Source organism: Leisingera daeponensis, assembly GCF_019801465.1.
Taxonomy (GTDB): domain Bacteria; phylum Pseudomonadota; class Alphaproteobacteria; order Rhodobacterales; family Rhodobacteraceae; genus Leisingera; species Leisingera daeponensis_A.
Window position 1 is genome coordinate 54,579 of record NZ_JAHVJA010000003.1, and the last position, 54,568, is coordinate 109,146.

At 64.8% G+C, this 54,568-nt stretch carries 55 protein-coding genes and 1 tRNA gene (1 of these 56 running past the window's edge); 35 read left to right on the forward strand and 21 right to left on the reverse strand.

Annotated elements, in window-relative coordinates:
- From KUV26_RS08585 to KUV26_RS08600, 4 genes are all read left to right on the forward strand, one after another.
- Positions 1-194, forward strand: partial view of a CHASE3 domain-containing protein gene (locus tag KUV26_RS08585; RefSeq protein ID WP_222508044.1) — the 3' portion only. The gene continues 2,233 nt to the left of window position 1, outside the view; the window shows 194 of its 2,427 coding nt (coding positions 2,234-2,427); the start codon falls outside the window, past its left edge; the stop codon is at positions 192-194.
- A gap of 296 nt (positions 195-490) precedes the next feature.
- A complete protein-coding gene (locus KUV26_RS08590; protein WP_222508045.1) occupies positions 491-1,570 on the forward strand; it encodes a 3-deoxy-7-phosphoheptulonate synthase in 1,080 nt (359 codons plus the stop codon).
- Positions 1,571-1,755: 185 nt separating this feature from the next.
- The gene (locus tag KUV26_RS08595) at positions 1,756-3,162 is read left to right on the forward strand and encodes a trypsin-like peptidase domain-containing protein (protein WP_222508046.1); all 1,407 of its coding nucleotides are present in this window, start codon (positions 1,756-1,758) and stop codon (positions 3,160-3,162) included.
- Positions 3,162-4,484: a replication-associated recombination protein A gene (locus KUV26_RS08600; RefSeq protein ID WP_222508047.1), complete on the forward strand. Its 1,323-nt coding sequence runs from the start codon at positions 3,162-3,164 to the stop codon at positions 4,482-4,484. The genes KUV26_RS08595 and KUV26_RS08600 overlap by 1 nt, the downstream gene beginning before the upstream one ends.
- A 67-nt stretch (positions 4,485-4,551) precedes the next feature.
- Here KUV26_RS08600 and KUV26_RS08605 read toward each other — a convergent pair whose 3' ends face one another.
- A complete protein-coding gene (locus KUV26_RS08605; RefSeq protein WP_222508048.1) occupies positions 4,552-4,941 on the reverse strand; it encodes a hypothetical protein in 390 nt (129 codons plus the stop codon).
- A gap of 123 nt (positions 4,942-5,064) precedes the next feature.
- On the opposite strand from KUV26_RS08605, the gene crcB reads away from it, so the two are divergent.
- The 8 genes from crcB to KUV26_RS08645 all read left to right on the forward strand — a co-directional run bounded on the left by crcB (position 5,065) and on the right by KUV26_RS08645 (position 12,574).
- The gene (crcB, locus tag KUV26_RS08610; protein WP_222508049.1) at positions 5,065-5,445 is read left to right on the forward strand and encodes a fluoride efflux transporter CrcB; all 381 of its coding nucleotides are present in this window, start codon (positions 5,065-5,067) and stop codon (positions 5,443-5,445) included.
- Positions 5,442-6,488 carry an RluA family pseudouridine synthase gene (locus tag KUV26_RS08615; RefSeq protein WP_222508050.1) on the forward strand — a complete coding sequence of 349 codons (1,047 nt, stop codon included), beginning with the start codon at positions 5,442-5,444 and terminating at the stop codon, positions 6,486-6,488. Before crcB ends, KUV26_RS08615 begins: the two co-directional genes overlap by 4 nt.
- Positions 6,485-7,153, forward strand: a complete 669-nt coding sequence (locus KUV26_RS08620) for an HAD family hydrolase (protein ID WP_222508051.1) — start codon at positions 6,485-6,487, stop codon at positions 7,151-7,153. The genes KUV26_RS08615 and KUV26_RS08620 overlap by 4 nt, the downstream gene beginning before the upstream one ends.
- A 3-nt stretch (positions 7,154-7,156) precedes the next feature.
- Positions 7,157-7,861, forward strand: a complete 705-nt coding sequence (locus KUV26_RS08625; protein WP_222508052.1) for an ATP12 family chaperone protein — start codon at positions 7,157-7,159, stop codon at positions 7,859-7,861.
- 231 nt (positions 7,862-8,092) lie between these two features.
- A complete protein-coding gene (locus KUV26_RS08630; RefSeq protein WP_222504395.1) occupies positions 8,093-9,109 on the forward strand; it encodes an amino acid ABC transporter substrate-binding protein in 1,017 nt (338 codons plus the stop codon).
- A 126-nt stretch (positions 9,110-9,235) separates the two neighbouring features.
- Positions 9,236-10,468 carry an amino acid ABC transporter permease gene (locus KUV26_RS08635; protein WP_222508053.1) on the forward strand — a complete coding sequence of 411 codons (1,233 nt, stop codon included), beginning with the start codon at positions 9,236-9,238 and terminating at the stop codon, positions 10,466-10,468.
- A gap of 3 nt (positions 10,469-10,471) precedes the next feature.
- A complete protein-coding gene (locus tag KUV26_RS08640; RefSeq protein ID WP_222508054.1) occupies positions 10,472-11,770 on the forward strand; it encodes an amino acid ABC transporter permease in 1,299 nt (432 codons plus the stop codon).
- 12 nt (positions 11,771-11,782) lie between these two features.
- A complete protein-coding gene (locus tag KUV26_RS08645) occupies positions 11,783-12,574 on the forward strand; it encodes an amino acid ABC transporter ATP-binding protein (RefSeq protein ID WP_315900094.1) in 792 nt (263 codons plus the stop codon).
- 67 nt (positions 12,575-12,641) lie between these two features.
- Here the strand turns inward: KUV26_RS08645 and KUV26_RS08650 are convergent, their stop codons facing one another.
- The 3 genes from KUV26_RS08650 to KUV26_RS08660 all read right to left on the reverse strand — a co-directional run bounded on the left by KUV26_RS08650 (position 12,642) and on the right by KUV26_RS08660 (position 14,395).
- Complete coding sequence (locus tag KUV26_RS08650) at positions 12,642-13,094, reverse strand: DUF411 domain-containing protein (protein ID WP_222504392.1); 453 nt, start codon at positions 13,092-13,094, stop codon at positions 12,642-12,644.
- Positions 13,095-13,199: 105 nt separating this feature from the next.
- Entirely contained in the window at positions 13,200-13,697 is a 498-nt protein-coding gene (locus KUV26_RS08655) for a SixA phosphatase family protein (RefSeq protein WP_222504391.1), read from the reverse strand.
- Positions 13,694-14,395, reverse strand: a complete 702-nt coding sequence (locus tag KUV26_RS08660) for a ferredoxin (RefSeq protein WP_222508055.1) — start codon at positions 14,393-14,395, stop codon at positions 13,694-13,696. The genes KUV26_RS08655 and KUV26_RS08660 overlap by 4 nt, the downstream gene beginning before the upstream one ends.
- Positions 14,396-14,708: 313 nt before the next feature.
- On the opposite strand from KUV26_RS08660, the gene KUV26_RS08665 reads away from it, so the two are divergent.
- Positions 14,709-15,041: a GYD domain-containing protein gene (locus tag KUV26_RS08665; RefSeq protein WP_222504389.1), complete on the forward strand. Its 333-nt coding sequence runs from the start codon at positions 14,709-14,711 to the stop codon at positions 15,039-15,041.
- A 103-nt stretch (positions 15,042-15,144) separates the two neighbouring features.
- Here KUV26_RS08665 and argB read toward each other — a convergent pair whose 3' ends face one another.
- Positions 15,145-16,005, reverse strand: coding sequence for an acetylglutamate kinase (argB, locus tag KUV26_RS08670; protein ID WP_222508056.1), 861 nt, complete (start codon positions 16,003-16,005; stop codon positions 15,145-15,147).
- 133 nt (positions 16,006-16,138) lie between these two features.
- Between argB and KUV26_RS08675 the strand changes: the two genes are divergently transcribed.
- A complete protein-coding gene (locus KUV26_RS08675) occupies positions 16,139-16,867 on the forward strand; it encodes an SDR family NAD(P)-dependent oxidoreductase (protein WP_222504387.1) in 729 nt (242 codons plus the stop codon).
- Positions 16,868-16,975: 108 nt separating this feature from the next.
- On the opposite strand, the gene KUV26_RS08680 is transcribed toward KUV26_RS08675, so the two are convergent.
- From KUV26_RS08680 to rpmH, 10 genes are all read right to left on the reverse strand, one after another.
- Complete coding sequence (locus tag KUV26_RS08680) at positions 16,976-18,373, reverse strand: PepSY-associated TM helix domain-containing protein (RefSeq protein ID WP_222508057.1); 1,398 nt, start codon at positions 18,371-18,373, stop codon at positions 16,976-16,978.
- Positions 18,374-18,443: 70 nt separating this feature from the next.
- Positions 18,444-18,809, reverse strand: coding sequence for a DUF2946 family protein (locus tag KUV26_RS08685; protein WP_222508058.1), 366 nt, complete (start codon positions 18,807-18,809; stop codon positions 18,444-18,446).
- Positions 18,810-18,814: 5 nt separating this feature from the next.
- A complete protein-coding gene (gene yihA, locus KUV26_RS08690) occupies positions 18,815-19,462 on the reverse strand; it encodes a ribosome biogenesis GTP-binding protein YihA/YsxC (protein WP_222504385.1) in 648 nt (215 codons plus the stop codon).
- Positions 19,462-20,214 carry an MOSC domain-containing protein gene (locus tag KUV26_RS08695; protein WP_222508059.1) on the reverse strand — a complete coding sequence of 251 codons (753 nt, stop codon included), beginning with the start codon at positions 20,212-20,214 and terminating at the stop codon, positions 19,462-19,464. The genes yihA and KUV26_RS08695 overlap by 1 nt, the downstream gene beginning before the upstream one ends.
- On the reverse strand, positions 20,211-22,019 hold the full coding sequence (yidC, locus tag KUV26_RS08700) for a membrane protein insertase YidC (RefSeq protein ID WP_222508060.1): 1,809 nt from the start codon (positions 22,017-22,019) through the stop codon (positions 20,211-20,213). Before yidC ends, KUV26_RS08695 begins: the two co-directional genes overlap by 4 nt.
- Positions 22,020-22,152: 133 nt before the next feature.
- Complete coding sequence (locus tag KUV26_RS08705) at positions 22,153-23,697, reverse strand: putative bifunctional diguanylate cyclase/phosphodiesterase (protein ID WP_222508061.1); 1,545 nt, start codon at positions 23,695-23,697, stop codon at positions 22,153-22,155.
- 66 nt (positions 23,698-23,763) lie between these two features.
- Positions 23,764-24,651 carry a tRNA 2-thiocytidine(32) synthetase TtcA gene (gene ttcA, locus KUV26_RS08710; RefSeq protein ID WP_222504381.1) on the reverse strand — a complete coding sequence of 296 codons (888 nt, stop codon included), beginning with the start codon at positions 24,649-24,651 and terminating at the stop codon, positions 23,764-23,766.
- A 55-nt stretch (positions 24,652-24,706) separates the two neighbouring features.
- Positions 24,707-24,961: a membrane protein insertion efficiency factor YidD gene (yidD, locus tag KUV26_RS08715; RefSeq protein WP_222508062.1), complete on the reverse strand. Its 255-nt coding sequence runs from the start codon at positions 24,959-24,961 to the stop codon at positions 24,707-24,709.
- Between the two features lie 56 nt (positions 24,962-25,017).
- Positions 25,018-25,443 carry a ribonuclease P protein component gene (gene rnpA / locus KUV26_RS08720; protein ID WP_222508063.1) on the reverse strand — a complete coding sequence of 142 codons (426 nt, stop codon included), beginning with the start codon at positions 25,441-25,443 and terminating at the stop codon, positions 25,018-25,020.
- A 23-nt stretch (positions 25,444-25,466) separates the two neighbouring features.
- Complete coding sequence (gene rpmH / locus KUV26_RS08725) at positions 25,467-25,601, reverse strand: 50S ribosomal protein L34 (RefSeq protein WP_008554144.1); 135 nt, start codon at positions 25,599-25,601, stop codon at positions 25,467-25,469.
- Positions 25,602-25,919: 318 nt separating this feature from the next.
- Here rpmH and KUV26_RS08730 point away from each other — a divergent pair, with 318 nt between their 5' ends.
- From KUV26_RS08730 to KUV26_RS08745, 4 genes are all read left to right on the forward strand, one after another.
- A complete protein-coding gene (locus KUV26_RS08730) occupies positions 25,920-26,693 on the forward strand; it encodes a VTT domain-containing protein (protein WP_222508064.1) in 774 nt (257 codons plus the stop codon).
- A 2-nt stretch (positions 26,694-26,695) separates the two neighbouring features.
- Entirely contained in the window at positions 26,696-28,114 is a 1,419-nt protein-coding gene (locus KUV26_RS08735) for a dihydrolipoyl dehydrogenase family protein (protein WP_222508065.1), read from the forward strand.
- A gap of 15 nt (positions 28,115-28,129) precedes the next feature.
- Entirely contained in the window at positions 28,130-29,515 is a 1,386-nt protein-coding gene (locus KUV26_RS08740) for a sensor histidine kinase (RefSeq protein WP_222504376.1), read from the forward strand.
- A gap of 101 nt (positions 29,516-29,616) precedes the next feature.
- Positions 29,617-29,693, forward strand: a tRNA-Arg gene (locus KUV26_RS08745).
- Positions 29,694-29,980: 287 nt separating this feature from the next.
- Here the strand turns inward: KUV26_RS08745 and KUV26_RS08750 are convergent.
- Positions 29,981-30,184: a hypothetical protein gene (locus tag KUV26_RS08750; protein WP_222504375.1), complete on the reverse strand. Its 204-nt coding sequence runs from the start codon at positions 30,182-30,184 to the stop codon at positions 29,981-29,983.
- A 143-nt stretch (positions 30,185-30,327) separates the two neighbouring features.
- On the opposite strand from KUV26_RS08750, the gene KUV26_RS08755 reads away from it, so the two are divergent.
- From KUV26_RS08755 to KUV26_RS08765, 3 genes are all read left to right on the forward strand, one after another.
- Positions 30,328-31,284, forward strand: a complete 957-nt coding sequence (locus tag KUV26_RS08755) for a LysR family transcriptional regulator (protein WP_315900095.1) — start codon at positions 30,328-30,330, stop codon at positions 31,282-31,284.
- A gap of 122 nt (positions 31,285-31,406) precedes the next feature.
- Positions 31,407-32,231: a YdiY family protein gene (locus KUV26_RS08760; RefSeq protein ID WP_222508066.1), complete on the forward strand. Its 825-nt coding sequence runs from the start codon at positions 31,407-31,409 to the stop codon at positions 32,229-32,231.
- An 81-nt stretch (positions 32,232-32,312) separates the two neighbouring features.
- Complete coding sequence (locus KUV26_RS08765) at positions 32,313-32,744, forward strand: hypothetical protein (protein WP_222508067.1); 432 nt, start codon at positions 32,313-32,315, stop codon at positions 32,742-32,744.
- Positions 32,745-32,769: 25 nt separating this feature from the next.
- Here the strand turns inward: KUV26_RS08765 and KUV26_RS08770 are convergent, their stop codons facing one another.
- The 3 genes from KUV26_RS08770 to KUV26_RS08780 form a co-directional block, all read right to left on the reverse strand.
- Complete coding sequence (locus KUV26_RS08770) at positions 32,770-33,852, reverse strand: extracellular solute-binding protein (RefSeq protein WP_222508068.1); 1,083 nt, start codon at positions 33,850-33,852, stop codon at positions 32,770-32,772.
- Complete coding sequence (locus KUV26_RS08775) at positions 33,843-35,696, reverse strand: ATP-binding protein (protein ID WP_222504371.1); 1,854 nt, start codon at positions 35,694-35,696, stop codon at positions 33,843-33,845. The genes KUV26_RS08770 and KUV26_RS08775 overlap by 10 nt, the downstream gene beginning before the upstream one ends.
- Before the next feature lie 586 nt (positions 35,697-36,282).
- A complete protein-coding gene (locus KUV26_RS08780) occupies positions 36,283-37,227 on the reverse strand; it encodes a LysR substrate-binding domain-containing protein (protein ID WP_261398772.1) in 945 nt (314 codons plus the stop codon).
- A gap of 77 nt (positions 37,228-37,304) precedes the next feature.
- Between KUV26_RS08780 and KUV26_RS08785 the strand changes: the two genes are divergently transcribed.
- The 4 genes from KUV26_RS08785 to KUV26_RS08800 all read left to right on the forward strand — a co-directional run bounded on the left by KUV26_RS08785 (position 37,305) and on the right by KUV26_RS08800 (position 42,649).
- A complete protein-coding gene (locus KUV26_RS08785; protein ID WP_222508069.1) occupies positions 37,305-38,492 on the forward strand; it encodes a 2-aminoethylphosphonate--pyruvate transaminase in 1,188 nt (395 codons plus the stop codon).
- 20 nt (positions 38,493-38,512) lie between these two features.
- Positions 38,513-39,757, forward strand: a complete 1,245-nt coding sequence (gene phnA, locus KUV26_RS08790) for a phosphonoacetate hydrolase (RefSeq protein WP_222508070.1) — start codon at positions 38,513-38,515, stop codon at positions 39,755-39,757.
- Between the two features lie 17 nt (positions 39,758-39,774).
- Positions 39,775-41,223: a phosphonoacetaldehyde dehydrogenase gene (gene phnY / locus KUV26_RS08795; protein ID WP_222508071.1), complete on the forward strand. Its 1,449-nt coding sequence runs from the start codon at positions 39,775-39,777 to the stop codon at positions 41,221-41,223.
- Positions 41,224-41,302: 79 nt separating this feature from the next.
- Positions 41,303-42,649, forward strand: coding sequence for an aspartate aminotransferase family protein (locus KUV26_RS08800; protein WP_222508072.1), 1,347 nt, complete (start codon positions 41,303-41,305; stop codon positions 42,647-42,649).
- A 67-nt stretch (positions 42,650-42,716) separates the two neighbouring features.
- Here the strand turns inward: KUV26_RS08800 and KUV26_RS08805 are convergent, their stop codons facing one another.
- Together KUV26_RS08805 and KUV26_RS08810 are read right to left on the reverse strand one after the other, a co-directional pair.
- Positions 42,717-44,084, reverse strand: a complete 1,368-nt coding sequence (locus tag KUV26_RS08805) for an NCS1 family transporter (RefSeq protein WP_261398771.1) — start codon at positions 44,082-44,084, stop codon at positions 42,717-42,719.
- A gap of 22 nt (positions 44,085-44,106) precedes the next feature.
- Complete coding sequence (locus tag KUV26_RS08810) at positions 44,107-44,805, reverse strand: aspartate/glutamate racemase family protein (RefSeq protein ID WP_222508073.1); 699 nt, start codon at positions 44,803-44,805, stop codon at positions 44,107-44,109.
- 134 nt (positions 44,806-44,939) lie between these two features.
- On the opposite strand from KUV26_RS08810, the gene KUV26_RS08815 reads away from it, so the two are divergent.
- From KUV26_RS08815 to KUV26_RS08860, 10 genes are all read left to right on the forward strand, one after another.
- Complete coding sequence (locus KUV26_RS08815) at positions 44,940-45,635, forward strand: GntR family transcriptional regulator (RefSeq protein WP_222504365.1); 696 nt, start codon at positions 44,940-44,942, stop codon at positions 45,633-45,635.
- A 219-nt stretch (positions 45,636-45,854) separates the two neighbouring features.
- The gene (locus KUV26_RS08820) at positions 45,855-46,034 is read left to right on the forward strand and encodes a Flp family type IVb pilin (RefSeq protein WP_222508074.1); all 180 of its coding nucleotides are present in this window, start codon (positions 45,855-45,857) and stop codon (positions 46,032-46,034) included.
- Positions 46,035-46,227: 193 nt separating this feature from the next.
- Positions 46,228-47,037, forward strand: coding sequence for a Flp pilus assembly protein CpaB (gene cpaB, locus KUV26_RS08825; protein ID WP_261399804.1), 810 nt, complete (start codon positions 46,228-46,230; stop codon positions 47,035-47,037).
- Between the two features lie 42 nt (positions 47,038-47,079).
- The gene (locus KUV26_RS08830) at positions 47,080-48,525 is read left to right on the forward strand and encodes a TadE/TadG family type IV pilus assembly protein (protein ID WP_261399805.1); all 1,446 of its coding nucleotides are present in this window, start codon (positions 47,080-47,082) and stop codon (positions 48,523-48,525) included.
- A 5-nt stretch (positions 48,526-48,530) separates the two neighbouring features.
- Positions 48,531-49,034: a TadE/TadG family type IV pilus assembly protein gene (locus KUV26_RS08835; RefSeq protein ID WP_222508077.1), complete on the forward strand. Its 504-nt coding sequence runs from the start codon at positions 48,531-48,533 to the stop codon at positions 49,032-49,034.
- Entirely contained in the window at positions 49,031-49,675 is a 645-nt protein-coding gene (locus KUV26_RS08840) for a TadE/TadG family type IV pilus assembly protein (RefSeq protein ID WP_222504360.1), read from the forward strand. The genes KUV26_RS08835 and KUV26_RS08840 overlap by 4 nt, the downstream gene beginning before the upstream one ends.
- 23 nt (positions 49,676-49,698) lie before the next feature.
- On the forward strand, positions 49,699-50,925 hold the full coding sequence (locus KUV26_RS08845) for a CpaE family protein (RefSeq protein ID WP_222508078.1): 1,227 nt from the start codon (positions 49,699-49,701) through the stop codon (positions 50,923-50,925).
- 1 nt (position 50,926) lies between these two features.
- Complete coding sequence (locus tag KUV26_RS08850) at positions 50,927-52,321, forward strand: CpaF family protein (RefSeq protein WP_261399806.1); 1,395 nt, start codon at positions 50,927-50,929, stop codon at positions 52,319-52,321.
- Positions 52,321-53,313 carry a type II secretion system F family protein gene (locus tag KUV26_RS08855; protein ID WP_222508080.1) on the forward strand — a complete coding sequence of 331 codons (993 nt, stop codon included), beginning with the start codon at positions 52,321-52,323 and terminating at the stop codon, positions 53,311-53,313. The genes KUV26_RS08850 and KUV26_RS08855 overlap by 1 nt, the downstream gene beginning before the upstream one ends.
- A 15-nt stretch (positions 53,314-53,328) precedes the next feature.
- The gene (locus tag KUV26_RS08860; RefSeq protein ID WP_222508081.1) at positions 53,329-54,330 is read left to right on the forward strand and encodes a type II secretion system F family protein; all 1,002 of its coding nucleotides are present in this window, start codon (positions 53,329-53,331) and stop codon (positions 54,328-54,330) included.
- The last annotated feature ends 238 nt before the right edge of the window (positions 54,331-54,568 follow it).

Consider the following 54,568-nt stretch of genomic DNA (forward strand, 5'->3'; position numbering starts at 1 on the left):
TGGCGCGCTTCCAGGTGGACGGCAGCAGCGCCGCACCTGCGGCGCTGACAGACAACGCGGCGGCGGCACAGCCCTCCGCCCACGGCGATGAAAGCTGGGACGGCGATGACTGGGAGGCTGAGGCCGGCCCGGTGCCGGTTGCGGTGCCTGCCGCCGAAGGCAATGCCGCCCGGGATCAGTGGCAGGATTTCTGACCCTAGCCCGCAGGACAAAGCAAAAGGCCCTCCCGCGCGGGTGGGCCTTTTGCCGTTTCGCCGGTCAATTTACGGGGTGACAGCCCTGCGAATCTCCGCTAGCGTCCGGCCCATGACCCGTAGCTATGCCGCATTCTGGTATTTCTTTTATCCGCGCCACATGGCGGACGGAGGGGTCAGCGCGTTCTGAAGACAGACAGGAAACGCACCAGGATACCACCAACCGCCCGCAGCCCGCTGGCGGTTTTTTCGTATCCGCCGCAGCGCCAAGGGCCTCCCGCCAAGGAAGCTGAAACATGACACCCCAGACCGAAAACCTCCGCATCACCGGCATGCAGGAACTGATCTCTCCCGAGGACCTTGCTGCGCAGCTGCCCTCGACGGCGGCGGCCACCGATACCGTGCTGGCCAGCCGCACCGCCATTCAGGACGTGCTGCACGGCCGTGACGGCCGGGTGATCGCAGTGGTCGGCCCCTGTTCGATCCACGACCCCAAGGCGGCGATGGAATACGCCGAGCGCCTGGTGCCGCTGCGCGCGCGGCTGGCAGGCGAGCTGGAGATCGTGATGCGGGTCTATTTCGAAAAACCCCGCACCATCAGCGGCTGGAAGGGGCTGATCAACGATCCCGGCCTCGACGGCTCCTTCCGCATCAACGAGGGCCTGGGTCTGGCCCGCCGCCTGTGCCTGGACATCAACGCCCTGGGACTGCCGGTCGGCACCGAGTTCCTCGATACCGCGGTGCCGCAGTACATCTCCGACCTGGTCGCCTGGGCCGCCATCGGCGCCCGCACCACCGAAAGCCAGATCCACCGCGAGATGGCCTCCGGCCTCAGCTGCCCGGTCGGGTTCAAGAACGGCACCCGCGGCAACGTGCAGATCGCGGTGGACGCGGTGCGCTCGGCCGCCCATCCGCATCATTTCATGGCGCTGGCCAAGTCGGGGCGCGCGGCAATTGCGGCGACCAGCGGCAACCCGGACTGCCATCTGATCCTGCGCGGCGGCGGCGGCACCAACTATGACGCGGCCTCGGTCGATGCGGCTTGCAAATTGGCGGAAAAGGACGGCATCCGCGGCCATGTGATGATCGACGCCAGCCATGCCAACAGCGGCAAGGACCCGATGAAGCAGCCCGCGGTGCTGCGCGATGTGGCTGGCCAGATCGCAGGCGGCGATACCCGCATCACCGGTGTGATGATCGAAAGCCATCTGGTGGCGGGCCGCCAGGACCTGGGCAAGGGGGAGCTCACCTACGGCCAATCCGTCACCGACGGCTGCCTGGGCTGGGAGGACACGGTGGCGGAGCTGGAGCATCTGGCCGCATCGGTTGCCAAACGCCGCACGGCTGCGGCGCAGCCGGGCCTAACAGAGGCCTGAGGTTTGCGCAGGGAGCGTCCTGCCGGCGCTCCCTTTGCTTCTTTCCGCACCGGAATGCCTTGAGGGGACCGGCCGCACGGCCAGGGGGGGGGCGGCGACCCTCCGCCTGCCGCTGCGGCCACAGCCATCTTGCAATCCGGCGGCGCTCTCCGCATATCCTTCGGGCAGCAACAAACGGAGCCCCCATGATCCGCCCAGCCCTGACCGCCCTTGCAATTGGTCTTGCCCTGCCGTCCCTGACCCTGCCTGCCGCCGCCGAAACCAAGGTGCCGCAGAGCCAGGCGGAGATTGCGCTGGGATTTGCGCCTCTGGTCAAAGAGGCCTCGCCGGCGGTGGTCAACATCTATGCCAAGGTGGTGCGCCAGGTGCGGCAGCGCCGCCGCTCGCCGTTCATGGACGATCCGTTCTTCGACGATTTCTTCCGCGGATTCGCCGAGCCGCAGCCCCGGCTGGAGAACTCGCTGGGCTCCGGTGTGATCCTGTCGGCCGACGGCATCGTGGTCTCCAACTACCACGTCGTCGGCAGCGCCACCGAGATCCGTGTGGTGACCGCCGACCGGCGCGAATACAATGCGCGGGTGATCCTGGGCGACAAGGCCAGCGACCTGGCGATCCTGCAGCTGGAGGAGGCCGCGGACCTGCCGTATCTGGACCTGCGCAACAGCGACGAGGTCGAGGTGGGCGAGCTGGCGCTGGCGATCGGCAACCCGTTCGGGGTCGGCCAGACCGTCAGCAGCGGCATCATCTCGGGCCTCGCGCGCACCGGCATGGGGGCGGGCGACGGCTTCGGCTACTACATTCAGACCGATGCGCCGATCAACCCGGGCAATTCCGGCGGCGCGCTGATCGACGTGAATGGCGACCTGATCGGCATCAACACCCGCATCCTGTCCCGCTCCGGCGGCTCCAACGGCATCGGCTTTGCCATTCCCGCCAATCTGGTCAGGGAGTTCGTGGAGCAGGCGCAAAACGGCGCCGAGGAGTTCCAGCGCCCCTGGGCGGGCATGGCCGGGCAGCCGGTGGATGCGGATCTGGCTGCTTCCATGGGCATGGCCCTGCCGGAGGGCATGGTGATCTCCGACCTGCACCGCGAAAGCCCCTTTGCCAAGGCGGGGTTCAGGGTGGGCGACGTGATCACCCACGTGGACGGCGAGGTGGTGAATTCGCCCTCCGAGATGGTGTTCCGGATGTCGGTCTCCGGTCTCGGCGGCAGTGCCGAAATCACCCGCCTGCGCGGCACCGAGCGCGAGGTGGTCGCGGTGCCGATGATCGTGGCCCCCGACCAGCCGCCCGCCAACCCGGTGCAGCTGGACGAGCGGACAGCGCTGCCGGGCCTGACGGTGGCGCAGATCAATCCGCAAGTCATCGCCCGCCTCGGCCTGCCGCTGTCGGCGGAGGGCGTGGTGGTGACCGATCCCGGGCCGTACGCCGGGCGCGGCGGGGTGCAGCCCGGCGATGCGCTGCTGGCGGTTAACGGCCAGCCCGTGACCGGCACCGGGGATGTCTATGATATCCTTGCCAGCAGCGGCCGCTGGGTTCAGCTGGACCTGAACCGCCGCGGCCAGCATGTCACCCTGCGGTTCCGCACCTGATGGCGGATCTGTTCGGCAGCCCGGCGCCCGCGGAAGGCGGCACGCAGCAGGCGAGCAAGAACCGGCCGCTGGCCGACCGGCTTCGGCCGCAGTCGCTGGCGGATGTGATCGGTCAGAGCCAGGTGCTGGGGCCGGAGGCGCCCTTGGGCGTGATGCTGGCCTCAGGCTCCTTGTCCTCGCTGATCTTCTGGGGGCCGCCCGGCGTGGGCAAGACCACCATCGCCCGGCTGCTGGCGCAGGAGACCGACCTGCATTTCGTGCAGATATCGGCGATCTTCACCGGTGTGCCGGATCTGCGCAAAGTGTTCGAGGCCGCAAAGATCCGCCGCGAGAACGGGCAGGGCACGCTGCTGTTCGTGGACGAGATCCACCGCTTTAACAAGGCTCAGCAGGACGGCTTCCTGCCGCATATGGAGGATGGCACCATCCTTCTGGTGGGGGCGACCACAGAGAACCCGTCGTTCGAACTCAATGCCGCTGTGCTCAGCCGCAGCCAGGTGCTGGTGCTGGAGCGGCTGTCGCTGGGGGATCTGGAGCGCCTGACCCAGCGCGCCGAGAAGGAGCTGGGCCGCGCCCTGCCGCTCTCGGGCGATGCCCGCGATGCACTGCACGAGATGGCCGACGGCGACGGCCGGGCGCTGCTGAACCTGATCGAGCAGGTTGCCGCCTGGAAGGTGGAGGCGCCGCTGGGACGCGAGGCGCTGTCGGCCCGGCTGATGCGCCGCGCGGCCAAGTTCGACAAGTCCGGCGATGAGCATTACAACCTCATTTCCGCCCTGCATAAATCCATCCGCGGTTCTGACCCGGATGCAGCACTCTACTGGCTGGCGCGGATGCTGGAGGGCGGCGAGGATCCCCGCTTTCTGGCCCGCCGCCTGACGATGATGTCGACCGAGGACATCGGCATGGCGGACCCGCAGGCCAATACCGTGTGCCTGAATGCCTGGCAGACCTATGAGCGGCTTGGCAGCCCGGAGGGCGAGCTGGCGCTGGCCAATGCCGCGGTTTACCTGGCGCTGGCGCCGAAATCCAACGCCGTCTATGTCGGCATCAAGGCAGCCCGGCGGCTGGCCAAGCAGACCGGCAGCGCGCCGCCGCCCAAGCACATTCTGAACGCGCCGACCAAACTGATGTCGGAGCAGGGATATGGCGACGGCTATGCCTATGACCACGACGCCGAAGACGGGTTTTCCGGCCAGAACTACTTCCCCGACGGGGTGAAGCGTCCGGTGCTGTACCAGCCGGTGGAGCGCGGGTTCGAGCGCGAACTGAAGCGGCGCGTGGATTACTTCGCCAACCTCAGGCTGAAGCGGAACAAGTGAAGCGGCTTTGCGGGCAAAGCCGCTGCCTGCGGCGCGAGTATTTGGGGAAAGATGAAAGGGCGGGCAACTAGGCTTCTTTTGGAAAACAATCCCAATCCAGCTCTGCAGCTAAATAGGCTTTGAGCAGCTTCGAAGCGCTTTCGTCCCCCATGAAGGCTGATGCAGTCAGTAATTGCAGGAATTTGAGCTCGTCCTGTTCAACTCCATCATCGCCGTGCCGGTAGAGCCATGCCAAGTCAAAGACAGCGCGTTTGTGTTTCAGTCGGGCAAGCGCCTTCAAACCCTCTGTCCGGCGCTTGTCAAAATCCGCTCCGCTCTCTTCGAGGGAAAACATAAGATTCAGATAGAGGGCGTCTTGATCTCCGGTTTCCACGAGTGGCTGAAGGATTTCGGAGAGTTTTTCCAGTTCGCCTTGTCTCAACAGGGCGCAGCAATGATTGTAAGCTTTGGCATCCATATTGTGTGCTCCTAAACCTCGGTTTGCCCTGTGTGAAGCTGTAGAGACTTAATTCAGCGCCATGCTAAGAACGCATGGCGGCGAAAACTTGACAATACACCCCGCCCGCGCGACAGGACGGGGATGATTTCTTCGGTTTCCATGGTGGCCCTTGGCGGCGCAATCGGGGCGGTGTGCCGCTATCTGGCCGGGCTGGGCATCATCCGGCTGCTGGGGCATCACGATTTCCCGGTGGCAATCCTGACGGTGAATATCCTCGGATCCTTCCTGATGGGGATGTTCGTGGTGGCGGCGGCGCTGCGGGACCTGACTTGGGCAAGCCCCTTGGTGATGACCGGGCTGCTGGGAGGGTTCACCACCTTCTCGGCGTTCTCGCTGGAGACCGCCAACCTGATCGAGCGCGGCGCCTTCGGGCAGGCCGCGCTGTATGTAGCTTTGTCCGTGGGCCTGTCGGTCAGCGGGCTGTTTCTGGGCCTGATGGCCGCAAGGGGAGTGTTCGCATGAGCGGCGTTCAGATGATTACCGTCAGCGAAGACGACAGCGGTCAGCGCATCGACCGCTGGCTGCGGCGGCTGTTTCCGCATGTGAACCAGGGCCGCATCGAGAAGATGTGCCGCAAGGGCGAGCTGCGGCTGGACGGTGGCCGAGTGAAGGCCAATACCCGCGTCGAGGCGGGGCAGGTGGTGCGGGTGCCGCCGCTGGCCGACAGCGATCTGAAACCTGCCGCCCCGCGCGAGATGCGTATTTCCGACGCTGACGCCAAGATGATCCAGGCTTGTGTGATCTACCGCGACGATGATGTGATCGTGCTGAACAAGCCCGCAGGGCTGGCCGTGCAGGGCGGCTCCGGCACCACCAAACATGTGGACGGGCTGGCCGAGGCGCTGAAGTTCGGGCTGGAGGACAAGCCCAAGCTGGTGCACCGGATCGACAAGGACACCTCCGGCGTTCTGGTGCTGGCGCGCAACCGCAAGGCGGCGCAGGCGCTGACCGCCGCGTTCCGCCACAAGAACACCCGTAAGATTTATTGGGCCTTGGTGGCCGGCGTGCCGACGCCGTACCTGGGTGAGATCAAGAACGGGCTGGTGAAGGCGCCGGGGCATGGCAAATCCGGCGAGGGCGAGAAGATGATCAACGTGCATCCGCACGACATCGACGACACGCCGGGCGCCAAACGGGCGCATACGCTTTATGCCACGCTCTACCGCGTTGCCAGCCGCGCCGCCTGGGTGGCGATGGAGCCGATTACAGGCCGCACCCATCAGCTGCGGGCGCATATGTCCGGCATGGGCCATCCCATTGCAGGCGACGGCAAGTACGGCGGCTCGGGGCAGGAGAACCTGGGCGACGGCTGGGGCGCGCAGATCGGCGGGGTGATCTCGAAGAAGCTGCACCTGCACGCGCGCCGGATGGTGTTCGAGCATCCGGTCACGCGCAAGCCGGTGTCGGTGGTGGCCCCCTTGCCCGATCATATGAAGGAAAGCTGGGACACCTTCGGCTGGACCGAGGACCTGGCGGCGGACGACCCGTTCGAGGATCTGAAGTGAGCAAACCGCTGCGGCTGATCCTGTTTGACGTCGATGGCACCTTGGCCGACAGCCAGGGCTCGATCACCGGTGCGATGGCGGAGGCGTTTGCAGGCGCTGGCCTGGACGTGCCCCCGCGCGAGGCGATCCTGTCCATCGTTGGACTGTCGCTGCCGCTGGCCATGGCCGAGCTGGCACCGGATCAGGACGACGCCACCATCGAGGCGCTGGTGGAGGGTTACAAGTCCTCCTATATGCTGTCGCGTCAGGCGGCGGGGGCGGCGCATTCGCCGCTGTATCCCGGTGCGCGCGAAGCGCTGGCAGAGCTGCACGAGGTGCCGGAGTATCTGCTCGGCGTTGCCACCGGCAAGTCGCAGCGCGGGCTGGATGCCCTGATCGACGCGCATGGACTGGACTGTTTCGTGACCCGGCAGGTGGCGGACCACCATCCGTCGAAACCGCATCCGTCGATGATCCTGACCGCGATGGCGGAGACCGGGGCGGACCGGGACAGCACCGTGATGATCGGCGACACGCGGTTTGACATTGAAATGGGGCGCGCCGCGGGGGTCATCACCATCGCCGTGCCCTGGGGCTATCATCCGGCAGAGACCCTGGGCGCCGATTACCTGATCCGCGATTTCGCGGAGCTGCGCCCGCTGCTGGCAGAGATCTGGAAAGGATAAGGGATGAGCGGCTGGGCGCAGAAACGGTTCTGGAAAGCGGTCACTGTGGCGGAGAGCGCGGAGGGGTTCGCGGTGGAGCTGGACGGCCGCCGGGTGAAGACCCCGGCCAAGGCGCCTCTGGCGGTGCCGACCCGGGAAATGGCCGAGGCGATTGCCGCGGAATGGGATGCCCAGACCGAATCAGTTGACCCGAAAACCATGCCCTGCACCCGGTCTGCCAATGCCGCGATTGACAAGGTGACACATCAGCACAGCGAAGTTGCGGTGATGCTGTCCGAATACGGCGACTCCGATCTGCTGTGCTACCGGGCGGAGTCTCCGGTGGAACTGGCGGCCCGGCAGGCTGCCGAATGGGACCCGGTTCTGGACTGGGCAGAGGGGGAGTTCGGCGCCCGGCTGCAGGTGCGGACCGGGGTCCTGCACCAGCCGCAGGAGGCCGCGGCGCTGGCGGTCCTGAGCGAAAAGGTTCATGCCATGACCCCCTTCCAACTGGCCGCATTTCACGATCTGGTAGGCATTTCAGGCTCTTTGATCCTTGGCTTTGCCGCCGCATACGGCTGGCGCAGCGCCGACGGCATCTGGCAGCTGTCGCGGCTGGATGAGCGCTGGCAGGAAGAGCAGTGGGGCGAGGACGAGGAGGCCCGGGCCGCGGCGGAAGTGAAACGGCAGGAATTCCTGCACGCCAAGCGATTCTACGATTTTTCCTGAGAGGACAAGAAATTACTTTTCCACAGGGGGAACCCGAAACAAAATTCCGCGCGCCGGCCTCGCGTGCGGAATTCGTACATCGAATTTCCTGATAGCGCCCTTGACGTTTGCTGATGAATGCGCCCAAACTTGAGCGCGAATTAGGGGTAAACCCTTCTTCAGTCTCACATCCGGCGGGGGATCGCCGGAAATAAGAACCGCCGAATGGCGGGCTATCAGGAAGAGGTAAATATGAAAAAATCCGTTATTTTGGGCGCAATGACCTTTGCCGGTCTTGCGGCTGGCGCAGCATCCGCCGGCACGCTGGACGATGTGAAGGCCCGCGGCAAGCTGAACTGCGGCGTCACCACAGGCCTGGTCGGCTTTGCGGCCCCGAATGCGAATGGGGAATGGGAAGGCTTTGACGTTGCCGTGTGCCGTGCTGTGGCTGCAGCCGTGCTGGGCGACTCGAACGCTGTCGAATTCGTGCCGACCACCGGCAAGACCCGCTTCACCGCGCTGGCGTCTGGCGAAATCGACATGCTGGCCCGCAACACCACCTGGACCTTCAGCCGCGACGTCGACCTGAAGTTCGAATTCGTGGGCGTCAACTACTATGACGGCCAGGGCTTCATGGTTCCGAAAGAGCTGGGCGTGTCCTCGGCCAAGGAACTGGACGGCGCCACCGTCTGCATCCAGACCGGCACCACCACCGAGCTGAACCTGGCGGACTTCTTCCGCTCCAACAACATCTCCTACGAGCCGGTTCCGATCGAAACCAACGCCGAAGCGCAGCAGCAGTACCTGGCAGGCGCCTGTGACGTCTACACCACCGACGCCTCCGGCCTGGCCGCAACCCGCGCCACCTTCGACGATCCGGCCGGCCACGTGATCCTGCCGGAAATCATCTCCAAGGAGCCGCTGGGCCCGCTGGTCCGCCATGGCGACCACGAGTGGGGCGATGTGGTCCGCTGGAGCCTGAACGCGCTGATCGCGGCAGAAGAGCTGGGCATCACCTCGGCCAACCTGAACGAGATGGCGGCCGGCACCGACAACCCGGAAATCAACCGCCTGCTGGGCACCGAAGGCACCCTGGGCGAAATGCTGGGCCTGTCGGCTGACTGGGCCAAGAACGCGATTGCCGCTCAGGGCAACTACGGCGAGATCTTTGCCAAGAACATCGGTGAAGACACTCCGGTCGGCCTGGCCCGCGGCCTGAACGCTCAGTGGACCGAAGGCGGCCTGCTGTACGCTCCGCCGTTCCGCTAATCACACCACCGGGAGGGGCGCAGGAATTTCCTGCGCCCTTTTCCTATCTGAAAAAAGCTCCGGCCAGCTGCGGAGCGGGGACAACCCCGCCAGGATCAGGACGCCGGAGTCAGGGGATCACAATACATGTCAACGCTTACTGACCCGCCGGCCGAAGGCTTTCGGCTGTCTATGCTCATAAACGATACCCGCTATCGCTCCCTGACCTTCCAGGTGATTGCGGCGATCGTTCTGGCCCTGTGTATCTGGTATCTGGGCAACAACCTGATCCAGAACCTCCGCGCTGCGGGCCTCAATATTTCCTACACCTTCCTTGGCGACTCGGCCGGGTACGACATCAACCAGACCCTGGTTGAATACGACAGCCAGTCCAGCCACGCGCGCGCCGCGCTGGTCGGGTTGCTGAACACCCTGCTGGTGGCTTTCCTGGCCTGTATCACCGCTACCATCTTCGGGGTGATCGCCGGGGTTCTGCGGCTGTCCAACAACTGGCTCGTCTCCAAGCTGATGGCGGCCTATGTGGAGATCTTCCGCAACATCCCGGTGCTGATCTGGATCATCATCATCTTCACCATCATGACGGCGGTGCTGCCGGGGCCGCGGGCGTTCCGCGGCGACGACGCCACCGCCAGCATGCTGTTTGACTCCTTTGCCTTCACCAACCGCGGCATCTACACGCCGATGCCCTGGTTCGAGAACGGCATCTTTGCCAGCACCGCGATGAACTGGCTGCTGATCCTTGGCGGTTTCGCGCTGTCCTGGGGGGTGGCGCATCAGATCAACGTTTGGGCCAACCACAAGCAGGAAGCCACCGGTGTCCGCCCCAAGACCCTGCTGCCGATCCTCGCAGCCTGGCTGGTGCCGTTCCTGGCGCTGACACTGATCATGGGGCTGACCTGGGAATACCCGGAGCTGAGAGGCTTCAACTTCAGCGGCGGCATCAAGGTCGGCGGTCCGCTGATCGCGCTGTGGTTCGCGCTGTCGATCTACACCGGCGCCTTCATCGCGGAAAACGTCCGGGCCGGCATCCAGGCGGTGTCCAAGGGCCAGACCGAGGCGGCATCCGCGCTGGGCCTGCGCCCGCGCCGGGTGATGAACCTGGTGGTTCTGCCGCAGGCGCTTCGGGTCATCATCCCGCCGCTGATTTCGCAGTTCCTCAACATCACCAAGAACTCTTCGCTCGCCATCGCCGTGGGCTATGCGGATATCACCGCAACCCTGGGCGGCATCACGCTGAACCAGACCGGCCGTGCCATCGAGTGCGTGCTGCTCCTGATGCTGTTCTACCTGACCGCCTCGCTGGTGATCTCCATGGTGATGAACGTCTACAACGCATCTGTGAAGTTGAAGGAGCGCTGAGACATGAGCGATACACACGCACAAACCGTCGCCTTTGTCCGCGAAACCCAGATCCCGCCGGCCCCGCCGCCGGCATCGGAAACAGGCGTGGTGAAATGGCTGCGCGAGAACCTGTTCTCCAACGCCGCGAACTCCGCGCTGACCATCGTGGCGCTGGCCGCGATATATATGGTGCTGAGCAACATCCTGCCCTGGGTGCTGAACGGGGTCTGGACCACCAGCTCGCTGGCTGAGTGCCGCGAAGTGCTGCAGGGCAAGACCGGGGCCTGTTTCTCGGTCCTGACCGAGCGCTGGAACCAGCTTCTCTACGGCTTCAAGTACCCGGGTGACCAATACTGGCGGCCGAACCTGGCGCTGGTGCTCTTCCTCGTCGCTGCGGCCCCGGTCCTGTTCTTCGATCTGCCGCGCAAACTGCTGGCCTTCACCGCCGTCTACCCGTTCCTGGCGTTCTGGCTGATCTGGGGCGGAACGCTGATGGTGCCGGTGGTGGCGCTTCTGGGCTTCGTAGCGGCCGCGGCCGTGTTCCAGAGGTTCGGCAAGAGCAGCTTTGCAATCGGCTTTTTCGGAGCGATCGCAGTGGCGCTTGCAGTCTGGCTTATCGGCGGCGAGCTGATCCCCGAAGGCGCGTCGGAGGATGCCTGGCTGTCCCCGGTGCCCTCGCGCGATCTGGGCGGCTTCATGCTGAACATGATGCTGGGCGTAACCTGCGTGTCGCTGTCGCTGCCGCTGGGCATCGCACTGGCGCTGGGCCGCCAGTCGGACATGCCGCTGATCAAGTGGATCTGCGTGATCTTCATCGAGTTCGTGCGCGGCGTGCCGCTGATCACCCTGCTGTTCGTGGCATCGGTGATGCTGGCCTACTTCTTCCCGCCGGAAAGCACCGTCGACCTGTTCCTGCGCGTGGTGATCATGATCACCATGTTCTCGGCAGCCTATATCGCCGAGGTGATCCGCGGCGGTCTCGCGGCCTTGCCGAAAGGACAGTACGAAGCGGCTGACAGCCTTGGCCTGGATTACCCCCAGGCGATGCGTCTGATCATCCTGCCGCAGGCGCTGAAGATCTCCATCCCGGGCATCGTGAACGTGGCCGTCGGCCTGTTCAAGGATACCACCCTGGTCTCGGTCATTTCGATGTTCGACCTGGTTGGCATGATCCGCGGCCCGATCCTCGCCTCCACCGAGTGGAACGGGGTGTACTGGGAGCTTCTGGGCTTTGCCGCGCTTCTGTTCTTCGTCGTCTGCTACGGCATTTCTCAATACTCGCAGTGGCTCGAGCGCCGTCTCGCCACCGACCACCATTAAGGAGTTCAACATATGTCTGAACTTATGACCGACCGCGAAATCGACCGCTCCAAAATGCAGGTGAGCGACGAGGTTGCCATTGAAATCACCAACATGAACAAGTGGTACGGGTCCTTCCACGTGCTGCGCGACATCAATCTGACCGTCAACCGCGGCGAACGGATTGTCATCGCGGGCCCGTCCGGCTCCGGCAAATCCACCCTGATCCGCTGCCTGAACGCGCTGGAAGAGCACCAGCAGGGCAAGATCGTTGTGGATGGCACCGAATTGTCCAATGATCTCAAGAACATCGACAAGATCCGTTCCGAAGTCGGCATGGTGTTCCAGCACTTCAACCTGTTCCCGCATCTGACCATCCTGGAGAACTGCACCCTGGCGCCGATTTGGGTCCGCAAGACGCCGAAGAAAGAGGCGATCGAAACGGCGATGCACTTCCTGGAGAAGGTGAAGATCCCGGAACAGGCCCACAAGTATCCGGGCCAGCTTTCGGGCGGCCAGCAGCAGCGTGTGGCGATTGCGCGCTCGCTGTGCATGAGGCCGCGCATCATGCTGTTCGATGAACCGACATCTGCGCTGGACCCGGAGATGATCAAGGAGGTGCTCGACACCATGATCGAGCTCGCCGAGGAAGGCATGACCATGCTCTGCGTAACTCACGAGATGGGCTTTGCCCGTCAGGTGGCCAACCGGGTGATCTTCATGGATGCGGGCCAGATCGTGGAGCAGAATGAGCCGGAAGAGTTCTTCAACAACCCGAAGAGCGAGCGCACCAAGCTGTTCCTCAGCCAGATCCTGGGCCACTGAGGCAGCGGCATCACCAAACGGAAAGGCCGGGCGCTATGCCCGGCCTTTTTTGTTGCGGCAGCTTCGGTCAGGAATGGCTGGCGAAAATCTCTGTGCTGCCATCCGCCAGGATCAGCAGGGTATCGAACGCCTCGCGCTCCTCGCCCATTTCCATCCCCGGCGATCCGATCGGCATGCCCGGCACGGTCAGGCCCAGTGCGGCGGGCTGCTCTGACAGCAGCCGCCGGATGTCAGCGGCGGGCACATGGCCCTCGATCACGTAAGGCCCGGCCATCGCTGTGTGGCAGGATGCCAGATCGCCGCTGACGCCCAGCCGTTCCTTCATCGCCCAAAGGTCTTCGTCGGGGACGTCGCGCACCTCGGTCTGGAAGCCGGCGGCAGCCAGATGATCGGCCCAGGCCGTGCAGCAGCCGCAGGTCGGGGATTTCATGATGCGGACGCCCTGCGGCGCCGCGGCAAGGCCGGGTAGGGCGGCGAGGGGCAGGGCGGCTGCGGCCAGCAGCAGGGAACGGCGGTGCATAACGGTCTCCAGTCCGGCAAAAGTCTGTCCGGCTCTATATCTAGTCACGCCATTGCGCGTGTGCCAGAGGCCTCCCGCGCGGGATGCGCCCGTCTGCCGCAGGGGTTATTCGCCCAGAAGCTCCCGCGGAACGGCAAAGTCGACCACCTTGCCGCTGCTCCAATGGAGTTCTTTCCAGCTGCCGATCGCGAACTCCACGACCAGCGTCGCGCCCGTGGGGTAATCGTCAAACCGGGAATGATCCGGCGGGCTGGCGACGATGGAATGGGCAAAGGCGGCGATGCCGGGATTGTGGCCGATCAGCATGACTCTCGGTTTCTCCGCCTGCTGCAGCACCTTGAACATGATGTCGGAATTGGCGTGATACAGCCGCTCGGTAAAGGTTGCGGGCACCCCCAGCTCCATCAGCTCGCAGGTCTCGCGGGTACGCTGCGCCGAGGAGCAGATCACCTGGTCCGGCACGTATCCGCATTCGCGCAGCCAGGCGGCTATGGCGGGGGCAGAGCGGCGGCCGCGCTTGTTCAGCGGGCGGGCATGATCGCTGGGCACGTTGGTGTCCCAGGCGGATTTGGCGTGGCGGGTCAGGATCAGGGTGCAGGTCATTGCGGATGAAAATGCCTCATGTGGTGTGCGGTTTGCTCCGGGTCGCGGCCGGCGGTGCGGCTCAGAGGGCAGGCCCGCCGGGCCAGACAGCCGCCGGACATGCAGCCGGCGCCTGCCCGGGTGTCGAGATAGCCGTGGCAGACTGCCAGATCGTAGGGGCCGCCATCGGCCAGGGCGCTGACGGGGCAGGCTGACAGGCAGGGGCGGGAGGGGCAGCTTCGGCAGGGCGACTTTGCCAAAGGCGGAGGGGGAATGTCAAATTCCTGTTTGAAATGAATGGCCCCCCGCAAGGAAATCATCATGCCGGCGCTATCATGCACCAGCATCTGTGACGGCGATGTGAAAAACCGCCCCGAGGCCAGCGCCCAGTTGATGAAGGGGGTATAGGGCGGGCCGCCAAAGGGGAAATAGGCGGTGCCGCCGAGCCGCTCCGCCAGCGCACCGGCAACCCGCTGCGACCAGCGGTCCACCGGGTCGGGGGCGCCATCGCGGTATTCCGGGCTGGATGTGAACAGCGGCCAGAAGGCCGGGCCTGTGCCAAGCAGGATCAGGGTGCCGCCCTCCAGCGCCTGGACCGGCTGGCGGGCCGGGTGCAGTGCGCCCTGGATTATCAGCCCGGCGTCAGCGGCCGCTGCCTCGGCGTCCGAGAAGGACGGGCTGGCGTCGCGGCCGGGGACAGGTGTTGCGGTCAGGTTCATAGGCGGGGTCCGGAAGTGTCGGTTTCGGGGCAGGCTAGCAGCCGCGCGGCGGCGGCGCAGGGCAAAAACGCCGGGGTCTGGCCTGCTGGCGTCTTCCTGCCGCGGCAGGCGGGGCCTAGCGGGCGGAAAGCTGCAGGGCCGCAGCCGCGCGATGCGCCGGTTCCGGCCGGCGGCGGGTGTTCCGCAGGCCTGTCCGGCCTTCGTCATATGCCGGAATCGTGATCCGTGGTAGGATGCGGCCGGGGCATGCAGGCCGGAGTATCCGGCATCGTGCCTGCGGCCGGCCTGATCTTCCGCCCCAGGGAGTGACAGAATGCCAAGATTTATCGTGACCGGGAACTACACGTCTTCTGCGATGAAGGCGCTGATCGAAAGCCCCAGCGACCGCGAGGCTGCGGCCCGCGCCCTTGTCGAGGCGGCGGGCGGCAAGCTGGAGAGCTTCTATCTGACCACGGGGGAACATGATTTCGCGATCAAGGTCACGATCGACGATGTCTCCAGCCTCTTGGCTGCCCTGCTGGCGACCGGTGCCAGCGGTGCTGTCAGCAACCTCAGGACCGTCCGGGCGTTCACCTCGGACGAGTTCACGGAAATCCAGAAGAAGGCGGGCAAGTTCGCCAGCGCCTACAAGTCGCCGGGAAGCTGATCAGCGGAGCCGCTGCTCAGCCGGCTGAAAAAATCGCGGGGCGAAACGGCCCGGGCGAGCCAAGAGGGGCAGCGCCCCTCTTGCGGTCCGGCTGCCTGCGCGGTCAGGCCCGGATCATCGAGCCTGCGCCGTGGTCGGTGTAAAGCTCCAGCAGCACGGCGTTCTGCACCCGCCCGTCGACGATGATGCAGGCGCGCACGCCGCCCCGGACCGCATCCAGCGCGGTTTCGGTCTTGGGGATCATGCCGCCGGCGATGACGCCGCTGGCGGTCATCTCCTCGACATCCGCCGCCTTCAGCTCCGTCACCACTTCGCCCTCGGCGTTCTTGACGCCGGCCACATCGGTCAGCAGCAGCAGCCGGTCAGCCTGCAGCGCCTTGGCGATGGCGCCTGCGGCAGTGTCGCCATTGATGTTGTAGGTCTCGCCGTTGCGGCCGCCGCCGATCGGGGCGATCACCGGAATCATGTTCTTTTCGAACAGCCCGTGCAGCACCTTGGGGTCCATTTCCGCAGGCGCGCCGACAAAGCCGAGATCCGGGTCGGCCTGGTCGCAGGTGATCAGGCTGGCGTCCTTGCCCGACAGGCCGACGGCGCGGCCGCCCTGGCTGTTGATCGCCTGCACGATACGCTTGTTGACGACGCCGGACAGCACCATCTCCACCACTTCCATGGTGGCGGCGTCGGTGACGCGCTTGCCGTTCACGAACTCCGACTTGATCTGCAGCTTTTCCAGCATTGCGTTGATCATCGGCCCGCCGCCATGGACGATCACCGGGTTCACCCCGACCTGCCGCATCAGCACGATGTCACGGGCAAAGGTTTCCATCGCCTCGTCGCTGCCCATGGCGTGGCCGCCGAGCTTGATGACGACAATCGCCCCGGAGAAGCGCTGGAAATACGGCAGCGCGCTCGACAGGGTTTCGGCAGTGGCAATCCAATCGCGGTTCATATTCTGTTTCTTCATCGCTGGGGTCCCTCTGACAGGGTGTTACGCGTTTCCTGGGGGCCTGCCAAGGCAGCTGCGGAAATGTGCCGTTGCAGCGGCCCGTGCGGGTGGTAGGCTGCAGCCCGGATACCACCTTACACGGAGCAGCGCCATGCGCCAGAAAACCCTGTTGCTCACCGGTGCCAGCCGCGGCATCGGCCATGCCACCGTGCGCCGTTTCAACACCGAAGGCTGGCGGGTGATCACCTGCTCGCGCCAGCCATTCCCCGAACAGTGCCCCTGGGGCGGCGGCCGGGAGAATCATGTGCAGCTGGACCTGTCGGACCCGTCGGACACCATCAATGCTGTTGGCCTGATTCAGGAGCTGCTGGACGGGCGGCTGGACGCCCTGGTCAACAATGCCGGGATTTCGCCCAAGGGGCCGGAGGGGGAGCGCCTCAACACGCTTAACACCGACCTGATGGACTGGGGCAAAGTGTTTCACGTGAATTTCTTTGCCTCGGTGGTGCTGGCGCGCGGGTTGAAGGACGAACTGGCCGCGGCCAAGGGATCGGTGGTCAACGTGACCTCGATCGCGGGCAGCCGGGTGCATCCCTTTGCGGGGGCAGCCTATGCCACGTCCAAGGCGGCGCTGGCGGCGCTGACGCGGGAAATGGCGCATGACTTCGGGCCGCTGGGGGTGCGGGTGAACGCGATTGCGCCGGGCGAGGTGGAGACCTCGATTCTGTCGCCCGGCACCGAGAAGATCGTCGAGAAGCTGCCGATGCAGCGGCTGGGCCAGCCGGAGGAGGTGGCAGCGGCGATCTATTTCCTGTGCTCGCAGGAAAGCTCCTACATCTCCGGCACCGAGATCGAGGTGAACGGCGCGCAGCACGTTTAACCGCAGATCCACCGCCCGGCCGATAGGCCGGGCAGCACCCGTCCCGCCCTCCGTCGTGCAGAAGGCGTGCTTCCGGGACGGCGGGGGGGCGCTGCCCTCAGTTTGCTGTCAGCTCACCGCGCGTTTCAGCACCGGCAGGTTGCCCAGCAGCAGTACGTCGAACGCCAGCACCGCCAGCAGCACGAGGCCGGTGAGCGGGAAGGCCAGCGAGACCAGCACCGCGATCAGCGCAGCCCCCTTCCAGAACGGCATCTCTGCCGGTTCCGGCGGCGCGGCCAGGCGGGCGGCACCGGCAGGGCGGCGCTTGACCCACATCACCAGGCCGGAGATGCAGACAAAGATCACCGCGAGGCAGAACACCACGTTCAGCACGAAGCTCCAGGTGCCCATCAGCCCCATGTGGAAGGGGATGCTGACCGCCATCGCCTTGCCGGCCCAGGAGTAGTCCTCGTATTTCACATCCGCCAGAATCTTGCCGCTGTACTGGTCGACATGCACGGTGCGGTCGATGAAGGGGCTGTCGCCGTCGCCGCTCATGCTGTCGCGGTTGAGGGTCCAGACGCCTGTTTCACCGCCGGGGTAGGCGAGGCGGAAGCGGCCCTCCATCCCCAGGCTCCGGCCTAGGGCGATCAGGCTGGCGGCATCGACAGGCGCGCCTTCGGCCACGCCGGTGATGCCTGCGTCAGAACCGGAGGCGGGCATCGGGGTCTGCTCCAATGCCCAGGGCACGTCGTTGGTGGAGCCGTGGTTCATGCTGGCGTGGATGTCGTCGGACAGGGGCACGTTGTCCCACTTGTCTGCCGGGAAGGTGCTCCAGGCCTGCATGACCCGGCCGCCCCAGATGCCGGTCCACGACAGACCAGAGATCAGGAAGATGACCAGCAGGGCCGACATCCAGAAGCCGGTCACTGCGTGCAGGTTCTTCCACAGCGCGCGGCCACGGGCGCGGAGGTTGGGGACAAGGGCGCTGACGGCATTGCGGCGCGGCCACCACAGGTAAAGCCCTGTCAGCACCAGCACGATGCCCAAACCGGCGGCGATCTCGATCAGACGGTCGCCGGTGTCGCCGATCAGCAGGGTGGAGTGGATGTTGTCGGCCAGATCGTACCAGCCCGCGCGGCGGTCCCAGATCTGAATCACCTCGCCGGTGTATTGATCCAGCGCGACCAGACGCTGGCCGTAATCCGTTTTCACCCGGAATACGGCGGCCAGATCAGGGGCCTTGGGGCCGATCCATTCGGCGATGGCGCCGGGCTGGGCGGCCAGCACGGCGGCCTCCTGCTCAGACAGGCTCAGTTCGGCTGCGCCATGGGTGACAGTAATCTTCTCGCCGTCGCGGCCATCGAATTGGGTGATGAACATCATCATCAGGCCGGTGACGGCCAGCATGATCAAAAAGGGGATCACAAACAGGCCGGCATAGAAGTGCCAGCGCCAGGCGGCGGCGTAGAATTTGTGGGACAGCGGACGCGATTGGTCCGCGGACTGCGGTTGGCTGGTTGCCATTGTTCTCTCCATGTCAGAACAGCGCCGGACGCGCGGGGCGCCGGCGGAAATGTCAGTTGTGTTCAGAAAGTCAGGAGAGCGCGGGCGGGCCGCGGGCATCATAGCGCCAGTGGAACCCGGCGGTGTGATGGGTGAAGGCCTCGCGCGACCAGCGGTCGCTGAGAGGTTTGTTGACGTTCAGATCAGTCAGGCTGTCCGGCAGCAGTGCCACTGCGCCAAGGGCCGCAAACGGACAGCTGCGGTCCTCCATCTGCTCCGCAGGAGCATGGGGTTCGCCGCTGTCCAGATCGACCCAGGTTTCCACCGGGCCGTGGCCGGTGCAGATCACCAGCAGCACCTTGCCGTCCTGCGCCGAGGCCGGCATCCAGCCAGCTGGGATCAGCCCGGCGACGGCCAGGGCGATCACAACCAGCAGGGAGGGCAGGCGGCTGAGCACGTGTGTTACAGCCCGGCGATGATCGAGCGCAGGGTGGCGATGCCGTCGCCCTTCTCGGACGAGGTCAGCACGATCTCGGGGTAGGCGGCAGGGTGTTTCGCCAGTGCGCCCTTGACCTGCTCCAGCACCTTGGCGCGGTCCTTTTCCTTGACCTTGTCGGCCTTGGTCATCACGCATTGGAAGGTGACGGCGGAGCTGTCCAGCAGCTTCATGATCTCGGCATCGACCTTCTTGATGCCGTGGCGGCTGTCGATCAGCACAAAGGCGCGGCGCAGGTTCTGGCGGCCGGACAGGTACTGCTTCAGGAGCTTCTGCCATTTCTCCACCACTGCCAGCGGCGCGTTGGCATAGCCGTAGCCGGGCAGGTCGACCAGATAGAGATCGGGGCCCTGGGTGAAGAAATTGATCTCCTGGGTGCGCCCCGGCGTGTTGGAGGCGCGCGCGATGCCCTTGGTGCCGGTCAGCGCGTTGATCAGGCTCGACTTGCCGACGTTGGAGCGGCCGGCAAAGCAGACCTCCACCCGGTCGGCATCGGGCAGGCCGTTCATCGCGACCACGCCCTTCAGGAACTCGGTCTCGCCCGCAAACAGCTTGCGGCCCTTTTCGGCGGAAATGTCGTCCGGCGCTTCGGCCAGGGAAAATTGCATCTGCATCACAGCACCTTTACCGCGTCGCCCAGGCGGATCTCGCCGCCGCGCACCACTTCGGCGTAGACCGAGAAATCCTGGTGGCCCCAATTCTCTTTCAGGGTCTTGAGCGTATCGGCGTCGCGTTCGCCGGTTTCGGGGTTGGCGGCGGTCGCCAGGCAGCGGGTGACCCGCTCGCGCACCGCAAAGACGGCCCCGCCGATCTGCACCTCGCGGCCAAGCCACGCGTTTTCGACCCAGGCTTCGCCCAGGTCGAACCAGATGTTGCCGCGCCAGCGCAGCGGGGAAAGCTCGTGGCCGATGGCCTGCTCCACCGCGCGGTGAGAAGCCCGGTTGCACAGGGTGATCGAGGGGAAATCGGTATCGGTCATGCCGCGCCCCGGCACCCGGACGATGCGGGTGGATGCCGCCCGGTTTGCGGGCAGCAGCGGCTTTTCCCAGTCGAGGAAGCGTTGCAGGTCCGCCGGGTTCTCCGGGTCGAACGTCAGATCGGTCTGCAACGGATGGCTCAGCGTCAGCCGGCCGGTGGCGTCGTCAAGCCGGGCGCTGACCGCCATCAGCTGGGGCGCCTTGGCACCGCGGGTGAAATTCTGGCACGGCGACCATCCGGAGCCGTCCGCCTGGGACGCCTCATGCGCGACCGCCCAAACGCGGTCGCCGGGCATGGTCTGCCCGGCGATCATGGTGACGCTTTCCAGTGCCTCCCGCCCATGGGATTTGAGCGGGTGGCGCCAGATTTCTGAGACCTTTGCGGTCATTCCTTCTCCGCCTTCGGCTTCTTCTTGAAGCTCGACTTGATGTTGCCGAACACGTCCGGCTTGTAGCCGTGGCTGCGCATGATCAGGTACTGCTGGGTGAAGGTGATCGTGTTGTTGGCGATCCAGTAGACCACCAGGCCGGAGGCGAAACCGCCGAGCATGAACATGAACACCCAGGGCATCCAGGCAAAGATCATCTGCTGGGTCGGGTCGGTGGGCGCCGGGTTCAGCTTCTGCTGCAGCCACATCGAGATGCCCAGCAGGATCGGCAGGATGCCGATGAACACCAGCGCCAGGATGCTCTCCGGTGCCGGCGCATCGAAGGGCAGCAAGCCAAAGAGGTTCATGATCGAGGTCGGATCCGGCGCGCTGAGGTCCTGGAACGGGCCGAAGAAGGGGGCGTGGCGCAGTTCCAGGGTGACGAAGATCACCTTGTAGAGCGAGAAGAAGATCGGGATCTGGATCAGGATCGGCAGACAGCCCGCGGCGGGGTTCACCTTCTCCTTCTTGTAGAGCTCCATCATCTCCTTCTGCATCTTCTGGCGGTCGTCGCCGGCGCGCTCCTTGAGCTTCTCCATCTCCGGCTGCAGCTCTTTCATCTTCGCCATCGAGGCGTAGGATTTATAAGCCAGCGGGAACACCAGGATCTTGATCACCACCGTGAGGCCGATGATCGCCCAGCCCATGTTGCCGATCAGAACGTTGAGATTGTGCAGCAGCCAGAACATCGGCTTGGTCAGGAAGAAGAACCAGCCCCAGTCGATCACGTCCAGGAAGCCCGCGATGCCCGCCTTCTCGTAGCCGCGGATGGCGTCCCATTCCTTGGCGCCGGCAAACAGCTGGGTGGTGACTTCCGAGGACTGGCCCTCCGCCACGGTGACGGTCGGCAGCACGACGTCGGTCTGGTAGATCTCGCGGCGTTCGTCGAACTTGGCAATCGAGCGGAAGCCCTGGCCCGGGGCGGGCACCAGCGTCGACATCCAGTAGTGGTCGGTGAAGCCGATCCAGCCATTGGCTTCGACCTGCTTGACGCTGGACTTGGAGCCGTCGCGCGGGTCGGGGTCGAAATCGGCCATGTCGTCATAATCGATCTCGGCCAGCTCGCCGTCGGTCATGCCGACCAGGCCCTCGTGCAGGATGAAGAAGTTCTTCAACCCCGCGGGCTGGCCGTGGCGGGCCAGGGTGCCGTAAGGCGCCAGCGACACGGTGCCGCCGGAGGCGTTGGCAACCGACTGGGTGACCGAGAACATGTAGTCCTGATCGACCGCGATGGTGCGGGAGAAGGTCAGGCCCTTGCCGTTGTCCCAGGTGAGCGTCACCGGGCTGTCCGGCGACAGGGTGGCGCCGTCCGGGGCAGACCAGACGGTGTTGGCGCCCGGCACGTCGTCGAGGGTCAGGCCTGCGCCCGGAGCCCAGCCGTAGAGCGCGTAATAGGCGCCGGCCTCGCCCACCGGTTTCAGCAGTTTGACGATCGGGGAATTCTCATCGAGCGTCTCGCGGTAGTCCTTCAGCGACAGGTCGTCGATCCGGCCGCCCTGCAGCGAGATGCTGCCGGTGACGCGGGGCGTGTCGATGGCAACGCGGGGCGCATCCGGCGCGGCGGCCTGTTCCGGCGCGGTATCGGCAACCGCGTCGGCGCCCGCGGCGCTGGGCGCGGCGGCGGTGCCGTCCGCGGGGGCGGTTTCGCTGATCGCGGTTTCCGGCGCCTGTTCCGGTTCCGGCGGCGGGAAGAAGGTATACCACCCGAGGATCACCAGAAAGCTGAGTACGGTTGCGAGAATTAGATTTTTGTTCTGATCGTCCATTGGGGACTGCCACCTCGTGTAGGGAAGGACACGTGGGGTTCAACAGAGGTGGGCCGCAAAGGTCAAGCAGAATCGCGGCGCAGCGGCGCGTCAAAGGGCTCCGCTGCGGCAGAAAATCAAAGGAATTGAGCGTTCAGGGCGTCCGGCGGCCGATCACCGGCGCATCCTGCAGCTTGGCCTCATGGGCGGTGATCCAGTCCAGCGTCTGGTCGAACGGCATCGGGCGGCCGATGCCGAAGCCCTGCACATGGCCGCAGCCCAGCTGCGCCAGAAGGGCGTGCTCGCCCGCGGTCTCCACCCCTTCGGCGAGGGTGTCGAGCTCCAGCCGCTCTGCCATCGTCAGGATGGCGGAGATCAGTTTCTGCTGCTCGGGATCCTGGTCGGCCTTCATCACGAAGGAACGGTCGATCTTGATGCGGGAGATGTTGAAACGGTGCACTGCCGAAATCGAGGCATGGCCGGTGCCGAAATCATCCAGGTCGATCGGGCAGCCCAGCTCGCTGAGGGCCAGGATGTTGCGGGTGACCACGTCGTCGGGCTGATCGCTCATCACGGTTTCCAGGATTTCCACGCAGAGCCGGCTTGCGGGCAGGTCGAAACGCTCCAGTTCCCACTTGATGCGGCCGGCAAGCCCCGGATTGCGCAGCTCCTGGGTGGCAAAGTTGACTCCGACGCAGGGCACCTTCACCCCGGCGTCGTCCCAGGCCCTGATCGCGACCAGCGCGTTATAGAGCATTACCTGGCTCAGCCGGTCCATCAGCCCGGCTTCCTCCAGCGCGGGCAGGAAGGTGGAGGGCGGAATCAGCCCCTGCACCGGGTGCAGCCAGCGCGCCAGCGCCTCGAACCCCGATACCCGGCCGGTGTCAGTGCAGATCTGCGGCTGGAACCAGGCCTGGATCTGGCCGCTTTCCAGCGCTGCCGCGGCCTCTTCGCGGAGGTTGGAGCGGCCGCCGGCATGCTCCGGCATATCGGTGGAATAGGCGCGGATGCCGCCGGGGCCGTTGCCCTGTGCCTCCGACAGGGCGGCGACAGCGGCGCTGTGCCATTCCGCGCTGGTGGTGCCGGGCGCCCGGCTGTGCTGGCAGAACCCGATCGAGGACGTCATGTAGATGGTGGTGCCGTCCAGCGCCACCGGTTCCTCGGTCGCGGCCTGCATCCGCCCGGCCAATTGGATGCAGAGCTCGAGGTCCAGCTGCAGGGTCGGTGCCAGGCAAACGGCGAAACGGCTGTCGCCGATCCGGGCGATGGTGTCATTCTGGCGCAGCACCGACACGATCTGGGCGCCGCTGTGCTGCATGATCCTGTCGCCGGCTTCCTGTCCGTGGCGGTCGGTCAGTTCCCTGTAATCGTCCAGTTCCAGAATGAAGACGGCGGAGCGCAGCCCGCCGTCGCGGCATTCGGCGTGAACCCGGGCGGTTTCCTGTTCGAAGCCGTCGCGCAGCATCATGCCGGTGACCGAGTCGCGCGGCACGCCGCCGCGGCCGCGCTTGCTGAAGCCGCCAACCACGGCAAACAGCACCGGCAGGCCCAGGGCGACAGCCAGCAGCGCGGTTTCGCCGCCGAGCCAGAATGTGGCCAGTGTCAGGGCAGGCAGGAAGGCAAGCATGGCCGGCCCGGAAAGTGCGGGAGCAAGGGTCTGCCGGAGGCGTGCCAGATAGCCTGAACCGGTTTTTGTCATTCTCAGACCTTTCGTCTGCAGCCGTTCGTTCGGCCTCGAGACTAAGGTGCTGAGATAACCCGGGAGTTAACGCAGCTTGGGAATTTCCGGATTTTCCGCCACGGAATCGGCATTCTTCAGCGCGAGACCCGCGAAATCGAACAGTTTCGGGTCCAGAAGATGCGAGGGCCGCGCATTCATCAGTGCCCGGAACATCACCTGGCGGCGTCCGGGCGAGTTTGATTCCCACTGGTCCAGAATCTGCTTCACCTGCTGGCGCTGCAGCCCGTCCTGGCTGCCGCACAGATCGCAGGGGATGATCGGGTAGTTCATCGCGCGGGCGAATTTCTCGCAGTCGGCCTCGGCCACATGGGCGAGGGGGCGGAACACGAAGAGGTCGCCTTCCTCGTTCACCAGCTTGGGCGGCATGGTCGCGAGGCGGCCGCCGTGGAACAGGTTCATGAAGAAGGTTTCCAGGATGTCGTCGCGGTGATGGCCCAGCACCACCGCCGAGCAGCCCTCCTCGCGCGCGATGCGGTAGAGGTTGCCGCGGCGCAGGCGCGAACACAGCGCGCAGTAGGTGCGCCCCTGCGGCACCTTGTCGACGACGATGGAATAGGTGTCCTGGTATTCGATCCGGTGCGGCACGCCCATCTTTTCCAGGAACTCGGGCAGCACGGTGGCGGGAAAGCCCGGCTGGCCCTGGTCCAGGTTGCAGGCCAGCAGGTCGACGGGCAGCAGGCCGCGCCACTTCAGCTCGTAGAGAACCGCCAGCAGGGTATAGCTGTCCTTGCCGCCCGACAGGCAGACCAGCCATTTCGGCGTGCTGCCGTCCGCGCGGCGCTCGACCATGCCGTATTGTTCGATCGCTTCGCGGGCATAGCGCACAATGCGCTTGCGGAGCTTCTTGAACTCGGTGGTCGCGGGGGCGCCGGCAAACAGCGGATGGATTTCGTCCAGATCATCATCAAGCATGGCCGCGCCCTAGCCGAGGAGCGGCGTTTTGCCAAGGAAAAAAGCTGTGCAGGGGTCAGCCGTGGGTGCTGTCCCGCGTACGGGCCTTGTGTTCCGGCACCGGGTCATAGCCGTCGCCGCCGAAGGGGTGGCAGCGGCCGATGCGCCGGGCTGTCAGCCAGGCGCCCCTGATGGCCCCATGTTTTTCCAATGCTTCCAATGCGTAGGCCGAGCAGGTGGGCTGATAGCGGCAGTTGAAGCCAACCCAGGGGCTGAACAGCAGCCGGTAGGCGCGCACAGGGATTGCAAAGAGATAAGCCAGCGGGGTCATGCAGGATAAATAAGGGCAGGGCGGCCGGCTGGCAATGCAGCCAGTAGCCGGTGCTGTTACTGGCCGTGGATCTTCTTAAGCGCGTAGATCAGGTCGCGCTTCAGCTCCTCGAACGGGCGCTGGGCGGTTTCCACGGCGCGGCCGATCAGCACGTAATCCCAGCCGGGGCGGCCATGGGTCGGCAGAATCATCCGCGCGGCCTCGCGCAGGCGGCGCTTGGCGCGGTTGCGGGCCACGGCGTTGCCGACCTTTTTGGAGCAGGTGAAGCCCATGCGGATGCCGCCGTCATCCTGGCGGTTGCGGCCCTGCAGCATCATCGCCTTGGTGCCCTGCTTGCGGGCAGGCGGGCGGGCGCAGGCGAGGAAATCACGGCGCTTGGCCATGACCTCGATCTTTTGCGCATCCGGTGCGCAAACGGACACCGCCGGAGGCGTGTCCCCGCGGGCAGCGTTGCCGTCCTTGGGGGCCTCCGGCGGTGTCATGTCCGTCAGAACGGGAACTGAGCTTATGCGCTCAGTTCTTTGCGGCCGCGGGCGCGGCGTGCGTTCAGGATCTTGCGGCCTGCCTTGGTGGCCATGCGCGCACGGAAGCCGTGGCGGCGTTTGCGAACCAGGTTCGAAGGCTGATAGGTGCGTTTCATCGCTCCGGTCTCCACATTTTTCTTCGGGTGCGCGGAATCGCCCGCCCGGGGTCTATCTCGAAGCCCGGTCTTTAGGAGGGAATGGCGGGTAAGTCAAACCCTGCGGGCCGCCTTTTCCGGGCAAAGTGCAACATTTCTGCCGAAAACTGCCCCGGACGGCCCGTCCGGACGGGGCGGAGGTAACATGACAGGGGTGATTCTGCCACAAAGCTCACAAATTGCGGGGCGGCGATCAAGCGCCTGTGATCCGGGGCTGCCTGCTCTCGCGCCGTGGCCAATTTATGCGTAGCTACAAGGGGCTTCAATTGAGACGGACCTATGAGTGACATGACAGAGACCCCGGAAACCGGGCCCGAGAAGAGCGCCAAGCCGGGTGCCGCCCGCCATCTGCCGCTGATCGCGGTGGCGGCCGTGGCGCTGATTGGCGCTGTGGTGCTGAAGGACTACCTGACCTTTGACACGCTGCGCGACAACCGCGAGGCGCTGATGGCGTTCCGGGATCAGAATTACCTTGGCCTCGTCGGGCTGTTCATGGGGATCTACATCGTGATCGTGGTGTTTTCGCTGCCCGGCGCGGCGGTGGCCTCGGTGACCGGCGGCTTCCTGTTCGGGCTGGCGGCGGGCACGGCGCTGAACGTGGTCTCCGCCACCATCGGCGCGGCGGGCATCTTTCTGGCCGCGCGCATGGGGCTGGGGGCCTGGCTCACGGCCAAGATGGAGGCGGCGGAAGGCCGGGTGCGGATGCTGAAACAGGCGCTGCGCGAGAACGAGGTGGAGGTGCTCCTGCTGCTGCGGCTGGTGCCGGCGGTGCCGTTCTTTGTGGCGAATCTGCTGCCCGCGCTGGTGGGGGTGAAGTTCCGCAACTTCCTGTGGACCACCGCAATGGGGATCATCCCGGGCGCCATTGTGTTCACCTGGATCGGCGTCGGCGTCGGCTCTGTCTTCGACCGCGGCGGCGAGCCGGACCTGAGCCTGCTGTGGGAGCCGCATGTGATCGGCCCGATCCTGGGCCTGTGCGTGCTGGCGGCGATGCCGATCATCGTGAAAGCGGTGCGCGGCAACCTGCGCGGCCAAGCCAGGAAGGACGGGTGAACATGAGCCGGATCACATGCGATCTTCTGGTTATCGGAGCGGGCTCCGGCGGGCTGTCGGTGGCGGCCGGGGCCAGCCAGATGGGCGCCGATGTGGTGCTGCTGGAAGGCCACAAGATGGGCGGCGACTGCCTGAACTACGGCTGCGTGCCCTCCAAGGCGCTGCTGGCGAGCGGCAAGGCGGCGCACAGGCAGGCGCATACCGCGGAATTCGGCGTGGCGGATCAGGTGCCGCAGGCGGATTACGCCGCGGCCAAGGATCATGTGCAGCAGGTCATCGAAACCATCGCCCCGGTCGACAGCCAGGAGCGGTTCGAGGGTTTGGGCGTGCGGGTGATCCGCGAGTTCGGGCATTTCGTCTCGGAAACTGAAGTCGCGGCCGGCGAATACCGCATCACTGCGCGGCGGGTGGTAATTGCCACGGGGTCTTCGCCGCTGGTGCCGCCGGTCCCGGGGCTGGACAAGATCCCCTATGAGACCAATGAAACCCTGTTCGATCTGCGCGAAAAGCCGGAGCATCTGCTGATCGTCGGCGGCGGCCCGATCGGCATGGAGATGGCGCAGGCGCATGTGCGGCTGGGCTGCAAGGTCACCGTGATCGAAGGCTTGAAGGCGCTGGGCAAGGACGATCCGGAAGCCGCGGCGGTGGTGCTGGATGCGCTGCGCGCCGAAGGCGTGGAGATTGCCGAGGGCGCCATGGTCTCGCGTGTCTCCGGCCAGGCGGGCGCGATCGAGGTCGAAACCAGGGACGGCAGCAGCTTTCGCGGCTCGCATCTGCTGATGGCGGTGGGGCGCAAGTCCAACATGGAACGGCTGAACCTTGCCGCTGCCGGGATCGAAACCGAAGGCAATGGCATCAAGGTGGACGAGAGCCTGCTCACCACCAACAAGCACGTCTATGCCATCGGCGATGTGGCGGGCGGACTGCAATTCACCCATGTGGCGGGCTATCACGCCAGCGTCATCATCCGTTCCGCTCTGTTCGGCTTGCCGTCGAAGGCGAAGACCAGCCATATCCCCTGGGCCACCTATACCGACCCGGAGCTGGCGCAGGTGGGGCTGACCGAGATGCAGGCCCGCGACCGCTATGGCGTCAAGCTGGAGGTGGCGCGGTTTGACTACGCCCACAACGACCGCGCCATTGCCGAGCGCAAGGCCAAAGGCTTCATCAAGGTTATGGTGGTCAAGGGCCGCCCGGTTGGCGCCACCATCGCGGGTCATCAGGCGGGGGAGCTCATCAGCCTGTGGTCGATGGCCATCGCCGGCAATCTGAAAATGAGCCAAGTGGCCGCAATGGTTGCACCTTATCCCAGCATAAGCGAGATTAACAAACGGGCGGCGGGGGCCTATTTCTCCCCGCGGCTGTTTGAAAGCAGCCTCATTAAACGCGCAGTGCGCTTTGTTCAGCGCTGGATTTCATGAACTGAAGGCGGCTTCATGCTCAACACGCTCTCGGGCCGATTCCTGATCCTGACGACGGTCTTCGTGATGCTGGCCGAGGTGCTGATCTTCGTGCCGTCGATCGCGCGGTTCCGCGAGGATTACTTGGCCGACCGTCTGGAGCGGGCGCAGATCGCCTCGCTGGCGCTGTTGGCGGATGACATGCTGGAGACCGAGCTGGAAGCCGAGCTCCTGGAGAATGCGGGCGTCTACAACGTGGTGCTGCGCCGCGACGAGATCCGCCAGCTGATGCTGGCCTCGCCGATCCCGCGGGAGATCACCGGCACCTATGATCTGCGCATGGCCGGTGCCATGACCCTGATCCGCGATGCGCTGATGCGGCTGGCCACGCCGGAAAACGAGATCATCAGGGTGATCGGCGCGCCGGTGCGCGATGCCGGGCTTCTGATCGAAGTCACCATGGAAACCGCGCCGCTGCGGGCGGCGATGATCGACTACGGGGTGCGGATCCTGATCCTTTCGGCGGTGATCTCGGTCTTCACCGCGGTGCTGCTGTTCATTGCGGTGCGGATCGTGCTGGTGAAGCCTATCAAAAGCGTGGTCGGCTACATGCAGCGCTATGCGGCGGCGCCGGAGGATGCGCGGGGCATCATCCACCCCAGCTCCAGCGTGGTGGAGCTGCGCGAGGCGGAGGAGGCGCTGATGCAGCTGCAGACCGAGCTGACCCAGGCGCTGAAACAGCGCGAGCGGCTGGCGCAGCTCGGCGGCGCGGTGGCCAAGGTGAGCCACGATCTGCGCAACATCCTGACCTCGGCGCAGCTGTTCACCGACCGTATCGAGATGAGCGAGGACCCGCTGGTGCGCCGCCTGGCGCCGAAACTGGTGAATTCGATCACCCGGGCTGTGTCCCTTTGCGAGGGCACCCTGGCCTTCGGCCGGGCGGAGGAGCCGTCGCCCACCTTCGGCGTGGTCTGCCTGCAGGAAATCACCGCCGATATAGCCGAGAGCGAACTGCTGGCGGCGGACAGCGAGGCGGTGGAGATCGTCAACGCGGTGCCCAAGCCGATGATGCTGCGGGCCGACCCGGAGCAGCTGTTCCGCATCGTCCTCAATCTGGTCCGTAACGCCCGCCAGGCCATTGCCGCAACGGGGAGGCCGGGGCGGATCACCATCGATGCGCGCGACGAGGACGCGGCCTGGTACATCACCGTTGCCGACACCGGGCCGGGCCTGCCGAAGAAGGCGCAGGATAATCTGTTCACCCCGTTCCAGGGCGGCGCCCGCAAGGGCGGCACCGGTCTGGGGCTGGCGATCGCCGGCGAACTGGCCCGCGGCCACGGAGGCTGCGTGAAGCTGAAGCAAACCGGCCCTGACGGCACTGTTTTCGAGATCTGCCTGCCCAAGGGCGACGGAGCCCTCTGACTGCCGCACCGGCGGCGGCGCAGTAAAGTGACAGGCGCATGACACTATTTTTGTTTTTGGGGTTGCGACTCCCCGGTGCTATGATTAAACCCCGCCGCAGTGGACCGATAGCTCAGCTGGATAGAGTACTTGACTACGAATCAAGGGGTCGGGGGTTCGAATCCTCCTCGGTCCGCCACTTCCCAATTTACATGGCAGAATTAAGTTCCGTCAGCTGAGGCGGGATTTGCCGTTCCCGCACCTGCGGCATCCCCGCCCGCACCTTTGTCTGCCAGGCTTCGCCCTTGAACGGTGTGCCGGGTTTGGGACCCTTACCCGCAAAGCTTTCCCTGGACTTATCAAGGGAGAGGCGGACGGACCCTGCGGCCGGCGGGAGGCCAACGCAAGCACGTCACGCAAAAAGCGCCTGCAAGGGGAACGCTTGCAGGCGCCGGAATTCTGTCTGTGGCAGCTATGGCCGCCGGGTCACTCGCCGGCCCCGACAATGGCCTTGCCGCCGCGGTAGGCCAGCTTGCCTGCGCCGACCGCGCCCTTGGCCACAACCTTGGTTGTGCCCGCCGCGACGCCTACGGTGTTGTCGATTGCCTGGTCGGTCGAGCAGGCTGACAAAGCAACCCCGGCTGAAATCAGAGCCACGGCGGTCATCTTGCGGACAGCATGAAGTTTCATCTTAGTCTCCTTTTCCCAACACAAGGGGTTCACTTGCCTTGGCGGCGGAGCAGTTGTTTCGGCCCGCCTCCATGTCTTCTGATTAGAGGGTTTCCTGAAAGCAGGAAAACGAATAAGAAATATGGTTATCTCAAGTAATTCTCATGGGTGCTGCAATGGACATCAGCCTGGTCCGAACTTTTCTCGAAGTCGCCGCCACCGGATCTTTCGTGAACGCCAGCGAACGGCTGTTTGTCACCCAGTCCGCGGTCAGCCTGCGCGTGCAGCGCCTGGAGGATTCCCTGGGCAAACCCCTGTTCACCCGTTCCAAGGCAGGTGCGGAGCTGACTTCGGCAGGCCGCGAATTTGAGCGGTACGCCTTGTCTCTGATCAAGATCTGGGAAGAGGCGCGCCAGCAGGTGGGGGTGCCGGAAGGCTATACCAAATCCCTGACTGTCGGCGCGCAGTATTCGCTTTGGCCCCGTCTCGGCTTCGGCTGGATTGATACGATGCAGCAGGAAATGCCGACCCTGAACATCCGGGCAGAGCTTGGCATGCCGGACCGGATCATGCGGTTCCTCATAGAAGGCGTCGTGCAGATCGGGCTGATGTACAATCCGCAGCTGCGGCCCGGCCTGACGGCCCGCAAGGTCATTGAGGAGGAGCTTGTCCTGGCAGCGTCTTGGCCAGCGGCATTTGAAGAGATCGTGCCGCATTATGTCTTTGTCGATTGGGGGCCGGAGTTCGTCCATGCCCACGCGCTGGAGCTGCCGGACCTGACAAACCCCGGTCTCACGCTGTCGCTTGGCGCGATGGCGGCAGAATACATCGTCTCGCGCCGGGCCGCGGCCTATCTGCCTGCGCGCTATATCAAGAAGTACCTGGATGACGGCAGGCTGCACCTGGTGCCGGATGCGCCTGTGTTTCCGTACCCGGTGTGGTCGATCTGGCGCGACGACCTTGATCCGGAAGTCCGCGCTACCGCAGAGGCCACCCTTGTGGCAGTTCAGTCACAAGTCGATGCCGACCAGAGCGCGGTCCTGGCCGAGCTTTGCGATATCAGCGCCAGCCACACGGTTGAAGTGCTTGGAAACACTGAAAATCAGGAATTAAATGAGTAATACTCGTTTCATTGTCAATTATTTCGAATTTCACTAATTTCATCGAATTTCCTATCTCCAGCCTTGGCAGAGATGCCCCCGCTCTTTCGGGACGGGTCACATTGTTGGAAAAGGATAGACCCATGAAAAAACGCAACACTCTGGCCGCGTCGGTCCTGGCTCTTCTGGTGGCTGCTCCTGTTTTCGCGCAGGGCGCAATCGTCGGGATCGAGGATCTGGACGACCGCATCGACGATATTCAGGAAGATGTCGGTGACGACCTGGCGGAAGGCAGCGACAAGGACCGCTTCAGCACCAACCAGTACGCCCAAGGCTGGACCGGCAGCGCTTCGCTTGGCTTTTCCGGCACCTCCGGCAACACCGACACCGCCGACCTCGATTTCGCAGGCCGCCTGCGCTACGGCAACGGCCCCTGGAACCACACATTCGGCTTCGCCGGTGAGTTCTCGGAAGACAATGACGTGCGCAACAAGGAAGAGATTTTCGTCACCTATGACGTGAACCGCTACTTCACCGGGCAGTTCTACCTGTTCGGCCTGGGATCGGTGCGTTACGACGACTTCGACTCCAACCGCCTCGACGCCTTCGTCGGCTTCGGTCCGGGCTACCGGGTGATCAACACCCCGGAGCAGACCTGGCGGATCCAGGCCGGCCCCGGCGTGCGCTACATTGAAGACCAGCTGGGCAATGACAGCACCGATTTCGCCGGCATCGCGGCATCGCGCTATTACTTTGCCATCAGCGATACCGTGAACCTGACCATGGACACCGATGTGCTGTTCTCGGACGAGGACACCGTGGTGACCAACGACCTGGGTTTCAACTTCAAGATGACAGACCGGCTCTCGACCCGGGTGTCCTACCGTACCGAGTGGGACAGCGATCCGCTGCCGGGCCTGAAGAGCACCGACAACAAACTGGGTGTGTCCCTGGTCTACGGTTTCTGACGAAACCGCAGTTTCCCTCGACACCTTGGGGCGGAGCGATCCGCCCCCTTTTTCGAACACCCAATGCGGAAGGGATTACCCATGTCGAATTGGAAGAAACTGTCGGAAGCGGATTTCGGCTACACCGAGGCACTGACCGCGGCAGCAGACGGCACGGTCCTTGGCTACCGGCTCGTGGGCGCTTCGGCGGGGCCGCAATTGGTCGTCGCCGGGATCTGCCCGTCCTCTGAACATGTATTCGACCGGCTGCTGTCGATCCCGACGCTGCCCTGGATGCGCGGAAGCCTGGTGCTGATCCGGACCGGCGCCCTGGACAACCTGCTGAGCGATCTGTCTTCGGTGTCCGTTCTCGGGGAAATCGACCGGACGCTCGTGCTGCCGTTCACGGACACAGACCGCATTGATGAGAGAACTGTCAGGCGCAGCTACCACCAGGTGCTCCGCGCCTGTGCAAGCCTCGGCATGATATCCGGGCGTGGTGTCATGCCTCCAGGCGGAGCGGAGGCGCAGTGAGGGGCTGCAACTGATGGCTGCGCCGCTAAAGCCCGATCTGAAGCAGCCGCCAGCGGCGGTCGAGTTCTCGTTTTTCGGCGCCGCTGCGGGGTTTGACGAAATAGAGCCTGTCCCGGACTTCCGGCGGCAGTGTCAGCGCGGGAATGTCGTAGCTGGGATCGCTGATCTCCGCGCGGGAGGACGGGACGCTGCTTGTGGCATTGGTGAAAAGTGTCGCACGCGCCATTTCCGACGGCTGAAGCACATGGTCCACCAGCCGGCTCGACGCCTCGGGATTGCTGCCATCGCTGGGGAGGACAAACAGGTCAGCCCATAAATTGGTGCCCTCTCTGGGCATGACATACTGATACCTGCTGCTTCCCTCCTCCAGCTGCGGGGCCAGCCCTTCGGTGCTCCAGGCAACCGCCACGCAAACCTCTCCGCCGAGCAGAGCATCATACTGGTAGGAGTCGAAGGTCCGCACATAGGGCGCGATGCCGGACAGCACGGCAAAGGCGGCGTCGAGATCCTGCTCTGATTGCGATTGCGGGTCCAGGCCAAGATAGGCAAGCGCGGCGGCCACGACCTCTTCAACCGAATTGACAATTGAAATGCCGCAGCCGGCAAGCTTGCTGGCGTTGCCGGGATCGAACACCAGCGCCCAGCTGTCGAGCGGTGCTTCAGGCAGGCGTTCCAGCACCGCGCTGCGGTCATAGGCAATGCCGGTTGTTCCCCAGAGATACGGCACTGCATAGCCTTCGGCCTGCGGGACGGATGCCAGGAAAAGCTGCATCAGCTGATGGTCGAGCGATGCGGCGTTCGGAATGCCGGACAAGCTGAATTCCCGTATCGCCCCTGCCTCCGCCAAACGGCCGACAGTTTCAGAGGTCACGATTGCCAGGTCGTAGCCGGTGCCGCGGGCAATCAGCCGCGCTTCGGCCTCGTCGGCATCGCCATAAGTGTCCAGCACGACCGCCGAGCCGGTGGTATCCTGAAAATCCGCGAGGGTGTCCGGGTCTATGTAGCCGCTCCAGTTGTAGAGCCGCACCTGTCCGGTGTCCGCTGCTGCCGGGGCCGCAATCGCTGTTGCAGCCGCAAGTGCTGCGGCAGTGAAAGATTTCAAGCGCATTTCGTGCTTCCTTTGCGGGCTGTTCCGGCCTCGGCCGGCCAGAGGCGGGTCAACGCGGCGGCGAGGGCCGCTTTGTTGACCGGCTTCGCCAGGTAGTCGTCCATTCCTGCAGCCAGCCCTTCGGACCGCTGTTCGCTCATCGCGTTGGCGGACAGGCCGATGACCGGCACCGGGTCCAGGCCCAGTTCCTGCTCCCGCGCCCGGATCGCGCGGGTGGCGTCGAGCCCGTCCATGTCCGGCATCCGGACATCCATCAGCACCAGATCGGGCATCCAGCTTTGCGCCAGGTCAACCGCTTCGTACCCGTTTCCGGCGGTGATGACGGTGCATCCCAGCCGTTCCAGCATCTTGCCCGCAACCATCTGATTGACCCTGTTGTCATCGACTACAAGCACCTTCTTGCTGAACGAGGCATTGACCGGTTCCGGCTCGGAAACGGCTGCAGGGGCCGGAACAGTCCCCGCCGGGAACTCCACCGTGAATTCAGCGCCTTCGCCCTCCGCGCTCTGCAGTGCAATTTTGCCGCCGATCGCCTGGGTGAGGTTCTTCACGATGGCGAGGCCGAGCCCCGTTCCGCCAAACCGGGTGGTTGTCGTCGCATCCGCCTGCGCGAACTGCTCGAAGATCCGTTCCTGGGCTTCCGGCGGAATGCCGATTCCGGTGTCGCGCACGGCAATACGGATCATCCGTGCGCCGCCGGGGGCCGGAGGCAGTTCTTCCAGCTTCACCTCGACGGTTCCGTTCTCGGTGAACTTCAATGCGTTGCTCACCAGGTTGACAACAATCTGACGGATCGCGGTGCCGTACCCCAGCACATGCCAGTTGCTGACTTCCGGGCACACGTGCAATTGCAGGCTGATCCTGGCGCTCTGGGCCCGTGCGGAGAACAGGTCGATGACCTCCAGGCACACCGCGCGGACATTGAAGGCCTCTGCTTCCATTTCCAGCTTGCCGGCTTCGGCCTTGGAGAGATCCAGGACGTCATTGATGATGCTGAGCAGGGAATTACCGCTGATGATCATCATCCGGACCATGTGCCGCTGCTGGTCATCGAGCTTGGAATCGTTCAGCAGCTCCGCCAGACCCAGCACACCGTTCAGAGGGGTGCGGATTTCGTGGCTCATGGTTGCCAGAAACACCGACTTCGCTTCCGAGGCCGCTTCGGCCTTGCGCCGGCTCGCCTCGATCTCGGATTGAGCGCTGATGATGAAGCGTTCCATCGGAAGGTGCACGAACCGGGCGGTGACCAGAACGCCTATGGCACCGATGATCACAGCTGCCGCCGCATAGAGCAGCTGGGTCTTCGCGGCAGCGCGGCTGGTCCGGGCCTCGGCCTCCTTCACCTGCATGAAAACCGGCAGCATCCTCCTTGCCATGTCCGTGGCCAGAGCCGCTGCCTTCACATCGGTTGCGGCCTGCCGGTTTGCAGCTGGATCTGCAAGCACCCCGGTCAGCATCAGGATGTCCTGGAGTTCGGAGACGGGGTTCAGCGCCGGCTGCGTCAGGATCTCCTGCGCGCGCGGCGAAAAGGCCGCAAGCGCGCGGGAGCCGGTCAGTTCCGCCAGAGAGTCCTCCAAGGGTCTTGCGCTGCGCCGGATCCGGCCGCGCGCAATCTCCGCCTTCTGGCTGCCCGGATCGTCCCTCAACTCGTCAAAGGCCAGCGACAGTTCGGCCAGGGAGACCAGAAGCTGGTCAAGCACCCTGGTGTTTTCCGCCCCGCGGGCGACGCTTCTATGACCGGACAATGTAACGCAGAAAGCGGCCACAGCGGCCGCCAGCAGGATTGCCAGGGCAATGCCGCCGCGCAGCCGGAGATATTTTCGAGTAACACGCTGCTTCGTCATATACGCCCGGAGTATTGCTTTTCTGGTAAGTCCTTGCGGCGGGTTCCGGCAGACTAGAACTGAATTTCCATTCTGCAAAGCAACCATTGCGATTCAATGAATCGGGTAAAGCGAAAAGTTTAACCAGCGCGCCATCTTGCGTTGCCCGGAACCGGCTAGGAACCGGGGGCTTCTGTCTTCTTTCACTGAATAGAAATCTACCGGGACACCGCGGGTGCCGGGGCGGCCGCAGGGCCCCTGTCGCGGCGCAGGCGGTGTATCAATTGGCCCGGTTGCGGGCTGGCGGCTGCCCCTGCGGGCCTCTGGCTTTCGTTCGGCTTGCCGCTGAGCGAGGCGGTCAGGCAGATGCCGCCGTGATAGGCCTGTGCGCGACTGCTGCAAAGCACTGTGCGATGCCTGCGGCACCAGGGCGATCCCGAGGAGCTGGTGATGGCAATCATGTCGTTGCTGGAAGAGTTGTGGACCGATTTTCATGCCCACCCCGATGAGTTCAGCCGGGAAGGGGCGGCGGAGATCTGCCGGACCACCGCCCGGGCCTTTCTCCCGGACTACTCTGAGCGGCGGGAGAAGGCCTCCGGGAGCGGACTTATGGGCCCGGTTGCGCAGCGCCCGGCCGGGCGTCTCTTCCGGCCTGGATGCCGGAGGCAAAGTCCATGAAGGCGCGGATCACCCGGACATCGCGGCGCTGGGTCAGGTAGATTATGCTTTCGCTCATTGTGAGCTCGGCGTCGCGCAGGCCGTATTTGACCAGGCGGTCGTCATGGCCGAATTCGGCCTCGGAGACAAACCCGATCCCCGCGCCGGAGGCGACCAGCTCGCGCACCGCCTCGCGTCCTTCGGCTACAATTGCGGGCTTCAGCCGGACCCCCTTTTCGCGGGCCGCCATCTCTACCTTCTCGCGGGTCTTGGATCCTTCCTCGCGGAATACCAGCGGCAGCTGCGCGAGCTCCTGGAATGACAACTCCTTCTGCGAGGCCATCAGCAGGCCGCGGGCCGCAAAGGCCACGATGCCGGTGGCGCCGAGGTTCAGAACGCTCATGTCCTTGCCCGGCGACAGGCTGCCGGCCACGCCGATCTCGGCATTGTAGTCGCGCAGCTCATCGATGATTTCGCCGGTGTTTCCCGCGCGCAGCGAGATGACGACATTCGGATAGCGTTTTTGAAACGGCCCCAGGAAGCCGGTCATGTGCTGAGCCGAATCCGCGATGATGCGCAATTCGCCCTCAACTGCGGCGCGGGTTGCCGACAGGTAATCCCCGATCCGGGTTTCCACCTCGAAGTACTGTTTGGTCAGATGCAGCAGTTCCTCCCCTGCTTCGGTCAGGAAGACCCGCTTCTTTTCGCGCCGGAACAGCAGGACATCATGGTCCTGTTCCAGCTTGCGCACCTGTTCGGAAATCGCGGGCTGGGTGAGGTGCAGCGCTTCGGCAGCGCGGGAAAAGCCGCCCAGGAGTGCCACATGGTGAAAGGCCTTGAGCTGCGAATGGCGCATGATCCGTCCCTGCGATAGTTTATAGGCGCAGCCTATCATTGAATTGTTTTTTGCAATTTTACATATAAAAGAGGCTGGCGCAATCATGCACTCGAACCATTCATTGGAGACAGGCAATGACCGCTTCCGCACCGCAGATCGACCCGCCCTTTCTGGGTGAGCCATATCTTCTGACCCCTGGGCCGCTGACCACATCCTATGAGGTGAAACAGGCGATGCTGCGTGACTGGGGCAGCTGGGACGATGACTTCCGCGCCATGACCCGCGACATGCGCAGCCGCCTGCTGGCGCTCCTGGGCGAGGGCGCCGGGGAATTCGACTGCGTGCCGATGCAGGGCTCCGGCAGCTTTGCGGTGGAGGCGATGCTGGCGTCCTTTGTGCCCCGCGACGGCAAGGCGCTGGTGCTGGCAAACGGCGCCTACGGGCTGCGTTCGGCGCAAACGCTGCAATACCTGGGCCGCGCCCATCAGGTGCTGGACAAGGGGGACTACCTGCCGCCGCGGGGGGATGAGGTTGCCGCCATTCTGGCATGCGACCCGTCGATCACCCATGTGGTGGCGATCCACTGCGAGACTTCCTCGGGCATCCTGAACCCGGTGGAGGAGATTTCCGAGGCGGTCTACGCCGCGGGCCGCAAGCTGCTGATCGACTCGATGTCGGCCTTTGGCGCGATCGAATTGAAGCCCTCGCAGATCCGCTATGAAGCGATGGTGTCCTCGGCCAACAAATGCATTGAGGGCGTGCCGGGCTTCGGCTTTGTCATCGCCCGCAAGGCGGAGCTGGAGGCCGCCAAGGGCAACAGCCATTCGCTGTCCTTGGATGTGCATGCCCAGTGGGCGCATATGGAAAAGACCGGCCAGTGGCGGTTCACCCCGCCGACCCATGTTGTGGCGGCCTTCCTGGAGGCGCTGAAGGCGCATGAGGCCGAGGGCGGCGTCGAGGGACGCGGCGCCCGCTACACCCGCAACCGTGACGTGATGGTTGCCGGCATGCGTGAACTTGGGTTCGAGACGTTGCTGCAGAACCGCTGGCTGTCGCCGATCATCGTCACATTCTTTTGCCCTGCGGATGCGAATTTCGTCTTCGGCCGTTTCTATGAGCTGATGAAGGAGAAGGGATTTATCATCTACCCCGGCAAGCTGACGGTTGTGGACAGCTTCCGGGTCGGCTGCATCGGGCAGATGGATGAACACGTGATGCGGCAGGTTGTTACTGCTGCCAAGGAAACGCTTGCCGAAATGGGCGTCGCCAGCGCGGCCCCGCCCGCCGCGGCGCTGGAAGAACGCGCCAAACTGGCCGCCTGAATAACAAAGGACTTCGAGACATGACCATTCAATCCCCCGTCGTGGCAAACGGCCGCGCCTATGACGTGCCCAAGACCTGCGCGATTGCCATCTGCCTGGACGGCTGCGAGCCGGAATACCTGGACAAGGCGATCGCCGACGGTCTGATGCCGACGCTGCAGCGGATGCGCGCGGAAGGCACCGACCGGCTGGCGCATTCGGTGGTGCCTTCTTTCACCAACCCCAACAACCTGTCGATTGCCACCGGCCGCCCGCCGGTGGTGCACGGGATCTGCGGCAACTACCTGATCGACCCGGATACCGGCGAAGAGGTGATGATGAACGACGTGCGCTTCCTGCGGGCGCCCACGGTGTTCAAGGCGTTCTACGATGCGGGCGCGCGGGTGGCGGTGGTCACGGCCAAGGACAAGCTGCGGGCGCTATTGGGCGCAGGCCTGTCGTTTGATGATGATCGCGCCAAATGCTTCTCGGCAGAGAAATCCGACACCTCTACGGCGGCGGAGCATGGCCAGGAGAAGGCCAGCGAGTGGCTGGGCATGGCGCAGCCCGAGGTCTATTCGGCGGAACTGAGCGAGTTTGTCTTTGCCGCCGGTGTGAAGCTGCTGAAGGAATGGGCGCCGGATGTGATGTATCTGACCACCACCGACTATGTGCAGCACAAGTACAGCCCCGATCAGGCCGAGGCCAAGGCCTTCTACGAGATGTTCGACAAGTACCTGACGGAACTTGATGCGCTGGGTGCCGCCATCGTGGTGACCGCCGACCATGGCATGAAGCCCAAGCACCACGCCGATGGCTCCCCCAGCGTGATCTATGTGCAGGACCTGATGGACGACTGGCTGGGCGCGGGCAAGGCGCGGGTGATCCTGCCGATCACCGACCCCTATGTGGTGCACCACGGCGCGCTCGGCTCCTTTGCCACCTGCTACCTGCCCGAAGGCGCGGACCGGGCGGAGATCATGGAGCGGCTTGCGGGCTATGACGCGATCACCGACGTGCTGACCCGCGAGGAGGCGGTGGCCCGGTTCGAACTGCCCGCCGACCGGATTGGCGATATCATCCTGGTTTCGGGCGAGAACATCTGCATCGGCACATCGGAGCACCGCCACGACCTGGCCGCGCTGAACGAGCCGCTGCGCAGCCATGGCGGGCTGACCGAACAGGAGGTACCCTTCATCTGCAACCGCGTCCTGCCGCTGCCGGAGCGTCCGGTGCTGCGCAACTTTGATGCGTTTTTCTATGCCGCGCAGGCGGCGGCGCTGTAACCATGAAGGATCAGATGATGAGCAATATCGACATCCGCAATGAGGGCATGCGCATCGGCGGCGAGGTGGTCTTTACCGAGGAAACCGTGCCGGTTCTCTACCCCTATACCAACGAGGTGGTGGGCCATGTGCCCGCGGGCCAGGCCGAGCACGCCCGCAAAGCGTTTGAGATTGCCGCGAACTACAATCCCAAGCTCACCCGTTATGAACGCAGCCAGATCCTGCAGCGGGCAGGGGAGCTGATCGGGGAGAAGCGGGAGTGGCTGGCCAAATGGCTGACGCTGGAGCTGGGAATATGCCATCAGCACGCGATCTATGAGACCAAGCGCGCCCAGGACGTCTACCAGTTTGCAGCGGCCGAGGCGCTGAAGGATGATGGCGAGATCTTTTCCTGCGATCTGACCCACAACGGCAAGGCGCGCAAGATCTTCACCAAGCGAGAGCCGGTGAAGGCGATCTCGGCGATCACCCCGTTCAACCACCCTTTGAACATGGTCAGCCACAAGATTGCGCCTGCCATTGCCACCAACAACTGCATGGTCTGCAAACCGACCGAGCTGACACCGCTCACCTGCATCGCGCTGGCCGATATCCTGTACGAAGCGGGCCTGCCGCCGGAGATGTTCCAGGTGGTCACCGGCTGGCCCAAGGACATTGGTGACGAGATGATCACCAATGAAAACATCGACATCATCACCTTCACCGGCGGCGTGCCGGTGGGCAAGATGATTGCCGAGAAGGGCGTTTACAAGCGGCAGGCGCTGGAGCTGGGCGGCAACGACCCGCTGATTGTGCTGAACGACCTGTCCGATGGCGATCTGGAAAAGGCGGCTGCCATTGCCGTGGCCGGCGCCACCGGCAACTCCGGCCAGCGCTGCACTGCGATCAAGCGCATCCTGGTGCAGGAAAGCGTCGCCGACCGTTTTGTGCCGATGGTGCTGGCGAAGGCACAGAAGATCAAGTTCGGCGACCCGCAGGATCCCGAGACCGAACTGGGCTGCGTCATCCACGACAAGGCGGCGGAGCTGTTCGAGAAACGAGTCTACATGGCCGAAGCCGAAGGCGCCGAGATCCTCTATCACCCCGGCCGCCAGGGGGCGCTGCTGCCGCCCATCGTGGTCGACAAGGTGCCGCACAACAGCGAGCTGGTGATGGAGGAGACCTTTGGCCCCATCGTGCCGATCGTCCGGGTGCCGGATGATGATGCGGAAGTGATGCGGATCTCCAACTCCACCGAATTCGGCCTGTCCTCGGGTGTGTGCACCAATGACCTGAACCGGGCGATTGCCTATATCAACGGTCTGGACGTGGGCACCTGCAACATCTGGGAACAGCCCGGCTACCGGATCGAAATGTCCCCCTTCGGCGGCATCAAGGACTCCGGCAACGGGGTGAAGGAAGGCGTCATTGAGGCGATGAAATTCTTCACCAACGTCAAGACCTACTCCCTCCCCTGGCCGGAATGACACCGGCCTGCCGGGGCTGGCTCCATCCAGCCCCGGCCTTTTTCATCCCCCTTTTTGACCCCCTGCACGGAGGCGGCGCATGCTCGTCCATACGGAAGGTGAATCCAACACTTCAGAGGCCCGCAAGGCCTGGCTGAAGACATCTATCGGCCCCAATTCGGCGCCGCTGCTGGAGCGGGACGCGGACGCCTTTCTGCACCAGAGCCTGTCCAGCCCCTGCGTCAGCACCATCGCCAAGGCGGAAGGTCTCTGGATCGAGGATTTGGACGGCCGCCGCTACATGGATTTCCACGGCAACTCGGTGCATCACCTGGGTTATGGCCATCCGAAACTTGTTGCCGCGATCAAGCAGCAGCTGGATGACCTGCCGTTCGCGCCGCGCCGCTTCACCAATGAACCGGCAGTGGAACTGGCAGAGAAACTGGCGGCGATCACCCCCGGCGACCTGGGCAAGACCCTGTTCACCACCGGCGGCTCCGACGCCAATGAGGTGGCGCTGAAGATCGCCCGCGCCGCCACCGGGCGGTTCAAGACCCTCAGCTTCTGGGATGCGTTTCACGGCGCCGGTTTCGGCGCCGCCTCGGTCGGCGGAGAGGCCACTTTCCGCAGCCATATCGCCGGGCCGTTGCTGCCGGGAACGGAGCATGTGGCCCCCTTTAGCCCGTCGAACTGCGCCTATGGCCACAAGTCGCTGGAGGCCAGCGCTGAAGCCTGCGCCCGGATGATCGATTATGTGCTGGGCCGCGACGGCGACTATTGCGCCTTCATCGCCGAGGCAATGCGCGCGGTCCCCAATGTGCCGCCGCCGGGATTCTGGAAATCGGTGCGCGAGATCTGCGACAAGCACGGCGTGCTGCTGATTCTGGATGAGATCCCCACCGGGCTGGGCAAGACCGGGCAGATGTTCTCCTTCCAGCATGACGGGATCGTGCCTGACATCGTGACGCTGGGCAAATCGCTGGGCGGCGGCATCCTGCCCATCGCCGCCTGTGTGGCGCGGCGCGATCTGGATGTGTGCGGCGATTTTGCCATCGGCCATTACACCCACGAAAAGAACCCGGTCACCGCCCGTGCGGCCCTGACCACGCTGCAAATCATTGAAGAGGAAGGGCTGGTGGAGCGATCCGCCGATCTGGGCCGCCACGCGCTGGAACGGCTGCGCGATGCGCTGGGGCAGGTGCCCATTGTGGGCGACATCCGCGGCCGCGGGCTGATGTTCGGGGTGGAGATAGTCGCGGACCGCCAGACCATGACGCCGGGCATCGCCGTGGCGGAGCGGATCTATTACGCCTGCCTGGAGGCCGGTCTCAGCTACAAGATCAGCCAAGGCAGCGTGCTGACCCTGTCGCCGCCGCTGACGATTTCCAAGCTAGACCTGGACCGGGCGCTGGACATCGTGATTGCCGCGGTCAAGGCCGCTGCCTGATCCGGCCCCGCGCGCATAAAAAGCCCCGCCGATGGCGGGGCTTTCCTTTGATAGTCCATACCGTTGATCAGTCGAGGAACCGCTTGGCGGCCGGCAGGTGCTGCATCAGCAGGTAATAGGAGACGCCGGCGGGCAGCAGGCTGGCGTACCAGGAGATGCCGGAGAAGATCAGCGCCGCTGCAACCCCGATGCCCATGGCAATCACTGCGGCCCAGTTCACGCCCTGATAGGGGCCGGTCTCGTCATAGAGCTTGTCCAGATCCAGTTCCTGCTTGCGCAGGATAAAGTAGTCCACCACCAGGATCGCGAAGATCGGGCCCAGGAAGGCGGAATAGGTCTGGATGAACAGGCTGAGGCCGGCGGCGGACTCGTCCTTTACCAGCTCCCAGGGGAAGGTGGCGAAGGCCAGCAGACCGACGATCACGGCGGAGGTCTTGAACTTGATCTTGAAGACGTCCATCAGCGCGTAGGCCGGCGGCACCACGTTGTTCAGGATGTTGGTGGTGACCTGCGCAAAGGCGATGAACAGCAGTGTGATGACCAGCAGCGGCTTGTTGTCGACAGCGCTGGAGAACACCTTGATCGGGTCAACTTCGCCGGTGGCACCGGAGACCATCAGACCGATCAGCCCCATAAACAGTGTCGCGGGCAGGATCGAGTTGGCATAGATCGCCACCTGGCGGAACGGCCCGACGTTGCGGCGCAGCTCGCGCGAGTAATCCGACACGTTCAGCATCATGGTGCTGTAGATGCCCAGGAACAGCATCGTGGCTCCCCAGAAGGGCGCGCCCCAGGTGCCTTCGACATTGACCAGGTTTGCAGAGATTTCGTCACCGTATTTGCTGATCACGCTGAAGAACATGTAGACCAGCGAGCCGATGATGAAGACGGACCCGATGTTCTCCAGCCATTTGATGCCGTGGAATCCCAGCACCGACAGACCGATCTGCAAGAGCTGGAAGCCGATGAAGAACGCCACCATGTTGTCATAGCCGAACAGCGTGTCGGAGACGAGGTTCAGCGCCCCGGCGCCGATCCAGCTCTGGAAGCCGAACCAGACGATGGCCGGGACTGAGCGCACCAGCGCCGGCAGGCGGGTGCCGGCGAAGCCGAAGGCGGATCGCGCCTGCACCATGAAGGGGATGCCGTATTTGTGGCCGGCCTGGCCGTTGATCATCAGCGCGATGCCGATCACCGTGCAGCCGATGGCGATGGCGACAAAGGTCTGCAGCAGGTTCAGCGTGCCCACCAGGCCGGAGCCGATGGTGAACGTGCCGATCGACACGCAGCCGCCGAGCCAGGCAAACAGGTAGGACCACGGATCCATGATCCGCGTTTCCTGCGGTGCAAGGCTCTCCTCCCCGATCCCCTTGCTGCTGTGGTCCTCTATGCCGGCGCCTTCAACCGCGGCTTCCAGTTCTGCGTTCATGGTCATGTCTTCCTCCCTGACGATACCACTATTTCCGGTTGGGGCGCGCATAGGCGCCGATTTTGCTGGTCTTCAATCCGCTGCCCGCCAGCGCCTCGACCATCCGCGTGGCGGTGCTGACCCCGTCGATGACCGGGATGCCGGTCTCCTCGCTGAGCCATGCGGTGAGGTCGGCCATGCCGGCGCAGCCCAGGACCACCGCCTCGCAATGGTCCTCCTCGATGGCGCGCAGGATCTCGGCACGGACTTTCTCGCGGGCGCCGGACCCTTCCTCCTCCAGCGCCAGCACCGGGATCGCGGCGGACCGGACCCGGCGGCATTGGTGGCTGAGGCCGTAGCCGTGGATCAGGTGCTCGATCACCGGCACCGAACGCGGCAGCGTGGTCACCACAGAGAACGAGGTCGCCAGCATGCTGGCGGCCTTCACTGCCGCCTCGCAGATGCCCAGGACCGGACCGCTGGCCAGCTCGCGGCAGGCGCCGATGCCGGGATCGTCGAAACAGGCGACGACGATGCCGTCCACGCCCTGCTCCTCGCCCGCCGCCACCTGCGCCAGCAGGCCTGGCAGCGACATCGCTTCGTCGAAATGGCCCTCGATGCTGGCCGGTGCCCCGGCCGCGGTCGCGCCCAGAATGGTCACGCCCGGGCTGGCAGCGGCCTTGGCGGCCTCGACGATCTTCGCTGTCATCGTCTCGGTCGAGTTGGGGTTGACGACCAGAATTTTCATATGCGCCTCCTTTGTTGTCATTTATTGTTAACAATATTTGACAACACGTCAAGCCGGATGCGCCGGGGCGCCATTGCCAAGCGCCCGGGCGGCCCTTAAGTTGCGGCGGTGCAGGAAAACTTTTTCGAGGCTCCATGAAGGATTCTCCCGAAGATCAGATCGTGAATGCGATTCTCGACGCAATTGCCGAACAGCGGCTGCCCGCGGGCACCAAGCTGGGCGAGCAGGCGCTGAGCGATCTGTTTTCCTGCAACCGCGCCAATGTGCGCCGGGCGCTGGCCTCACTGGCGGCGCAGCAGGTGGTGGAGCTGCGGCCGAACCGCGGCGCCTTTGTGATGACGCCTTCGCCGAAGGAGGCGCGTGACATCTTCCAGGCCCGCCGTGCAATCGAGCGCACCATCGCGCGCCATGCTTCCGGGCAGGCCTCGGCAGAGGATATTGCCTTTCTGCGGGACAACATCCTGGAGGAAGCCGAGGCGCGCAAAGCGGGCGACAAACCGGCGGAGCTTCGCGCCTCGCGCCAGTTCCACATGCGGATTGCGCAGATTGCAGGCAATCTGGTGCTGGAGCGGTTCCTGTCGGAACTGACCATGCGCAGCACGCTGATCCTGGGGCTGTACTCGCCCACCGGCAGCTCCTCCTGCGCAGAGGATGAGCACGACCGGATCGTCGATGCGCTGGCGGCAGGCGCCACGGATGAACTGGTCCGGCTGGCAGACGAGCACCTGCGCCATCTGGAGGCCGGGCTGAACTTCGATGAGCCGCCCGCCGCCCCGATGAGCCTGAGGGAACAGCTGATGGCACCGCGCAGCACGCCGAACGCCAAGTAAGGCAAGCGCTCCCCAAGCCCCTGCCGCCGTTTGCTTCCCGGATGCGGACCGCGCTGGAGCAGCCGCGGGAATAATTACATCCCTGACGTGTGTTTCTGACCTTTCAGGCTGATGCGCCGCGCCTTTGCCGCCCGCTAGAGTCAATGCAGGCCGGTGCCAGTCGGTGCCGCGGCCGCATGACCCGCCGGTGTTCCGGCGTTTATCTGATGGGAGACTGACATGACTGCATATCTGAAAACGATGCTGTCCAAGCTGCGCCGTGATGAGCGCGGTGTGACACTGGTGGAATACGGCATTGCCATTGCCTTGGCTGTGGGTGTTGGCACAGCTGCGCTCACAGCTCTTAGCGGGGACATCACAACCGCTATGGGTGTGGCGGGCGCAGCGATGCCAAACTGATTTTTGCTAGGCCAAGTGAAGGCCTGCGGCACAGGTTTTGCCAAGGGGGAGCGGGGCCTGTGCCGCCTGACAGCCGCACCAGACCACAGCGGCAGCAAGCACGGCAGGAAGCAGAAGCCTGCGGACTCTTCAGTCATCGAACAGCCGGGCCCGTCCTTCTGCTGCGCACGCCAGCGACGAAAGGATGTTTGGCATGAATATTTCATCACTTCTCAGCATGATTTCCGGACTGGCTCTGGCCGGCGGCTCTGCCTATGTCGCCAAGGACTACATTGACGGCCGGACTGTGACCGCCGGTCAGGAAGGGGCGCTGGTGGAGGTTGTGGTGGCCTCGCAGGACATCGCCTTCGGCACGGCGCTGACAGCGCAGTCCCTGACCACCATTGCCTGGCCTGCCGAAGCGCAGCCCGCGGGCACTTTCAACAGCTTTGCCGTGCTGCTGCCGGAACCCGGCAAGCCGCCGCGCCGCGCCCGCCGGGCGATTGCGCAGGGGGAGCTGATCCGCGATTCGAAGATTTCCAATTTCGGCGAGAAGGTGACGATCGTTCAGACGCTCAGCCCGGATCACCGGGCGATGGCCATCAAGGTCAGCGCAGAAACTGCGGTGGGCGGCTTTGTGACCCCCGGCGACAGCGTTGATGTCCTGCTGACCCAAGGCCGCGAAGCCAGCCTGAAAACGGTCACCATCCTGCAGAACGCCCGCGTGATCGGGGTGGACCAGGATGCCAACCAGGAAACCGACACGCCGGGGGTGGCCCGCACCGTGACGGTGGAAGTGACACCGGAAGAAGGCCAGCGCCTGGCGCTGGCGCAGCGGGCCGGCACGCTGAGCCTGACCTTGCGCAACGTGGACACGCCCGAAGACGAGGTGCCGCTGGACTCGATCAGCCTGAACGACGTGCTGCGCAATCTGCGGCCGCAGCAGGAGGACGCCCCGCAGCGGGTGCGCAAGACCGTCCTGATCCGCCGCGGCACCGAAGTGTCCGAAACCGAAATCCGCTGAGTGCAGCTGCCCCGGGGAGCCTTGCCAGATATGCGCCTGAACATGCACATCAGACAGTTCGCACGAGGCGACAGCGGCACCATGCTGGTGACCTGGGGTCTGACCTTCGTGGTGCTCCTGGGGATTGCCGCGATGTCCTTTGACCTGGGCCGCACCGGCATCACCCGCAGCGAGCTTCAGGCGTTTACCGACAATGTGGCGCTGGCCGCCGCCGGCGAGCTGGACGGCAAGGACGACGCCATCACCCGTGCCCGTGCCGCGGCCGCCAATCTGATCAGCGACCGTAAGACCTTCGGCACCGGCGGCAGCCTGCTCAGCGGCGATACCGATTACACGCTCACCTTTTATTCCGAACTGCCGGAGGATGACACCGCCGTCCTGACCGCTGTCACTGGTGATCCGGCGGAGGCGGTCTTTGTCCGCGCCGAGGCCGCGCCGAGCACGGTTGGCGCCTACTATGGCGCTGCCTTTGCCGCGCTGACCGGCACAACCCGTCCGAATGAGCAGGCGCGGGCGTCTTCAGTGGCGGGTTTTACCCAGTACGCCTGCGACATCACCCCGCTGATGTTCTGCATTCCGCCGGGGTTTTCCGCGGATGCCAGCATCGGCGAGATGATCCTGCTGCGCTCCGGCGGCAACGGGTCCGCCTGGGGGCCGGGGGATTTCGGGTTTCTTGATCCGGCCAAGGTGCTGGTCGATGATGATGGCCCCTGCGCCGGATTGAACGGCGCGCAGCTGGATGCCTGCCTGCTGGGGGCCGAGGGCAGCATCACCCAGTGCTTCAGCCAGCGCGGCGTCGATATCGAACCGGGCCAGAAGGTCGGCATCCGCGACGCCATCTTCAACGTGCGCTTTGACATCTACAAGGCGATCATGAACGGCAAGCGCAACAATCCCGACTACCCGCCCGCGCCCAATGTCATCAAGGGCGTCGTGCCCAACGGCGGCGGCAGCTGCATCGGCAGCAATGAGGAAGTGTCACCGGATACCGTGGGACTGCCCCGCGACGACTGCTTCGGCAGCGGTGGCTGCAGCCGCTATGGCGACGGCAACTGGGCTGCAGGGCGGGCCGCCTATGTTGATACCAACTATGGCGGCACCGACCCGCATCCCGGCGCCAGCACCCGCTACGAATACTATCTGGAGGAAATCAACGCGGCAGGCGGACCGGGCGGCAATGGCAGCATTCTGTCGGGCCTGTCGGAGACAGGTCGCCCGGTCTGCTCGCCGAACCAGAGCGCCGACCCGCAGCGCCGGGTGGTGATCGCTGCCGGCATTGACTGTACGGCCAATCCGATCAGCGGCTCGACCACGGATGTGCCGGTCGAGGAGTTCGTGAAGCTCTTCCTGACCGAACCGGTGGGAGATGACGGCGCCTCGCCGCCGACCGTGGATATCTGGGGCGAGGTTGTCGGCAGCGCCGGCGGCGGCGCCGGGGGCACTGGCGATGCGGGCATCTTCCGCGACGTCGTGCAGCTGTACAGGTGAGCGGGATGGGGGATGCAAAACATACCGCAGCTGGCTGGGCCGCCTTTCGCAAAGGAGAAGAGGGCGCGGTGCTGGTGGAATTTGCTTTGATGCTGCCGCTGATGCTGCTGGTTTTTGCGGTGATCATCGAAGGCGGGCGGATGATGTGGTCCTATCAGGCGGCGGTCTCCGGCGTGCGCGACGCGGCGCGCTATCTGGCGCGGGTGGCGCCGCAGGACATCTGTTCTTCGGGCGGCTCTGTGGCGGCGCATCAGCCGCAGCTGCTGGACATCGTGCGCGAAAGCATTTCAGGCGATGCGCTGTTCCCGGCCGGCCTTGCGGTGACGTCCGTCACCCCAAGCCTGACCTGCCAGGCGGGCAGCTACCGGATCTCGCCGGCGCCGGTGGTGGAGGTGCGGGCCAATCTGACCATGACCTTCCCGTTTACCGGGGTCTTCGCGCTGAACGGCGGCAGCCTGAACACCATCAATACCGTCATCACCGATCAAAGCCGGGTGTTCGGCACATGACCGGGCCGGGTCGGGCATATGCGGCGCTGCGCCGGTTCCGCCGGGAGCAGGACGGGGCCGCGCTGGTAGAACTGGGCGTTGCGATCCCGCTGTTCCTGCTGCTGTTCATGGGCATCATCGATTTCGGCCGCATGGCCTTTCACTATGTCGTGGCGGAGCGCGCGATGAACGTGGCGGCGCGGGTGGCGGCAGTGCGGCCGCCGGCCTGCGCCGGGGTGCCGGAAATCCACCGGCGCGATCCTTCTGCCAGCGGCACGCTGCCCAATTTCGGCACGTCCTGCCGGGCCGGGCCGGATATCTGCCTGAATGCGGGCACCGTGACCTGCGCCGGCTCCGCTGCCAATGCAACGGCTAATGAAATCTGGGCTCTGGTGCGCGGAGCGATGCCGCCCGATGCCACCATCGCAGCGCTTTCGTTCAGCTACAGCTACGACGGCAGTCTTGGCTTTCTGGGCGGACCTTACGTTCCCGTGGTCACGGTGGAACTGCAGAACCAGACGTTTGAATTCGTGTCGCCGCTGGGGCGGTTGGCGGCGCTGGCCGGGGCCGCGGGGGGCTCAGGCCTGGGCGCCTCGGTGCCGTTTCCGGCGATGAGCGTTTCACTGCCGGGCGAGGACCTGGCGCTGGGGCAGAGCGGCTGAAGCGATAGAGAAAGGAGAGGCCGATGCAGGCTGAGACACAAACCATCGTGGTAATCTCCAAGGACCCGGCGGTCAGTGCGCTGGTTGCCAGCGTGGCCCAGTTCCAGCCCGGCACCGGAGTGCGGAAATGCGCCTCTGCACTGGGTGAAATCAACGGCACGGCGTTGCAGCTGGCGGAAGAAAACGACCTGATCATCTTCCGGGCGGACGGGGAGCCCGGGCGCGACGCGGCCGCGGTGCGGGAAATCCTGCGCCACACCGGCGGCGCGGCGCGGATTCTGGCGCTGGCGGATGCAAGCATGCCGCTAGCCGATCTGCGGCTGCTGACAGAGGCCGGGGTGCGGGAGGTGCTGCCCGACAGCGCGTCGGCTGATGAACTGTCCGCGGCGATCCGCGCCTGCCTGAATCATGAGGAGCCGCAGCCCGCCGCTGGCGCCCGCAGCAGCCGCGAGGGGATGGTGGTTGCGGTCAGCCAGTCCTGCGGCGGGGCCGGGGCGACGACGCTGGCGGTGAACCTGGCCGACTGCCTGACCCGGCGCCGCGGCCTGCGGCGGCAGGAGGCGGAGTTCCGGGTCGCCCTGCTGGACCTTGACATCCAGTTCGGAACCGTCGCCAGCTTCCTCGATCTGCCGCCGAACCGATGCCTCTATGAACTGGCCAGCGAAGGGTTTGTGCCTGACAGCGTTTTTGCGGAACAGTCGCTGAGCGAGGCGGCGCCCGGCCTGTGGGTGCTGGCCTCGCCGGCCGAGATCGCGCCGCTGCATGCGCTGAAACCGGAGCAGGTACAGGCGCTGATTGCGCATTTGCGCCTGCAGTTCGACTTCGTGGTGATCGGCCTGCCGCGGGCTCTGGCCGAATGGCTGACGCCGGTGCTGGAGGCCAGTGAACGGCTGCTGATGGTGACTGGCAGTTCGGTGCCTGCAATCTGCCAGGCACGGCGGCTGCTCGACTTTTACGCCGAGACCAGCATGAGCCTGCAGGCCGAGATCGTGATCAGCCGCGAGCGCAAACCGCTGCTGGCCGCCAGCCACCACAAGGAGGCTGCCAGGCTGCTGCAGAAACCGTTCAAGTACTGGCTGCCCAACGACCCGTCGGCGGCGGCAGCGGCGGCAGACCGGGGGGTGCCGCTTTCGGTGGCAGCCGGGCGTTCCGCCTTGGCCAAGGCGGTCCGGCGCCTGTCCCAGGATCTGATCGAAACACGAAATGCCCGCGCCCATGCGGCGCAGTCCCAGCACGGAAAGGCGGTTTGAGATGTTCAGGAACTTCGGCAAGCGAACGGAAACTGCAGGCGCTGGGGAGACGGTTGTGCCGCTGTGGCCCGAGGCCGGCGGCGAGGCTGCCGCAGCAGAGACGGAAGCCAATGAAGAGAGCCTCAAGCTGACCGCGTTTCTGGAGCTGAAAAGCCGGATGCATGAGGCGGTGATCGACCGGCTGAACCTGTCGGTGATCGACAAGGTCGAGCCGGAGGAACTGCGCCGCGAAGTGGCGGCGCTGGTCAGCGACGTGCTGGCTGAGGAGAACAACCCGCTGCGCGCCGATGAATTCCGCCGCCTGGTGGATGAGCTGATCGATGAGGTTCTGGGGCTGGGGCCGCTGGAGCCCCTGCTGGCCGATCCCGGCATCAACGACATTCTGGTCAATGGTCACAAGACCGTCTTCGTCGAACGCAGCGGCGTGCTGGAACAGACCGGCGTGCGTTTCCGGGATGAAAAGCACCTGCTGCGGATCATCGACAAGGTGGTTTCGCGCGTCGGCCGCCGGGTGGATGAAAGCAACCCCTGGGTGGATGCGCGGCTGGAGGACGGCAGCCGGGTCAACGCGATCATCCGGCCCTGCGCCATCGACGGCCCGTCGCTGTCGATCCGCAAGTTCGCCCGCGACCCGCTGACGATGGAGAAGCTGGTGGCGGGCAATGCGCTGAACGGGCGCGCCGCGGCTTTTCTGCAGGCGCTGGTCGAAGCGCGGGCGAATATTCTGATCTCAGGGGGCACCGGCTCCGGCAAGACCACGATGCTGAACGCGATTTCTGCAGGAATCGACCCGCGCTCGCGGATTGTCACCATCGAGGATGCGGCGGAGCTGCAATTGCAGCAGGCGCATGTGGTGCGGCTGGAAACGCGGCCGCCCAACCCCTCCGGCACCGGTGCCGTCAGCCAGCGCGACCTGGTGCGCAACGCGCTGCGGATGCGCCCGGACCGGATCATCGTCGGCGAGGTGCGCGGGGCGGAGACCTTTGACATGCTGCAGGCGATGAACACCGGCCATGACGGCTCGATGACCACTGTTCACGCCAATTCCGCCCGCGATGCGCTGGGCCGGATCGAGCAGATGGTGTCGATGATGGGGATGGAACTGCCGCTGGCGGCGATCCGGGCGCAGATCGCCTCCGGGCTGCAGATCATCGTGCAGCTGGCCCGCCTGTCGGATGGCCAGCGGCGGGTGATGAGCATCTCGGAACTCACCGGCCTGGAGGGGGAGGTCATCACCATGCAGGATATTTTCGTGTTCCGCCGGATGGGCAAGACCGAGGACGGCGGCATTGCCGGTGAATTCATACCCACCGGGATCCGGCCGCAATGCGCTGCGCTGCTGGCAGCAGCGGGGGTGGCCATGGACCCGGCCCTGTTCCTGCCGGAGGAGAGCTGATGCTGAATGATCTCGTGAAAGAGCTGCAAGGCTGGAACGGCCAGTTGGGCGGGTACGCGGTGTACTGCGGCATCGCGGTGGGGGTGCTGCTGCTGCTGTCCGGCCTGCGGCAGATGACCAGCCGCAAGAGCCGCTCAGCCGCATTCCGCAGCCGCCGGATGCGGATGATTGCACAGGGGCGCAGCGGCAGTGAGCGGCTCGCCATCCTGAAGCCGCCGCCGCGCCGCACCGGCTGGCAGCGCGTTCCCGTGGCGGGGGCGCTGCCGCAGATTCTGCGCCGGGCGGATGTGCCGCTGAGCCCGGGCGTGTTCTGGGCCGGCTGCGCCGCGCTGGCAGTTCTGACCGCAATCGCCGCAGCGGGTTTTGCCGGAGTGCTGCAGGCCGCCATGATTGGTGTCCTGTGCGGTTTCGGCCTGCCCTTTGCTCTGCTGCTTGACCGCCAGCGCAAGCAGATGGACAAGCTGGTGCACCAGTTGCCGGATGCGCTGGACATGCTGGCGCGCGGCCTGAAGGTGGGCCACCCGCTGAACAACTCCATCGGGATTGCCGCGCGTGAGATGCCCGATCCGGCCGGAACCGAGCTTGGCATCATCTACGATCAGGTGACCTATGGCGACGATTTGCCGGATGCGGTGCAGGAGTTCGCGGACAGGGCCGGCCTGGAGGACGCGCAGTATCTGGCCGCCAGCATCAGCATCCAGCATGGCACCGGCAGCGACCTGTCAGTGATGCTGGAGACCCTGGCACGGGTCATCCGCAACCGGATTGTGCTGCGCCGCAAGGTGCATGCGCTGGCCTCCGAGGGGCGGCTGACCGCCTGGCTGCTGTCGGCCCTGCCGCTGGTGATTTTTGGCGCCGTCTCGGTGCTGACGCCCAGCTACTACGCCGGTGTCGCCGATGATCCGCTGTTCCGCCCGATGATCGGCGCGATCATTTTGCTGACGGTGCTGAATGCGCTGACGCTGCGCAAACTTGTCAATTTCAGGATCTGACCGGGGAGGTTCGCCATGGAACAGATCGTAACAGGTTTTCTGACCCGGACCGGGCTGCCCCCCAGCGCATTGGCCGCTGCGGCTGCCGCTGCGGCCGTGCTGCTGCTGTATTTCGGTGCCGCTGCCGCCCTGGCGCGGAAATCGCCCGCCGCAGCGCGGCTGTCGGTGCTGGGGGAGGCCCGGCGGCGGCAGTCCGGCGACCTGGCGCTGCTCAAGGCGCCCGCCGCCCGGCCCGGCAGGCTGCTGAAGGCCTTTGTGCCTGCCAGTCTGACGGAACGGTCGGAATTGGAGAACAAGCTGTCACAGGCCGGGTTTTCGCAGGCCGGGGCGCTCAGGACCTTCACGCTGATCCGGGTTTTCCTGGGGCTGGCGGTGCCGGGGCTGCTGCTGCTGGTGATCGCCGCTGCCAAGACACCGGGCCTGCTGCCGCCCAACCCGCTCACCGCGCAAGTGGCAGGCTGGACAAACCTGCAGGTGTTTCAGGCGCTGAGCGGGTTGGTGGGGAGCGGCTATTTCGGTCCGGTCTATGTGCTGAACGCCCGCGCCGCGGCCCGCCGCCGCCGGATCGAGGATGCTTTTCCCAACGCTCTGGACCTGATGCGGATTTCGGTGGATTCCGGGCTGGGCTTTGACGCCGCGATGACCCGTGTCGGCAATGAGCTGGCGCAGGCCTCGCCGGACCTGGCCTTTGAGCTGCTCAGCGTGCAGCGGCAGATCCAGGCCGGGCGCGCGCGCGGCGACGCACTGCTGGACATGGCCGGCCGCACCGGGGTGGAGACCGTCCGCTCCTTTGCCAATGTTGCCCTGCAGTCGATGCAGTTCGGCACCAGCATGGCCTCTGCGCTGGCGACTTATTCCGAGGATTTGCGCAGCCAGAGGGAAATGCGGGCGCAGGAAATGGCCAGTAAGCTGCCGGTGAAAATGTCGGCGGTTCTGGCCTCCCTGATGCTGCCCGCATTGATCATGATAACCATCGGTCCGGTGGTAATCCGCTATATCCGCTTTATTGCAAGCTGATTCGAAACCGGTTTGGACAATTGCCGAAATTGCCTGCAATTGGTTCGGTGAAAAAGCGCCGGAACACTGAAAAAATCTCCTTAAGATTGTAAATTTGCGTGGCTGCCCGTAATTTTCGCCAAATTCTTGACGTAATTGAATGAGCCGGCCAGCATGAGGGGACGCAATAGGGAGTTGATTGGTACGGGCGCTTGTTAAGTTGCTAAAAGCGCTATGTTAAAAGTTAATACTGCTGTGG

What these genes read in the sequence shown, in the direction of transcription:
- KUV26_RS08590 (WP_222508045.1), top strand. Translation starts at nt 491, where the DNA reads ATGACACCCCAGACCGAAAACCTCCGCATCACCGGCATGCAGGAACTG.
- KUV26_RS08595 (WP_222508046.1), top strand. Translation starts at nt 1,756, where the DNA reads ATGATCCGCCCAGCCCTGACCGCCCTTGCAATTGGTCTTGCCCTGCCG.
- KUV26_RS08600 (WP_222508047.1), top strand. Translation starts at nt 3,162, where the DNA reads ATGGCGGATCTGTTCGGCAGCCCGGCGCCCGCGGAAGGCGGCACGCAG.
- KUV26_RS08605 (WP_222508048.1), bottom strand. Translation starts at nt 4,941, where the DNA reads ATGGATGCCAAAGCTTACAATCATTGCTGCGCCCTGTTGAGACAAGGC.
- crcB (WP_222508049.1), top strand. Translation starts at nt 5,065, where the DNA reads ATGATTTCTTCGGTTTCCATGGTGGCCCTTGGCGGCGCAATCGGGGCG.
- KUV26_RS08615 (WP_222508050.1), top strand. Translation starts at nt 5,442, where the DNA reads ATGAGCGGCGTTCAGATGATTACCGTCAGCGAAGACGACAGCGGTCAG.
- KUV26_RS08625 (WP_222508052.1), top strand. Translation starts at nt 7,157, where the DNA reads ATGAGCGGCTGGGCGCAGAAACGGTTCTGGAAAGCGGTCACTGTGGCG.
- KUV26_RS08630 (WP_222504395.1), top strand. Translation starts at nt 8,093, where the DNA reads ATGAAAAAATCCGTTATTTTGGGCGCAATGACCTTTGCCGGTCTTGCG.
- KUV26_RS08635 (WP_222508053.1), top strand. Translation starts at nt 9,236, where the DNA reads ATGTCAACGCTTACTGACCCGCCGGCCGAAGGCTTTCGGCTGTCTATG.
- KUV26_RS08640 (WP_222508054.1), top strand. Translation starts at nt 10,472, where the DNA reads ATGAGCGATACACACGCACAAACCGTCGCCTTTGTCCGCGAAACCCAG.
- KUV26_RS08645 (WP_315900094.1), top strand. Translation starts at nt 11,783, where the DNA reads ATGTCTGAACTTATGACCGACCGCGAAATCGACCGCTCCAAAATGCAG.
- KUV26_RS08650 (WP_222504392.1), bottom strand. Translation starts at nt 13,094, where the DNA reads ATGCACCGCCGTTCCCTGCTGCTGGCCGCAGCCGCCCTGCCCCTCGCC.
- KUV26_RS08655 (WP_222504391.1), bottom strand. Translation starts at nt 13,697, where the DNA reads ATGACCTGCACCCTGATCCTGACCCGCCACGCCAAATCCGCCTGGGAC.
- KUV26_RS08660 (WP_222508055.1), bottom strand. Translation starts at nt 14,395, where the DNA reads ATGAACCTGACCGCAACACCTGTCCCCGGCCGCGACGCCAGCCCGTCC.
- KUV26_RS08665 (WP_222504389.1), top strand. Translation starts at nt 14,709, where the DNA reads ATGCCAAGATTTATCGTGACCGGGAACTACACGTCTTCTGCGATGAAG.
- argB (WP_222508056.1), bottom strand. Translation starts at nt 16,005, where the DNA reads ATGAAGAAACAGAATATGAACCGCGATTGGATTGCCACTGCCGAAACC.
- KUV26_RS08675 (WP_222504387.1), top strand. Translation starts at nt 16,139, where the DNA reads ATGCGCCAGAAAACCCTGTTGCTCACCGGTGCCAGCCGCGGCATCGGC.
- KUV26_RS08680 (WP_222508057.1), bottom strand. Translation starts at nt 18,373, where the DNA reads ATGGCAACCAGCCAACCGCAGTCCGCGGACCAATCGCGTCCGCTGTCC.
- yihA (WP_222504385.1), bottom strand. Translation starts at nt 19,462, where the DNA reads ATGCAGATGCAATTTTCCCTGGCCGAAGCGCCGGACGACATTTCCGCC.
- KUV26_RS08695 (WP_222508059.1), bottom strand. Translation starts at nt 20,214, where the DNA reads ATGACCGCAAAGGTCTCAGAAATCTGGCGCCACCCGCTCAAATCCCAT.
- yidC (WP_222508060.1), bottom strand. Translation starts at nt 22,019, where the DNA reads ATGGACGATCAGAACAAAAATCTAATTCTCGCAACCGTACTCAGCTTT.
- KUV26_RS08705 (WP_222508061.1), bottom strand. Translation starts at nt 23,697, where the DNA reads ATGACAAAAACCGGTTCAGGCTATCTGGCACGCCTCCGGCAGACCCTT.
- ttcA (WP_222504381.1), bottom strand. Translation starts at nt 24,651, where the DNA reads ATGCTTGATGATGATCTGGACGAAATCCATCCGCTGTTTGCCGGCGCC.
- yidD (WP_222508062.1), bottom strand. Translation starts at nt 24,961, where the DNA reads ATGACCCCGCTGGCTTATCTCTTTGCAATCCCTGTGCGCGCCTACCGG.
- rnpA (WP_222508063.1), bottom strand. Translation starts at nt 25,443, where the DNA reads ATGACACCGCCGGAGGCCCCCAAGGACGGCAACGCTGCCCGCGGGGAC.
- rpmH (WP_008554144.1), bottom strand. Translation starts at nt 25,601, where the DNA reads ATGAAACGCACCTATCAGCCTTCGAACCTGGTTCGCAAACGCCGCCAC.
- KUV26_RS08730 (WP_222508064.1), top strand. Translation starts at nt 25,920, where the DNA reads ATGAGTGACATGACAGAGACCCCGGAAACCGGGCCCGAGAAGAGCGCC.
- KUV26_RS08735 (WP_222508065.1), top strand. Translation starts at nt 26,696, where the DNA reads ATGAGCCGGATCACATGCGATCTTCTGGTTATCGGAGCGGGCTCCGGC.
- KUV26_RS08740 (WP_222504376.1), top strand. Translation starts at nt 28,130, where the DNA reads ATGCTCAACACGCTCTCGGGCCGATTCCTGATCCTGACGACGGTCTTC.
- KUV26_RS08750 (WP_222504375.1), bottom strand. Translation starts at nt 30,184, where the DNA reads ATGAAACTTCATGCTGTCCGCAAGATGACCGCCGTGGCTCTGATTTCA.
- KUV26_RS08755 (WP_315900095.1), top strand. Translation starts at nt 30,328, where the DNA reads ATGGGTGCTGCAATGGACATCAGCCTGGTCCGAACTTTTCTCGAAGTC.
- KUV26_RS08760 (WP_222508066.1), top strand. Translation starts at nt 31,407, where the DNA reads ATGAAAAAACGCAACACTCTGGCCGCGTCGGTCCTGGCTCTTCTGGTG.
- KUV26_RS08765 (WP_222508067.1), top strand. Translation starts at nt 32,313, where the DNA reads ATGTCGAATTGGAAGAAACTGTCGGAAGCGGATTTCGGCTACACCGAG.
- KUV26_RS08770 (WP_222508068.1), bottom strand. Translation starts at nt 33,852, where the DNA reads ATGCGCTTGAAATCTTTCACTGCCGCAGCACTTGCGGCTGCAACAGCG.
- KUV26_RS08775 (WP_222504371.1), bottom strand. Translation starts at nt 35,696, where the DNA reads ATGACGAAGCAGCGTGTTACTCGAAAATATCTCCGGCTGCGCGGCGGC.
- KUV26_RS08780 (WP_261398772.1), bottom strand. Translation starts at nt 37,227, where the DNA reads ATGATAGGCTGCGCCTATAAACTATCGCAGGGACGGATCATGCGCCAT.
- KUV26_RS08785 (WP_222508069.1), top strand. Translation starts at nt 37,305, where the DNA reads ATGACCGCTTCCGCACCGCAGATCGACCCGCCCTTTCTGGGTGAGCCA.
- phnA (WP_222508070.1), top strand. Translation starts at nt 38,513, where the DNA reads ATGACCATTCAATCCCCCGTCGTGGCAAACGGCCGCGCCTATGACGTG.
- phnY (WP_222508071.1), top strand. Translation starts at nt 39,775, where the DNA reads ATGAGCAATATCGACATCCGCAATGAGGGCATGCGCATCGGCGGCGAG.
- KUV26_RS08800 (WP_222508072.1), top strand. Translation starts at nt 41,303, where the DNA reads ATGCTCGTCCATACGGAAGGTGAATCCAACACTTCAGAGGCCCGCAAG.
- KUV26_RS08805 (WP_261398771.1), bottom strand. Translation starts at nt 44,084, where the DNA reads ATGACCATGAACGCAGAACTGGAAGCCGCGGTTGAAGGCGCCGGCATA.
- KUV26_RS08810 (WP_222508073.1), bottom strand. Translation starts at nt 44,805, where the DNA reads ATGAAAATTCTGGTCGTCAACCCCAACTCGACCGAGACGATGACAGCG.
- KUV26_RS08815 (WP_222504365.1), top strand. Translation starts at nt 44,940, where the DNA reads ATGAAGGATTCTCCCGAAGATCAGATCGTGAATGCGATTCTCGACGCA.
- KUV26_RS08820 (WP_222508074.1), top strand. Translation starts at nt 45,855, where the DNA reads ATGACTGCATATCTGAAAACGATGCTGTCCAAGCTGCGCCGTGATGAG.
- cpaB (WP_261399804.1), top strand. Translation starts at nt 46,228, where the DNA reads ATGAATATTTCATCACTTCTCAGCATGATTTCCGGACTGGCTCTGGCC.
- KUV26_RS08830 (WP_261399805.1), top strand. Translation starts at nt 47,080, where the DNA reads ATGCACATCAGACAGTTCGCACGAGGCGACAGCGGCACCATGCTGGTG.
- KUV26_RS08835 (WP_222508077.1), top strand. Translation starts at nt 48,531, where the DNA reads ATGGGGGATGCAAAACATACCGCAGCTGGCTGGGCCGCCTTTCGCAAA.
- KUV26_RS08840 (WP_222504360.1), top strand. Translation starts at nt 49,031, where the DNA reads ATGACCGGGCCGGGTCGGGCATATGCGGCGCTGCGCCGGTTCCGCCGG.
- KUV26_RS08845 (WP_222508078.1), top strand. Translation starts at nt 49,699, where the DNA reads ATGCAGGCTGAGACACAAACCATCGTGGTAATCTCCAAGGACCCGGCG.
- KUV26_RS08850 (WP_261399806.1), top strand. Translation starts at nt 50,927, where the DNA reads ATGTTCAGGAACTTCGGCAAGCGAACGGAAACTGCAGGCGCTGGGGAG.
- KUV26_RS08855 (WP_222508080.1), top strand. Translation starts at nt 52,321, where the DNA reads ATGCTGAATGATCTCGTGAAAGAGCTGCAAGGCTGGAACGGCCAGTTG.
- KUV26_RS08860 (WP_222508081.1), top strand. Translation starts at nt 53,329, where the DNA reads ATGGAACAGATCGTAACAGGTTTTCTGACCCGGACCGGGCTGCCCCCC.